The organism is Bradyrhizobium sp. AZCC 2262 (genome assembly GCF_036924535.1).
GTDB lineage: Bacteria > Pseudomonadota > Alphaproteobacteria > Rhizobiales > Xanthobacteraceae > Bradyrhizobium.
In genome coordinates this window covers 398301-453883 of the sequence record NZ_JAZHRT010000001.1, presented here as the reverse complement: position 1 = coordinate 453883, position 55583 = coordinate 398301, and the positions used below count along the sequence as shown (strand labels likewise).

The window sequence follows — 55583 nt, the reverse complement described above, 5'->3', positions numbered from 1 at the left end:
TAGTCCATCGGGATAAAGACGTCGCGGCCCCAGTTCGGGCCGTTCTGGAACACCTGCATCGCCGGCAGATGGCGGCGGCCGATCTCGACGCCGGGCAGATGGGTCGGGATCAGGGCGACCGTAATGCCGAGATCTTCCTGCTGGCCAACGAGATGATCGGGATCATGGGCCTTGAAGGCGAGGCCGAGCAGCGTCGCCACGGGACCCAGCGTGATGTAACGCTTGTGCCAGTTCAACCTCAAGCCCAGCACCTCGCGGCCTTCGAAATTACCCTTGCAGATGATTCCGGTGTCGACCATCGAGGCCGCATCGGAGCCGGCTTCCGGGCTGGTCAGGCCGAAGCAGGGAATGTCGGTGCCTTCGGCGAGCCGCGGCAGCCACCGGTCCTGTTGCTCCTTTGTGCCGAAGCGCATCAGGAGTTCACCGGGCCCGAGCGAGTTCGGCACCATCACGGTGACGGCGGCCGTGAGCGAGCGCGAGGAAAGCTTTCGCACCACTTCGGAATGCGCATAGGGCGAGAAGCCGAGCCCGCCAAATTCCTTCGGAATGATCATGCCGAAGAATTTGTGCCGCTTGATGAAGGCCCACGCCTCGGGCGGCAGATCGCGCCATTCCCAATTGATCTTCCAGTCGTCGAGCATGGCGCAGAGCTCGTCGACGGGGCCATTGAGAAAGGCTTTTTCTTCTTCAGTCAGCACCGCAGGCGCAACAGCCAGCAACTTCGACCAGTCGGGATTGCCGGTGAAGAGGTCGGCATCCCACCAGACATCGCCCGCCTCAAGCGCCTCGCGTTCGGTATCGGACATCGCGGGCATGGCGCCACGCGCGAAAGAAAAGACCAGCTTGCTGATGAAATCGCGACGGAAGCTCATGGGGATCTCCTCATGATCGGGGCGCGACGTCACGCCTCACCTGTGCCAAACGTCGGTTCATCCTAGCTGAAAAACACAGGTTTCGGGGGCGGTTCGCATCGGGAATGAAGCGAAATTGATAAACCGGAAGATAACGGCGGAGGCCCGGACCCGTTCCAAAATACCTGCATTGTCCGACGTTTAGAGACCGGTGACGTTACCAACTGGTTGCCGTCCGGACTGCCCGCCGGTCTCAACCCGCGGGCACACCGGTGTTATGAATCGCGCTTGTTGCGCCGTCGCTCATTGGGGACAAACACGGCAAACACTTCCTTGACGCGAACAGCAGGCGTGACGTCGCGGGTAAAGCGAAGCTCCGCGGTCGTCTGGATTTCCTCCACGCGAGGCGCGTAAAGCGCGCTGGCGTATAGCGATCCGTCAAACCTCGAATTGCTCTCATCATCGGTGAGAAAAGCATTCAAAATGAACAGCAAAACGAACAGCGTTGATCCTACGACGGTAAAATATTTGAATACGGGCATTGGTACGCAAGCCTCTCCCTTTCTGGAAAAAGGAGGGTGCACCGCGCGCCATATCAGCGGGGTTTAGACGTGCCCAGCTTTTGCCCGAAGGGTTGGCTGCCAGTTGCCAATTTGTGACGAATTTTAATGAATCGCCTCCCGTCATTCCGGGCTCGCAAAGCGAGAGCCCCGATGCGCAATTGCGCATCGGGGAATGACGTGGCGAGGCAGAACGAGCTAGCCCGGTCCTGCGCCCTGCGTTGCGGTATACACGGCGTAGAGCGACTGGCTCGCGGCCATGAACAGGCGGTTGCGCTTGGGGCCGCCGAAGGTGACGTTGCCGCACACCTCTGGCACGCGGATGCGGCCGAGCAACTTGCCTTCCGGCGACCACACCGTCACGCCGCTGTAGCCGACCGCGCGGCCGGCATTGCTCGCGGCCCAGACATTGCCGTTGACATCGCAACGCATGCCATCCGGTCCGCATTTCACGCCGTCGACCATGAAATCGCTGAACCGCTTCTGATTGCTGAGCTTGTTGTCGGCGCCGACGTCGAACACGAACATGTCGCCCTTGCCGCCGGCACCGGTATCGCCCGGTCCCTTGCCGATAGAGGCGACGTACAGTTTCTTGTAGTCGGGCGAGAAGCAGAGGCCGTTGGGATCGGGCACCTGCTCTTCGGTCACCACGAGGTCGATGCGGCCGGACGGATCGATCCGATAGCAATTGGTCGGTAGTTCGCGCTTGCCCGGCACGAAGCCTGCCGGCTATCCGATCCGCGGATTGAGCTTGCCACCAGGATTGGTCGCGCCTCCCGCGACGTCGGGTTCGCCTTCATAGAGCTGACCGCCATAGGGCGGGTCGGTGAACCAGTAGCTGCCATCCGGATGGGCGACGACATCGTTAGGCGAGTTGAGCTTCTTGCCGCCGAAATTATCGGCCAGCACGGTTGCGGTGCCGTCGTGCTCATAGCGCACCACGCGGCGGGTGAGATGTTCGCAGGAAAGCTGGCGGCCCTGGAAATCGAACGAGTTGCCGTTACTGTTGTTGGACGGCGAGCGAAACACGCTGACGCGACCGTCGTCCTCCGACCATCGCATCTGCCTGTTATTGGGAATGTCGCTCCACACGAGATAGCGGCCCTGCGCGCTCCAGGCCGGGCCTTCGGCCCACAATACTCCGGTATAGAGGCGCGTAATCGCCGTGTTGGGTTGGGCGATGTCGTTGAACGACGGATCGACCGCGATAATGTCGGGGTCCCAGAAATAGGTGGTCGGGGCGCCGCGCGGACTGAAATCGCGCGGCGGATTGGTGATCGTGGACGGCGGCGCCGCCGGGCCAGCTTGGGAGCCGGCCTGGGGTCCGCCTTGGGCCAGCGCGGCGCTTGCCCCCGCCACGGTGGCGCCGGCGCATACCGCCAGACCGTGGACAAGCGTTCGTCGTGATATCGTGGTTTCTGGATCGCGCTGTTGTGGGTGTTGCATCGCATCCTCCCAATTTCTGTACCGGCCGTTGATCCGGCCTGGCAACTTGAGGTTAGTCCGGTCCGTGTCCGGTTGCGAGAGGTGGTTTCGATTCCGCTCGCAGCTCAAGCTTGCAATGCAAGATGTCATTGCCTTGTCGAATTCATCTCTATCGTTGGTTTGGGCAAGTGCCCAAGTAGATGCCGACTGGACGATATGGTAACTATCATCGGCCCGTCGAAGTCGCCGCCAAGTTTATCCGTCGACCGGACGACAAAATATCAATGGGGACGCATACTCATAAGACATTACGTTGCGTCGCCGCATCGCGCGCCGGACGAATTGCGATTGCAGCCTTCTCGGTCGCGATCTGGGCCAAGACGATCGAGGCCAGCCACGCGGCCGACACCCCTGCTCCTTCAGCCGCCAAGCTCGAGCGCATCACCGAATTTTTCGACAATGAAGTTGCGACGGGGAAGTTGCCGGGCGCGGTCGTGCTGATCCAGCAGCATGGCAAGCCGGTCTATCTGAAATGTTTCGGCGTCCAGGATGTCGCCACCAAAATTCCGATGACATCAGACACCATCTTTGCGCTTCATTCGATGACGAAGCCGATCACCAGCGTCGCAGCGATGATGCTGATCGACGCGGGCAAGCTCTCGCTCGCCGATCCCGCGTCCAAATTCATTCCGGGGTTTGCCGACGCGAAGGTAGGCGTCAGTTCTGACACTCCCGACGGCCAGCACGTTCTAAAGCTTGTCCCGGCGGATCGGCCGGTGACCATTATGGACCTGCTGCGCCATACGTCAGGTATCACGTACGATTATATCGGTGGCAAGCTGATCATGAAGGCCTATTCGGAATCGGGCCTTTTCGATGGGCATTACAACAACCAGGTGTTTGCCGATCGCATCGCCAGATTGCCTTTGGCGCGGCAACCCGGAACGCTTTGGCGTTACGGACATTCAACCGACGTCCTCGGGCGCATCATTGAGATCGTGTCCGGACAGACACTCTATCAATTTGAAAAGCAGCGCATCTTCGATCCGCTCGGCATGACCAGCACGAAATTCGTGCTGGAAAGTGCCGACGAACGCGCGCGGATGGCGGAGCCCCTGCCAGGCGATACCATCCTGAAACTCGCGGAGGCTGAACGTCGCGCCCATCCGGAATGGGAGTCGGGCGGCGGCGGATTGGTCTCGTCCCTGACCGGCTATGCCCGTTTTGCCCAGATGATCCTCCGCGGCGGGCAACTCGACGGCAAACGATACCTTAGCCCGGCCGCATTCAAGGCGATGACGTCAGACCATATCGGGCCTGGTTCCGGCGTTGCGCGGGATTATTACTACTTTCCCGGCGATGGCTTTGGCTACGGCTATGGCTTTGCGGTACGCACCGATCCGGGAAATGCCAGGCCGCCGCCGCCAGGTTCGATCGGCGAACTCAAATGGGACAGCGGCAGCGGCACCTATTTCGGTGTCGATCCAAAGCTGGACATGATCTACATCCTGCTCGTGCAGACCCAGAACGAACGTGGACGCATCACACCCGCGTTCAAGAAACTGGTTTACGACGCGTTTGCCACGACCGAATAATCTGACGGCATCGCGTCTGCGATCACTTCTGGTTCGCCGCCGCGCGCTCGATGAATGACACCTCCGTGCCCTTCTTCAGAAGCTTTGCCAATTTGTCGGCGTCCCAGTTGGTGAGGCGCACGCAGCCGTTCGACTCCGACTTGCTGACTTTCGACGGGTTGGGAGTGCCGTGAATGCCATAGCCTTCCGCTGAAAGTCCGATCCATTGGGAGCCTACGGGATTGTTGGGGCCGGGCTTGATCTTGAAGGCCCGTTTGGATTTGACTCCCTTGAACTTGTAATCCGGGTTGTAGCGATAATACGGATTTGCATCGATCGAGATCACCTTGAGGACCCCGGTGGGGCTCGGCTTCTCCTCGCTTCCCACGGTCGCGGGAAAGAACGCGATCAGTTCGGAATTCGCGAAGGCCTTGACGGTTTGGGACATCTTGTCGACTTCGACACGCGTCACGGCTGACTTGCTCTCCTTGATCGCGACGTTCATCACCGCGATCGTTTGACCGGCCTCGTCGAATTTCTTGCCGGGATTGAGAGCGGCGAGCAAAGCCTCGCTCATGTGAAACCTTTCGGCGATGGCCTCGCGCGGGCTGGTGTAGTCGAGCGAGTTCAGGCCCTTGAGGTCTTCCATCTTCGCAGGCAGCTTCTTCAGAAACGGCCCTTTGACGTCCTTCTCCGTGATCTTGTAGTCGACGACGATCGGATCCGATCCGGTGGCCAGCAAGGCGCCCCACACTTCGGACGTCAGCGGCTGCTTGCTCAGGGCCAAGCCTTTGGCTTCGGCAAATGCCTTCAGGGCTTTTTGGGCGTTCTCGCCCAGCTTGCCGTCGATCTCGCCGGGCGAGAAGCTGGCGCGGTCAAGCAACACCTGCGCCCTGACGATTGCCGGATTGATCTTGTCGTCGCCCGGCAGCTTGCCCTTGAATTCGGCGTTATTGATTGCCGCCGCATCGAGGCCCGCGAAGGCTGGAGCGGCGAGACAGACGAGCAGCATCAGCCCGGCAAACAAGCGGATCATCGGGAAATCTCCAAAATACTGTCTGATAAAGATTTGGACGGTGCGGAGTTCCGTGACGCCGTAGCCCGGATGGAGCGAAGCGCAATCCGGGGACAGCCCGTCCGCAGGAAGATCCCGGGTTTCGCTTCGCTTCACCCGGGCTACATGGACTCAATCCGGCCGGATCATTTCGAACATGTTCTCCGGCTTGATCTCAAAATAGTCGCCGCGGCGGCCGGCGCGGACGATCGGGTGGGCCAGTCCGGTCTGGTAGACGCCGTCCTTGATGAAGGCCCTGTCGATGTGCACGGCGACGACTTCGCCCAGTGTCAGCCAGGCCTGCGCCTTGTGGCCATCCTTGCCCTGCAACTGGATGATCTGCGTCAGCTTGCATTCGAAGGCAACCGGGCTTTCCGCCACGCGCGGCACGTTGACGAGTTTGCAGGGCGCCGCGGTAAGCCCCGCGATCTTGAACTCATCGACATCGCGGGCCACGTGGGCGGCCGTCGCGTTCATCTGCTTCGCCAGATCCATGGTGGCGAGATTCCAGACGAATTCGCCGGTGTCCTGGATATTGCCGGCGCTGTCCTTCCAGTTCGTCGAGGAAAAGCCGATGATCGGCGGCACGTAGCAGAAGGCGTTGAAGAAGCTGTAGGGCGCCAGATTGACGTTGCCCTTGCCATCGCGCGAGGAAATCCAGCCGATCGGGCGCGGCGCGACGATGGCATTGAACGGATCGTGCTTGAGGCCGTGGCCGTTTTTCGGCTCGTAGTAGTGCAGGTCTTTTTGGCTCTTGGCGTCCATTTCAGTCGGTCCTTATCGTCATTGCCTGCGACAAACGCGAAGCGTTTGCGCAAGGGAGCACTTGCGATGAAGCAATCCATACCACGTCATCGGCGCGATGGATTGCTTCGCTTCGCTCGCAATGACGGACAGGTTCGGCTTCTGCGTTAGCACCGTCCCGGAACGACGGTCAATTCGCCTTGCGCGGCTCAAGGGCCCTGAAAAGGAAATCGACCATCTGGTCGATCGTTGCGCTGGGCTTGTTGACGGCCTGCGCGATCATCTGCGGGTGGAAGAAGCGGATCATGCCGGTGCAGGTGCAGAGCGCCGCCAACGGCAGGTCGGGGGCCTCGAACTCGCCGGACGCCACGCCCTGCGCGATCACCTCGCCGATGATGCCGGTGCAGCACTCGATATGGGCGACGCAGACGTCCCAATCCTCCTCCATCGCGATCTCGACCATCTCGTGCAGCTTGGAATCGCCGACATACCGCTCCGTGTTCATCCGATTGATGGTCTTGAGCAACTCGCGCAGGCGAGGTTTCGCCGGACCGGGCTGGGCGGCGATCAGTCGCGCCTCGACTTCCACCTCACCCATCAGGGTTCGCGCCACGCCCTCGTGGATCGCCTTCTTCGAGTCGAAGAAGCGATAGACGTTGGCGGGGCTCATTTTGAGCTCCTTGGCGATGTCGGCGACCGTGGTCTTCTGGTAGCCGATCTGCCTGAACAGACGCTCCGCCACCACGAGAATCCTTTCCCGGGTGTCAGTCTCGATGTGTTCCGAAATCAGCGTCATGTCGGCTCTCAATGTTCAATTATTCTGCCGCGTCGGCAAGCGGAATTGCGTGCGGTCCCTTGATCTGATGTTGCGGCGCAAGATCAGGCTGCTCGGCCTCGCCGCTTTCTTCCAGGCTCTTCCTGAACCACAGGGCGTAAAGACCCGGCAGGTACAGCAAGGTCAGGAAGGTTGCAACAAACAAACCGCCCATGATGGTGATCGCCATCGGGCCCCAGAAGGCCGAGCGCGACAGCGGAATCATGGCCAGGATCGCCGCCAGCGCCGTCAGCACCACCGGGCGGGCACGCCGGACAGTGGCCTCGACGATGGCTTCCTTGCGCGTCAGGCCCTGGGAGACATCCGCCTCGATCTGATCGACCAGGATCACGGCGTTACGCATGATCATACCGGCGAGCGCGATCAGGCCGAGCAGCGCCACGAAGCCGAACGGCTGGTTGGCGACATTGAGGCCGAGCGAGGCGCCGACGATGCCGAGCGGCGCGGTCAGGAAGACCAGGAACAGCCGCGAGAAGCTGTGCAGCTGGATCATCAACAGCGTCAGCATCACCATGACCATCAGCGGAAACAGCACGAAGATCGAGGCATTGCCCTTGGCGGATTCCTCGAACGCGCCACCCGGCTCGATCCGGTAGGCCGGCTCGAGATGGTCGCGGATTTCCTGCAGCTTGGGCCAGATCTGGCTGGTGACATCGGGCGCCTGGACGCCGTCGACGACGTCGGTGCGCACCGTGATCGCCATGTCGCGGTTACGCCGCCACATGATCGGCTCCTCATGGGAATATTCGATCTTGGCGATCTGCTGCAGCGGCACGGCGACGCCGTTGCGTGACGTCACAGTGAGGTCACCGACGCTCTTGAGATCGAGCCGTTCAGACGGGACGGCGCGCGCGACCACGCCGACCTTCTCGATGCCGTCACGAATGGTGGTGACCTGCGCACCCGAGATCAGCATGGCGAGCGCCTGCGAGACGTCCTGCGGGGTCAGGCCGAGCGCGCGGGCGCGGTCCTGATCCACCACGAGCTTCAGGTAAGGCGACTGCTCGTTCCAGTCGAGCTGCGGCTCTACGACGTTGGGATTCTGCCTCATGACGTCGCGCACCTTGTAGGCGATGTCGCGCACGGTGTTGGCGTCCGGGCCGATCACGCGGAATTGCACCGGGAAGCCGACCGGCGGACCGAAATTGAAGCGGTCGATGCGCACGCGCGCTTCGGACAGGTCCCCCTCGGCAACCGCCTTCTCCAGCCGCGCCTTGATCCGCTCGCGGGCTTCGACGTCCTTTGAGACGATCACGATCTCGGCAAACGCCTCGTTCGGCAGTTGCGGGTTGAGGCCGAGCCAGAAGCGCGGCGAACCCTGACCGACATAAGAGGTATAGGTCGCGATGTCCTTGTCGTCCTTGAGCAGCGACTCGGCCTTCTTCACGGACTTTTCCGTGACGTTGAAGGCGGTGCCTTCCGGCAGACGCAGCTGCAGGAACAGTTCCGGCCGCTCCGACAGCGGGAAGAACTGCTGTTGCACGTGGCCAAAACCGACGATGGAGAGCGCGAACACGCCGACGGTTGCCAGCACCACCTTGACCCTGTGGTCGACGCACCACTGCACCACGGCGCGCAAGCCCCGATACATCCGGGTCTCATAGATCGCGTGCGGATCGTGGTTGTGATGAACGACAATGTTGGGCAGCAGCTTGACGCCGATATAGGGCGTGAAGATCACCGCCACGAACCAGGAAGCGACCAGCGCGATCGCCACGATCCAGAAGATGCCGCCGGCATATTCGCCGACCGCCGAATTGGCAAAGCCGATGGGGAGGAAGCCAGCGGCCGTGACCAGCGTCCCCGTGAGCATCGGAAACGCAGTTGATTCCCAGGCAAAGGACGCCGCGCGGACGCGGTCCCAGCCCTGTTCCATTTTCACCACCATCATTTCAACGGCGATGATGGCGTCGTCGACCAGAAGGCCGAGCGCGATGATCAGCGCGCCGAGCGTGATGCGGTGCAGGTCGATCGACATCGCGTTCATGACGATGAAGACGATGGCGAGCACCAGCGGCACCGACATCGCGACCACGATGCCCGTACGCCAGCCGAGCGCCATGAACGAGACGAACAGCACGATCGCGAGCGCTTCGATGAAGGAATGCACGAACTCGCCGACCGCACGCTCGACCACCTTCGGCTGGTCGGCGATCTGCTCGACCTCGATGCCCTGCGGCACGGCCTTCATGAAATCATTGGTCGCCTTCTCGACGTCCTTGCCGAGTTCGAGAATGTTGGCGCCCTTGGTGGTGACCACGCCGATGCCAATCGCCGGCTTGCCTTCCTGGCGGGCGACGAAGGTCGGGGGATCGACGAAACCATGCGTGACGGTCGCGATATCGCCAAGCCGGAACACGCGGCCGTTGCTCTCGACCGGCGTCTCCGCAACCGCCTTGGCGCCGTCGAGCGCGCCGGTGACGCGCAGCGGCACGCGCTGCGAGGAGGTTTCCACCGTGCCGGCGGGCGTGACGTTGTTCTGCTTGGCCAGCGAATCGAACAGCGCTTGCGGCGTGATGCCGAGCGTCGCCAGCTTGGCGTGCGAGAACTCGACGAAGATGCGCTCGTCCTGGCTGCCGTAAAGATTGACCTTGGTGACACCGGCAACCTTCAGCAGCCGCTGGCGCATGCCCTCGGCGGTCTTCTTCAGCTGCGCGTAGTCGGCGCCGTCGCCGGTCATCATGTACAGAATGGAATCGACGTCGGAGAATTCGTCGTTGACGGTCGGCCCGAGCAGGCCTGCGGGCAACTGGCCCTGCACGTCGGCGAGCTTCTTGCGCAGCAGATAAAACAGATAAGGCACGTCCTTTGGCGGGGTCGAATCCTTGAACGTGACCTGCATCGCCGTGAACGAGGGTTTTGAATAGGTCTGCACCTTCTCGAAGAACGGCAGTTCCTGCAGCTTCTTCTCGATGGGATCGGCGACCTGGGTCTGCATTTCCTGGGCGGTTGCACCCGGCCAGATCGCCGAGACGTTGACCACCTTCACCGTGAAGAACGGATCCTCGGCGCGGCCAAGCCGCTGGTAGGAGAAGAAGCCGGCAGCACCCAGCATGATCATCAGGAATAGGATCAGCGTCGGATGGCCCACCGCCCAGCCCGAGAGATTGAAGCGCTTCATGTCACTCTCCAACGATATCCGTTGTTATCGACCACGCATCAGAACGACAGCGCCGAGACCACCCGGACCTTCTGGGCCGGATCGATCTTCTGCACGCCGAGCGCGACCACCTTGGCGCCTTCATTGACGCCGCCCGCGATCACGACCGCATTGCTCTCGTAGGATTTCACGATCACCGGCTGCAGCTTCACCGCGCCGGCATCATCGACCGTGTAGAGCGACGGATTGCTGCCCTGGCTGAACAGCGCCGACAGCGGCAATTTTGCCACGCGCTCGGTGGCGGCATCGGCCAGCGTCAGCGTCGCGGTCATGCCGAGCGAGACCTTGTCGTCGGCTTCCGGCAGCGAGAATTTTGCAAGATAGGTCCGGGTCGCCGGATCGGCCGAGGGCGCGATCTCGCGCAGCTTCGCGGTATACTTCTTGTCGGCGTCCGACCACAGCGTCACGCTGGCTGTGCCTGATTTGGCGCGGCCGACCAGCGTCTCGGGGATCGCGACCACGGCTTCCTTCTCGGCAAAGCGCGCGACGCGGATCGCGGTCTGGCCGGAGGCCACGACCTGGCCGGGCTCGATCAGGGTCGCGGTGACGACGCCGCGGGTATCAGCCAGCAGCGTCGCATAAGAGAGGGAGTTCTTGGTGAGTTCGACCGAGCGCTCGGCGCGGTTGAGGCGCGCCCGCGCCTCGTCGGCGGCGGCGCGGCTCTGATCCATCTGTGCATCGGTGGTCCAGCCCTTGGCGCGCAGATCCTTGGCGCGCTGCTCGGACGCGCCCGCCTGCGCCAGCACGCCGGTGGCGGCGCTGAATTCGGCCTCCGCCTGCTCGGCCTGCAGTTTCAGGTCGACCTCGTCGAGGGTGGCCAGCGGCTGGCCGACATCGACGGTCTGGCCAACCTCGACCAGGCGCTTTGCGACCTTGCCGGGAACCCGGAAGCCCATGTCGGTCTCGATCCGGGGCCGGATGGTGCCGACAAAGCTCCGCTCGGGTGTCTCGGCCGCGTATTTCACGGTGGCGACCAGAACCGGGCGGCCCGGGGCAGCCGTTTCGGCCGCCTTTTCGTTGCAGCCGGCCAGCGCAAATACCATGAACGCCAGCGATGCGCCGGTCAAGAGCTTGTAATAATTGGAAAAAATCGATCGAGCGAACATGGGACTCTCCATCGCAGGGTCGATGAAGAGTGTGTAATGTTCTCTGACGAATGTCAATAATCGTCACTAGACACCATTTCGTGAGGTTATGAACGCTTAACAGCGAACGAGTTCCACGAGGGTGTCGGGCGGTTTGGGGAGCCTCACTTCGTCGCAGCGCGCGAGGAGTCCGGCTGTGCGAAGACGTTTCGATGCCGCACGATACACCTCTGATCGCAACCATCGTTGCGGGCCTCGGGCTCGCGTTTGTTTTCGGCACCATCGCTCAACGCCTGAAGATACCTCCGCTGGTCGGCTATCTGCTCGCCGGCGTCGCCGTCGGTCCCTTTACGCCGGGTTACGTCGCCGACCAGGCGCTGGCGACGGAACTGGCTGAGCTCGGCATCATCCTTCTGATGTTCGGCGTAGGCCTGCACTTCTCGCTGAAAGACCTGCTTTCCGTCAAAGCAATCGCGATACCGGGCGCCATCGTCCAGATCGCGGTGGCAACGCTGATGGGTCTTGGCCTCGCCATGCTGATGAAATGGAAGGTCAGCGAAGGCCTCGTCTTCGGGTTGGCGCTATCGGTGGCGAGCACCGTCGTCTTGCTCCGCGCCCTGCAGGAGCGCCGCCTGATGGAGACAGGACGCGGCCGCATCGCTGTCGGCTGGCTGATCGTCGAAGACCTGGCCATGGTGCTCGCGCTCGTCCTCATTCCGACGTTTGCGAATCTGCAAACCGGGAACGTCACCACAGCGGCCTCCCTGCTCGGCGCCCATTTCGAACTCGGGCTCGGAGGCGTATTGCTGCTGACGGCTGTCAAGGTCGCACTGTTCATCGCGCTCATGCTGGTCGTGGGACGAAGGCTGATCCCGTGGATCCTTCATTATATCGCGCACACGGGATCGCGCGAACTGTTCCGGCTCGCCGTGCTGGCGATCGCGCTGGGCGTCGCGTTCGGATCGACCAAACTGTTCGACGTGTCGCTGGCGCTGGGCGCGTTTTTTGCCGGGATGATGCTGCGGGAATCGCCGCTCAGTGCGCGCGCCGCGCAGGAATCACTGCCGCTGCGCGATGCCTTTGCCGTGCTGTTCTTCGTGTCGGTCGGAATGCTGTTCGACCCGTTCAGCGTGGTCCGCGATCCGTGGCCGCTGATAGCGACCCTTCTTGTCATCATCATCGGAAAGTCGCTCGCCGCGTTCCTCATCGTGATTGCGTTCCGGCACCCGGTCGCAACCGCGCTGACGATTTCGGCGAGCCTGGCCCAGATCGGCGAGTTCTCCTTCATCCTGGCGGAACTCGGCTACGCCTCCAAACTGCTCTCCAAGCAAGCCCGCGACCTGATCCTCGCCGGCGCGATCCTTTCCATCATGCTCAACCCGTTGGTGTTCGCGGGCGTCGATTGGCTGATCGCACGGCTGGAGCGCCGCAATGCACCCTCCCCGAGCCGTGCCGCGGCCAAGGCGATCCCGGTCACGCACCTGACGGATCACACGATCCTGGTCGGTTACGGCAGGGTCGGAAATCTCATCGGAAACGACCTGAAGCAGAAGAAGCTGCCGTTCCTCGTGATCGAGGCTTCGGACGGCACCGTCAGCAAACTCAGGGAGAGCGGCATCGAAGCGCTGACGGGCAATGCCGCGCAGCCCGAAATTCTCAGGGCCGCAGCACTGCCCAAAAGCCGAAACGTCGTTGTTGCCATTCCGGAGGCCTTCGAGGCGGGACAAATCGTCCAGCAGGCCCGCGCCGCCAACGCCAGTATCCGGATCATTGCGCGCGCGCATTCGGACGCCGAGGTCGAACATTTGCAGGGGTTAGGGGCGGATACGGTCATCATGGGCGAGCGGGAAATCGCGCGCGGGATGATCGAAGAACTGGAGAGGAGGTTTCCAGATGCTGCCGACAAGGATTCCCCGCGCCTGGCCGAGGCCGGTTCGCGAGCTTGAAGTGATCACACCTGATGGCCGCGTGTTTAACTTTCCGCGGCCGTCTTTGCCAGGGCGCCTCTTCATGTTTTTCCGGCGGCACGCCGACACGGTCGCGATCTCCGCTGCGGTTCTCGTGCTGATCTATGCCGCGGGACTGGCGGCACAGGCGCTCGATGGGTCGGCTTTCGATGCCTGCGAGCTATCGCGGCCGGCCGGCTCCTCCTGAAGACCGGCCACGGCCGCCGCGAACAAGCCGGCGCGCCGGTGTCAGCTCTGCGCTGGCCCGGCTCCGGCAAACTCGGTCTTCGTCTCGTGCCCGCCGAGGAACGTCAAAAGCCCGGCGGCGAGCGGCAGCAGCGACAGCACCAGCAATCCCGTTGACGTGTTGCCGGTCGCTTCCTTTACCCAGCCGATCAGGTACGGCCCGCCGAAGCCCGCGAGGTTGCCGATCGAATTGATCAGCGCGATCCCGCCGGCCGCGGCCGTGCCGGACAGCCAAGCCGTCGGCAGCGTCCAGAACACCGCAAAGGTACAGAACACGCCGATGGCGGCGACCGTCAGCACGACCATGGTGATGGCGGGGTCGGTGATGTAGCTGGAGACGCCAAGCGCCAGCGCGGTGAGCAGCAGCGGTCCGCCGACATGGGCGACGCGCTCGCGCGTGGCATCGGAGTGCCGCGACCACAGGATCATGGCGATGGTGCCGAACAGATAGGGGATTGCCGTGACGAAACCGGTCTGGGCGTTGGTGAGGCCGAACGCCTTCACGATCTGCGGCAGCCAGAACTGCATGCCATAGAGCGCGCCGACGAAACCGAAATAGATCAGGCTCAGCGTGATCACTTTTGGCGACGACAGCGCCTCGCCGAGCGTCAGGTGTTTTGCCGCCTGCTTGGTTGCGATCTCCGCCTGCAGCCTGGCCGAGAGCCAGGCCTTCTGCTCCGCGGTAAACCAATCGGCCTTTTCGGGCCGGTCAGTCAGATAGAACCAGGTGACGATGCCAAGCAGCACCGAGGGGATGCCCTCGATGATGAACAGCCATTGCCATCCCCTCAGGCCCATCATGCCGTCGAGGCCGAGCAATAGCCCGGAGATCGGCGCACCGATCACGGTGGAAATAGGAACGGCAATGGCAAAAGCCGCGAGAAACCGCCCGCGATATTCGGCCGGGTACCAATAGGTGAGATAAAGGATAATGCCGGGGAAGAAGCCGGCTTCCGCGACACCAAGCAGGAAGCGCAGGACATAGAAGCTGAGTTCGCCGCTCACCATGGCCATCGCAGCCGAGATGATGCCCCACGTCACCATGATGCGGGCGATCCAGCGGCTGGCGCCGAATTTCTCCAGCGCGAGATTGCTCGGCACCTCGAAGATGAAATAGCCGATGAAGAAGATGCCGGCGCCCCAGGCGAAGATCAGCGGCGTGAACTTCAGATCCGCATTCATCTGCAGCGCGGCGAAGCCGAGATTGACGCGGTCGAGATAGGAAAAGAAATAGGCCAGCACCAGAAACGGAATCAGCCGCCACGAGATCGTACGGATGGTGGAAGTTTCGATGTCGCTTTTGGCTGGCGTGGCGGACTGGTTCATGGTTTCCCCCTTCAGGCTTCTTGTTGCCGACGACGATTAGCGGGGGTCGTCACCGCTTGCAATGCAGGATGCCCGCGCTGGAGCAGCATGGGCATTCCGCCGGCGAAGGGCTCGCGGTGGGGGCCGGCGGCAAGCGCCCTACTCCGCGAGCTGAAACCGCTCAAAGCGATCCAGCTCTTCCTCGATGCGGCGCTTGTAGTCCCTGCGCGCAGGCCGCGCAGCGCCCTTGCCGACCCAGCTCCATTTCTGCATCAGGAGTTTCTTGTTCTGGCGGTCGGTCTTCAGGTCGATGGCGGCAACGATGTCGCTGCCTGCCAGGACCGGCAGCGCGAAATAGCCGAACAGGCGCTTCTCCTTCGGCACATAGGCCTCGAAGCGGTGGCCGTAATCGAAGAACAATTCCGTGCGCTTGCGCTGGATGATCAGGGGATCGAACGGCGAGAGGATGTGCACGGGGCCGCCGCCCTCCTCGCCGGCTGGCAAGGATCCATTCGCCTCCAGCACTTCCGGCCGAGCCCAATGCTCCTGCTTGCCGGCGCCTTCGGGCGCAACCGGCAACAGTTCCTTGCGCCGCACCCGCGCCTCGATCAATCGCCGCACCGCCGCCTTGCTCGGCGCGTCGAGATGGCAGATGGAATCGAGGCTGACGACGCCTTGCGAGCGTAACGCGCGGTCGAGCAAATAGGCGGTGATTTCGGCCGACGTCGCCGGCTTCGGCGGCTTGTCCCAGCCGAAATGCCGCGTCATCAGCTCATAGGTCTTGAGCATGCCGGCGCGTTCGGAGATCGTCACCTCACCGGTATAGAACGCAAGCTGCAGCGCCCGCTTCGAGGGTTTGCGGCTTTGCCAGAGATGTTCCTTCTCGGTCAGAACGTCGTCCTCGATGTCGCGGATGGTCAGCGCGCCGTCGCGCCGCAACAACCGCATCACCTTGCGGGTGTCCTCGGGCTTGACGGAAGCAAACCACCGGTGCCCCTCGCGCCGGTGTTCCCGCATCGCCGGGACGAAGAAGCGAAAATCCTTCGCCGGCACATAGGACAGCGCGTGCGTCCAGTATTCGAACACGCTTTTGTCGGTGCTCTGGGCTTGGCGCAGGTCGCCGCGGGCATAGGCCGGGATGCGGCTATAGAGAATGTGATGGTGGCAGCGCTCGATGACGTGGATGGTGTCGATCTGCACATAGCCGAGATGATCCACCGCCGCCGCAACCGCCTGCGGTCCGGCGCCGAACGGCTCGTTTGTATCGAGCCGCTGGGCATGCAGCCAGATTCGCCGGGCCTCGGTCTTGGTCAGGGGTCGGGGTTCAGTCGCGCGGGGCATCGCGCGGCAATGTAGCGGGATTCGCGCGCGGGGGGAGTCCTCAGGTTCCGTGATCGCCGGCTCGCGGCGCGAACTCACCTCACCGCTTCGGCCGGTCCCCGACGCTGCCGGTGGCGATTTCGGCCTCGCAAGAGGCGCGGCCGGGTTGAGGGGCAGTGCATTTGTAGACGTTGCCGGTGAGACGATCGACCAGCCACGCGCTCTCCTCCGTCGGGCTTTCGAACCCGACATAGCGGCTGCCGAGCGCGTTGATCAGCGTCGACAGCAAAATTGCAGCGGCGATCAACGCCGCGCCGATCAGTGTTGGCATAGAATTTCCGGAACCGGCAGGCTCCGATGCGCTGGTACGATAACCCAGGTAGTCACGCTGACGTTTGACTGACTGTAACACCCGCCCGCCCGTTTGGTTGCCCGAACCAATTCTTCTTCAGATTTTTTGTGAGAGAATCCGCTAGGCTCGTATCTAGCCGATTTGTTGTCCACAGATCGGCGATGGCGCGACGATCCACCTTTTTTTCTTTTCTGAAGTCGACAGCGCGTGGCTCACCGACCAGATGACGCGCCGATCGCACCGTAAAATTACGTGCTGCATTGGGACTGCCATGCTTCGAGTAGCCGTCGAGCGCGCGCGGTCTCGACCGGCTTGCCTGAAACCTTGATGCCGGAGTCGGCGAAGGCGACGTTCCGCGTTGCGGCACCGGGCGGCGGCCGAGGTCGATACGTCCGCGGAGGTCACTTGAAAAGTTCGGCGGCCGTTCCGCGCGATCGAACTCGTGATTCAAATCACGCAAGCAAGGTCGGATGAATCAATCCACCGACGACACGATGACAAGCAAGCCGACCTTGCGCAGCCGTCAACACCTTGCAGCGCCTATTGAAAAGTCTGGACCCTACAGAAAGTCGGCGTTGACCAATGTGACTTGAGTCACATTTCTCGCTTTGAACCCGTCCTATGATCGCAGCATCCAAACGTCATGCACGCCAGCTTTTGCAGGGCGTTAACAGTGAGGATTAAGACAATGACCCGCTTTCTTTCCATCATGACTATCGGCGCCGCGCTGTCGATGACGGCGGGCCTCGCCGTCGCCGGCGACACCGTCTCGGCCGACACGATCCTGAACGCCCTGAAACCAAAGCCGGGCGTGTCCCGCGGCCTTTCGACCGGCCCGCAGCAGCCGGCGGATGTCGCCGTGCAGGCCAAGGAATCGACCTTCGTCAACACGCTGCGTAACCGCAAGACGCGGTCGCTGTCGCTCGGCGAGCGCCAGGAGATTGCGGAACTTGCCGCGACCAAGCCGAAGATCGATCTCGAAATCCAGTTCGACTACAACTCGGCCGACATCAGCAAGGGCTCGGTGACCGCCGTGCAGGAACTCGGCAAGGCGCTCTCCGATGCGAGCCTGAAGGGTTCGACCTTCGTGGTTGCCGGTCACACCGACGCGATCGGCGGCGAGGCGTATAACCAGGACCTTTCCGAGCGCCGTGCCGACACGATCAAGAAGTACCTGACCGAGAAGTACGGCATCGCCGGTTCCAATCTCGTGACCGTCGGTTACGGCAAGACCAAGCCGAAAGATGCGAATGCGCCGATGGACCCGGTCAACCGCCGCGTTCAGGTCGTCAACATGGATACCAAGACCGCGTCGAAGTAAGGTCTTGGGATCGGCCAGTCCGCCTGCCGCTTGCGGCAGGCGGATTTTCATTTGTAGCGGCCACGACGCGACATGACGGCTCGCCGATCCGTAGCAATCTACGACTTGTCGAGAATTTCCCTGATCTTCGCCGCCAGCAAAGCCTGGGTTACGGGCTTCTGCAGCAGTAACACGCCGGCATCCAGGCGGCCCTGATGCACGATCGCATCCCGCGAATACCCGGTCATGAACAGGACCCTCAGGCCGGATTGGCGATGATGCAGCTGATCAGCCAGCTCGCGGCCGTTCAGGCCGGGCATCACGATGTCGGTCAGCAGCAGATCGATCCGGAACGGATTTGCGTCGAACAGCGCCAGCGCGGCCGCCCCGTTCGCCGCCTCGCGAACCCGGTAGTTCAGATCCTTTAGCGTCTCGACCAGATACGACCTCACATCGCATTCGTCCTCGACCACCAGGACGGTCTCGCTCCCCGAACTGCCGACCAGGGGCGCCTCGCTCTGTCCAACGGTCTCGGGAGCGGCAGCGGCGCGCGGCAGGTAGATCCTGATTGTCGTTCCCTGCCCGACCTCGCTGTATATCTTGATCTCGCCGCCGGATTGCTTGACGAAGCCATAGACTTGGCTCAATCCGAGGCCGGTGCCCTGCCCCGGTTGCTTGGTCGTGAAAAACGGATCGAACGCTTTATCCTGGACTTCCCGCGGCATTCCGGAACCGGTATCGCTCACCGCGATCAACACATACTGCCCGGACGGCACGCCTGCGTTCCGCTGCCGATGGCCCTCGTCGACGGAAACGTTGCTGGTCTCGATCGTCAGCTTGCCGCTGTTGGCCATCGCGCCTGAGATTTTGGCGTTCATGGTGTTCATGGCGTCCTTGGCGTTCACGACAAGGTTGAGAATCGCCGCTTCCAACTGGCTGGGGTCGACCTCGATCTGCCACAGGCCGGCGCCCTCCACGACCTTGAGCTCGACGTTCTCGCCGAGCGTACGCCTGAAGAAATCCGACATGCCGGCGATCAACTGACCGACATTGGTCAGTTTGGGATCGAGCGGCTGCCGCCGTGCAAATGCCAGCAAGCGCTGCGTCAGCATCGCCGCGCGCTGCGCGCCGTTCGCGGCGTTGGCGATCACTCGCGTCAACCGCTCGCGCGCGGCCTCGCTCCACGTCTGCAGGCTGCGATCGGCGATCTCGAGATTGCCGCTGATGATCGTGAGCAGATTGTTGAAATCGTGCGCCACGCCGCCGGTCAACTGTCCGATCGCTTCCATCTTCTGCGACTGCCGAAGCATGTCTTCGGCCTCGCGCCGGTGCATGCCTTCCTGCGCTAGGGCCACTTCAGCCGCACGAAGCTGCGACGGCGAGGGCAGCGCCAGCACCTTCGGCAACAGCGGCCACAGCATCGCCGCCGTCACGATCGAGGCCGCGGCCGTCATCGCCTTGACGATGCCTTCGATGCCGTAGACCGGATACCAAAGCGTGACGATCGACATCACGTGGCCGACGCCGCACGCCATGATGAACAGCGCGAACGCCCAGAACACCCACCCGAAATCGACGTCCCGGCGCTTCGAGACGAAGATCGACAGCGCAACCGGAATCGAGAAATAGGCGGAGGCAATGACGACATCCGACGCGACGTGGAGCCAGATCAGTTCCGGTTCCCACAGCAGGCATATTCCGTGCGGTGCGAACATCGATGAATCGAGCAAACGTTCGAAGAAGGCCCACATGCCGTTCGTCCTTAAGACGCGGGATTCGAGCGACTCATACAGCGATGAATCTACGGCCAGCCCATAACCCGTACAAGTGGACCCGTTATTTGACTGCTCGTTGCGCGATCGGCGCACTGGCCGCTCAAATCCAGTTCTGGAAGATCATCAGGCGGCTGAACGTCGCCATCGAAGTACCTATGAACGCGGCCGATATCGGCAACATTGCGGCGAATCCGATAAAACCGACCGCAACATAGGCCCACAGCAACCAGCGGGGCATGCTGCCGCGTTTCAAGGCATAGACCAACGCAAAACTCGCCGTGGTCGCCGCCGGCAGGTAGTAGTAAATGAACCCGAGCGTTCGCGGCAGCAGCGCCCATGCGAGGTACGGGCCGAAATAGAACGCCAGCACCAGGAAAGCATCGACCCGCCGCGTCACGATCCAGTCGCGCAGGCAAATCGCGACCGCAATCAGCGCCGGCCACAGGATCAGCGGATTGCCGAGGAAGACCACGGCGGCGATGCGGTCGTCGCCGATCTTGTCGAAGAGATACCAGACCGGGCGCACCAGGAACGGCCAGGACGGCCATGAACTCATATAAGTGTGGCCGGCGATCGCGGACGTGGTGTTGTCGCTGAAGATCAGCCGTTGCGCTTCCAGGATATCTGGAACCGAAAATCCGTAGAGCGGAATGAAGGTCGCGAGATAGACCGCGGCGGGAACCAGTACGAAGCAGACCGCGAAATGCCAGGCCTTGAAGCCGGGCCAGAGATCGGGCCGGTACCAGTCATCGGGCCTCGCATCGGCGAATTGGGTGCGCCAGCCCTGCATCAGGCGGATGACGGCGACGATGACGATGCAAACCGCAAGCACGAACAGCCCGCTCCATTTGCAAGCAGTCGACAGGCCGAAGCCGATCCCGGCAAGCGCGAACCACACATGCGGTCGCTCTCTTCGAAAGCCGTGCATGAACGCCGCGATCGCGAACAGGCCAAAGGCGAGCGCGAAAATATCCAGCATCGCGATCCGCGATTGCACGAACAGCATCTGGTTGAAGAGGGCGAGCAGGCTCGCTGCAATCGCCGACCCCTGGGCCGCGAACAGCGCCAGGCCGCACAGATACACGGCCACGATCGCAAGCGATCCGAACAGTACGCCCGGATAGCGCCAACCCAGCGGCCCGTCGCCGAACGAATGGATCGACAGCCCGATGAATTGCTTGGCGAGCGGCGGATGCATCGGGTTGAGCATCGGCTGTGGCATCACCGGCTCGAGCATCTGCCGCGCCGCCGGCACGTAGTGCACCTCGTCGAAGTAGAATTTCTCCGGCGTGGTGACACCGATCAGCATCGCGAAATGCGCGAGAACAAACAGCGCTGCCGCGATGATGCCCGTGCGCATCGTCGAAGTGGGCAGAACTGAATGTGATGAGGTTGCTGGCTTCACGGACAATCTGACACGGAATCAGGGACTAAATGACATTGCGGCAAAATTGAGTGTGACGGCTCCAGATTTTTAAGTCCATCGCATTGAACGCATTTCGATTTCGCAATCACTAACCGACGGGCGAGTAAGTCGTGCGAGTGATAATTCTGTCACATCGCAAGCGCGCGCGATCCGGTACGATGTCGGGATAAATCGATCGTTTTGAAAATGAATTTCAGTAGTTGCTTTAGTTTGCTATCTGCAATTGGTCTGGTAACTGCGCTAATGGCTGCTCCCGCCCATGCGCAAACGCGCGTCGGCGAAGCGGCCGTCGTCAAGGATGAAGTGCTCCGCGTTGCCGGACCTTCGACCACCCAGATCAATGTCGGCGATGGACTGGTCCGTGACGAAACCGTGCGCACCGGGCTCGACAGCGCAGCGCGGCTGGTGATGGCCGACAGCACCAACCTCTCGCTTGGACCCAGCGCGACGCTCAAGCTCGACCGCACCGTTTTCGACGACGAGCATCACTATCGCGACGTCGCGGTGCGCATGACCTCGGGCGCGTTTCGTTTCGTCACCGGCCATTCGGACAAGGACGCCTACAAGATCACGACGCCGCTCGCGACCATCGGCGTCCGCGGCACCACGCTCGATATCCTGTCGCAGCGCGGCCAGACCATCGTCAATCTGCAGGACGGTGCCGCCTCGGTCTGCACGGTCACGTTTGAATGCATCCAGCTCACCCAGCCCGGCGATACCGCCATCATCACCTCGGGCGGCGGTGGCAGATCGACGATCAAGAAGACCAACAATCCACCCTGGACGTTCGCCGCAACCTGCGGCGCCGCGGCAGGGCTTTGCAACAAGACGCAATATGCGGATGCGACGCCTGTCATCGTCGATGACGGCAGCGATCCCACCGGGATGCTGTGCGGGCGCTGACCATGGCAAATTTCACCCGAAGTGCCCTGGTGCCGGCAGCGCTCCTTGTCGCGGTGCTCGCGATGCAATCGTCGCCTGCGCGAGCACAGTCGCCTTCGCCGACACCATTGGAAGAATGCGTCGAATGCTACTCGCCGACGCCCGACCCCGAGCCCATCCCCGACGCCCTCGGCTTCGCCGTCTCCGACGCCAAGCCAGACATCGACGCCGCGCGCCAGCACGGCACCCACCAACACGCCACCGGTGACCGCATCCGATTCGAGCGCCGGCTCGATTAACGACCTGGCCGGACAGCGCTTCAACCAGATGATCGCCAACCGCGTGCTCGGCAACGTGCTGCTGGGGGTCAACGAGCAGGTCAATTGCAACGATTGCATCAGCGCGTTCGGTTCGGCAGGTTCGTTTTCGGCCGGCATTCACGGCCGCAAGAACCTGACGCCTAATCTGTCGCTGCTCGCCGGCATCGCCTATGCCCAGTACAGCGAAGGCGGATACCACGTCACCAGTTCGCCGATCGGCGCGTTCGCGCTGCGCTACGATTTCGTCGACTGGGGATCGTCGCGGCCGTTCTTCGATATCGGCACCATCCTGTCGCCGTTCCAGAAGGTGCGCTACTCGCGCAGCTACACGACAAGCCTCGGCGCGGTATCGCTCGAAAGCTCGACCACAAGCGAGAACTACGCCGTCTATGGCCGCGCCGGCTGGATGAGCCGACTATCGCCGCGCGATGAGGTGGCGGCTTCCGTCGAGGTCTGGCAGCTTTGGCAGCGGGTGAAGGGCTATATGGACCCGACCGTCGCCTTCAATCCGTTCGATTCCTCGATCGCCGATGGTACCGACCGCACCAGCCTCGTCAAGGTCGGCGGACAGTGGACGCATCTGTTCGGCTCGAGCGTCGAAGCCAACATCAACGGCGGATGGGTGCAATCCTTCGGGACGCGCTCCAGCATCGTCGCCAGCGTGACCGGCGATGGCACGATCGTGCCCACGATCGGCAACCAGGGCTGGTTCGAATATGGCGGCCGGCTCGGCTTCCGCATCACCAAGGGCTGGGTCGCCGGCCTCTTCCTCAACGGCACCGCCGGCCCGCAGCCGGTCGGCAATACGCTTCACGGCGGCATGGGGTTGAGGATCAGCTACTAGATGGAGCGTAGGGTGGGCAGAGGCGCGCGAGCGCCGCGCCCACCATCTCTCGGCAGAGTGTCATCGTGAATGGTGGGCACGCTGTCGCTTTGCCCACCCCCCGAATTCCGCGCCTGCTCTACGCCGCGCTCTTGCCTTCATACGCGCGCCTCAAGTCTTCGATATCGAGCTTGACCATGCCAAGCAACGCCTGCATGGCCCGCTGCGCGCCGGCGGAATCGGAACCGCCGATATACGTCATCAACGCCGTTGGCACGATCTGCCAGAACACGCCGTAGCGATCCTTCAGCCAGCCGCATTGTTCGGCCTCGCCGCCATTAGCCAGCAGCGCATCCCAGAGCCGGTCGACTTCGGCCTGATCGGCGCAGTCGATCTTGAACGAAACCGCGTGCGTGTATTCCTTCTTCATTCCGCCGTTCAGCGCCATGAAACCCTGGCCGGCCAGCGTGAACTCGACCACCAGCACAGTGCCGACCTTGCCGCTGATACTGTCCGTGATGTTGCGCTGGACCCTCTCGATCCGGGAATCGGGCAGCAACGAAACATAGAATGCGGCGGCCTCCTCGGCGTCGCCGTTGAACCACAGGCAGGGAGAAATCTTGGACATCAGAGAACTCCGGTTGCTGATGGGTGCGAACTATCAGGCCGCGGCGGTGGAGGACTGTGCAGCAGTTGCTGCTGCGACATCCATCCACATCACTCCCCAAAGGTGACCGTCGGGATCTTCGAAGCTGCGGCCGTACATGAAGCCGTAATCATCGATTGGGCTCGGATCGGGGGCGCCGCCCGCGACCTGCGCCTTGCCGACGGTCTCGTCCACCGCGTCGCGGCTGTCGGCGGAAAGGGAAAGCAGGACCTGGCTGGTGTTTTTGGCGTCGGCGATCTTCTTCGAGGTGAACTGGCGATACTTGTCGTGCGTCATTAGCATGACGTGGATGGCGTCAGAAAATACCATGCAGGACGCCGTGTCGTCGGAGAATTGCGGGTTCTTTTCGCCGCCGACCGCCTGATAGAAGGCGGTCGAGCGGGCGAGATCGCTGACCGGCAGATTGACGAAGATCATTTTGGCCATAACGGGCTCCTTGCTCATGCGTTCGGATGGTCAGGCGGTGGCGGACTGTGCAGCGGTTGCGGCTGCGACATCCATCCACATCACTTCCCAGTGGTGACCATCGGGATCCTCGAAACTGCGGCCGTACATGAAGCCGTGATCCTGCTTCGGGCCTGGATCGGCGCCGCCGCCCGCGCCTTGCGCCTTGGCGACCATGTCGTCCACGGCGTCGCGGTTGTCGGCGGAAAGGCAGATCAGGACCTGGCTGGTGGCCTTGGCGTCGGCGATCTTCTTCGCGGTGAACTGCCGATATTTGTCGTGCGTCAGCAGCATGACGTAGATGGTCTCGGAAAACACCATGCAGGACGCCGTATCGTCGGAGAATTGCGGGTTCTTTTCGCCGCCGATCGCCTGATAGAAGGCGGTCGAACGGACGAGGTCGCTGACCGGCAGGTTGACGAAGATCATTTTGGCCATACTGGGCTCCTTTTCGTTGGCTTCGTCCCCAAGGACGGGCGGGCAAGCCACGATCCGACATGGGTTTGGAATTTTTTTATGTTCCAGGACGATTCAAGGCGCCCATCCCGGATGCAGTTGCACATCCGGGATCTGCAATTGCAGATCCGGGATCTGCAATTGCAGATCGGGAACCTCAGGATTTCCGGGGTCGCACCTTCGATGCGCCCCGGAACGACGCTGCGGTGTTACGTCGCAATCGGGGTCGGCATGGTCAGAAACGCCCGCGTCACATGCCAGAACAATTGCCGGTTGATCGCCAGCGCCACCGAATGGGCTGTGCCGGGCAGGATGATGAACTGGCGGTCGCCGTTCGGCAGCTTGTTATAGAATTCCTCGAGGTCGGCCACGGTCGCGATGCCGTCATACTCGCCGCGCACCAGCAGCACCGGCGCCAGCACCTTCTCCGGATGCACCACTGGCAGATTGGCGGTCATGTCGAGATAGGTGCCGGTCGGGATCTGGTCACCGAACTGCATCTCGACATCCGCCAGCACCTCGATCGCAGCGGGATCTGATGTACCCGGCTTGTCGCGGGTCGCGATCGAGCGGATCATGTCGCGGTCGCGCTTGCGCATGTTGTGGGTCCGGAAATAGTCGAGCTGCTCGGCCCGCTTGGTCAGGGTCGGTGATCCCTCGCCCTTGTAGGTGAAGGCGGCGAACACCAGGCGGTCGACGCGCTCGGGCGCCACCATGGCATAGGCGCCGGCACGCAACGCGCCCGAGGATTCGCCGACGAAGTGCAGTTTCTGTTGCCCGGTCTCGCGGGCAATCAGTTCGACCGCGACCTTCAGGTCCTCGACGCCGCTGGCGATATCGGCATTGCCCGAAGTGCGGCCGGACTTGCCGTAATTCTCATGGTCCATGGTCCAGCAGTCGAAGCCGTAGCGGGCGAACTCGTTCATCGCGGAATATTCGCCTTTGCCGGGCACGTTGAGATCGAATACCCGAGACGTCACCGAAGAGCCGTGGACAAAGAACACGACCGGCCGCGCCGGCTCGCCGGGCTTGGGCGCGCCGATCCGTTTGCGAAACATCCACAAGGGGATGTCGCGCTTTTTGGTCCAGTATTCGTTGCTCCAGATCTCGCCACCTTCGGAAGGAACGGCCGTCGCAGCCTGCGCCGGCATCGCGGCGGCGACGCCGAGACCGAGCCCTCCAACACCTAATCCCCTCAGAACTGTGCGTCGCGCCAGCGGATATCCGGAGTGCGTCATGCTTCATCCCCGCGTCATGTTTTTGCGTCGACGAAGTCTAGCAGCGGGTCCGCTGGTTTGAAAACAGGTGTGCGCTGCACCGCAAGAACACCATCGCGCGATCACGGCGAGTATCGGCTGACAGCCGGCGGTTGCAGGGTCTATCCTGCGCCGGAACCGTCCACAAAGGGGGGAGATCATGAGCAACCAACTGACGGAAACCGAACTTGCCGCATTGATGCCGTCCGAACTGTGCGCATACCAGACGCCGATCCCGACGCAGATCGTCTCGAGCGACGAATTTTACCCTGACCCGCAAAACGAACGGCAGCGCGAGGTCGAAGCGCGGCTGCTGGCGATGGCCGACGATCTCGGCGGCAAGCAGGGCCTCGACCGCCGCCGGTTTTTCCAGACTGCCGCCGGCATGGCCGCGTCGTTCGTGGCGATGAACGAAGTCTATGGGCCGCTGTTTGACGTGACGAAGGCGGAAGCCGCCACGCCTGCGATGGCGCAGGAGCGCGCCGACGCGCTGAAAGACCAGTTCATCATGGACATGCATACGCATTTCCTGCGCGACGACACCCGCATCATGGGTTTTGTCGAAATGCGCAAAGCGGTCGGCAAGGCCGGCTGGAACAAGCAACTCGGCGATCACGAACAGACCATCGAGGATTTGAAGTTCAACAACTACAAAAAAGAGATGTTCCTCGACTCCGACACCAAGATTTCGCTGATCTCCTCCGCGCCTTCCGACATCGAGCAGGACTGGTTCCTGACCAACGAGCAGATGGCCGACGCCCGAAGGAAGATCAACGACGAGGCAGGCTCGCGCCGGGTGTTCGCGCACATGATCTTCACGCCGGGACAGCCCGGCTGGCTCGACAAGCTCGATGCCGGCCTCGCGCTCAAGCCCGAGTCCTGCAAGGGCTACACCGTCGGCGACAATACCCACAAGGAAATCAGCCGTTATCCCTGGCGAATGGACGACGAGAAGGTCGCCTACAAGGGCTATGAGAAGATGGTGAAGGCCGGCATCAAGAATGTCTGCATTCACAAGGGGCTGTTCGCGCCGGGAATCGAAAAGCAGTTTCCCAATCTGCGCGGCTTTGCCGACGTCGCCGACGTCGGCCAGGCGGCGAAGGACTGGCCGCAGCTCAACTTCGTGATCTATCACTCCGCCTACCGCCATGTCGGCGGCGATCCCAAACAGGCGCTGGCTGAGTTCGAACGCACCGGGCGCATTTCCTGGACCAGCGACCTTGCCGATATCCCGGCGCAGTACGGCGTCAACAATGTCTATGGCGACGTCGGGCAATTGTTCGCGACAACGCTGGTGGCGGAACCTAATGTCTGCGCCGCGCTGATGGGCACGTTGATAACAGGGCTCGGCGTCGATCACGTCTGCTGGGGCACCGATGCGCTGTGGACCGGCGCACCGCAATGGCAGATCGAAGGTCTGCGACGCCTCGAAATCCCCGAAGCCATGCAGAAGAAATTCGGCTACGCGCCGTTAGGCGCAGCCGACGGGCCTGTAAAGTCGGCGATCTTCGGCGGCAACAATGCACGGCTTTACGACATCCAGCCCAAGCGCGCGATGCTCGACATCAGCGGCGACCGGTTTGCCATGATGAAGGCGGAATATGAGAAGGCGGGGTCGGAACCGTCCCACACGCGCTATGGCTACGTGGTGCCGAATGGGGCGGTGGATCACAGCCTGTTTGCTTAAGTCCTCTTCCGTCATTCCGGGGCGACGCGTAAGCGTCGAACTAAGATGTGCAATTGCACATCTGAGAATCTCGAGATTCCGGGTTCGTGCTTCGCACGCCCCGGAATGACAAGGAAATCGCCGCCCTACTTCCCCTTGAACTGAGGCGTGCGCTTTTCGGCGAACGCCTTGACGCCCTCCTTGAGGTCTTCACTGTCCCTGATGACATCAAGCAACCGGCGCACCTCGGCAACCCCTTCCAGTGGCCCCTTGGGCATGGCGTCGCGGGCCAGTTTCTTCAGCGCCCGAACCACCAGCGGCGCATTGGCGGCGATCTTGGCCGCCATCTCCTGGGCGAGCGCGACATGCTGTCCCTTCGGCGCGACCTTGTTTACAAAGGCGATCTGGTAGGCACGCTCCGCCGACATTTCCTCGCCAACCAGCAAAAATTCCATGGCGATCTTGTGCGGCATGCGCGCCATCACCGAGGAGATGCCGCCGGCCGTGGTGCCGATCTTGCCCTCGGGGTAGATGAAGCGCGTCGTTTCCGACGCCACGCACATGTCGGCCATCTGCACCAGCACGAAGGCGCCGCCGACGACCCATCCGGATGTCGCGGCTATGACCGGCTTGTCGAGTTCGACGCCCAATCCTGGCACCGCGTGCCACATGTTGACGGGGAGATCCCTGACGTCGGCGCCGACCGAAAAATACTTTTCTTCGGCGGAAGCAAGCACCGCAACGCGGTCGTCGCTTTCGTGAAAGCGGAGCCACGCTTCGCGCAGTTCGTCACACAATGCGTTATTGAGCGCGTTGTGTGCCGAGGCGCGATCCATCGTGATCGTGGCGACGTGGCCCGTGCTCTCGTAGCGAACAAGCTTCATGGGATTCTCCCCGCGACATCCGCACGACGGCGGCGTTTGTTGTTTTTACTTCTTCTCGGCGGGATCGCGGTGCACCGGATCGACCCATAGCACGGTCTCCGGCTTTTCCACCGGCTCTATATCGAGGTTGATGGCCACCGCCTCGCCGTCGCTGCGCACCAGCACGCATTCCAGCGCTTCGTCGCGGCTGGCATTGATCTCCTGATGCGGCACGTACGGCGGCACGAAGATGAAATCGCCGGGACCGGCTTCCGCAGTGAACTGCAAATGCTCGCCCCAGCGCATCCGCGCCTTGCCTTTCACGACATAGATGATGCTTTCGAGATGGCCGTGATGATGCGCGCCGGTCTTGGCGTCGGGCCGGATCGTCACCGTGCCCGCCCACAATTTCTGGGCGCCGACGCGAGCGAAATTGATGGCGGCCTTGCGGTCCATGCCCGCGGTCGACGGCACGTTGGGATCGAGCTGATTGCCGGGAATGACGCGGACGCCGTCATGCTTCCAGCGTTCGGCATCGCCGTGCGAATGATCGTGATCGTGGGAATGGCTGTGGTCGTGCGTCCCGGTCATTGTGCGCCTTCTCGAAATATCGTTGGCCCGAACGGTATCGAAAAGTAGGGCCGCAAACCAGAAGATTAAGGGAGCCTGCGGCGCATGGGCGCCCCGGTTTTAGTCATGGCCGGGCGCGTCTCTGCCATCCACGCTCGGCGGTTGCCGCGCATCAGCGCCGTCTGGACATCACATCCGGATTGACCACGTTCGTCGACGTGCCCGCCGCATAGGCCACGATCTGGTCGAATATATCCGTGAACTGGATTTCATATTCGTCGCGCGAGACGTAGCCGAGATGCGGCGTGCAGACCACATTATCCATGGTCAGCAGGGGATCGTTGACGTCGCGCAGCGGTTCCTTTTCATAGACATCGATCGCCGCCATGCCGGGCCTGCCGGCGCGCAACGCATTGACCAGCGCGTTGGGCTCGATCAGCGGCGCGCGGCTGGTATTGACCAGCAATGCCGTTGGTTTCATGCGCGCGAGGTCTTCCGCCTTGACGATGCCGCGCGTGGCATCGACGAGGCGCATATGCAGCGAAAGCACATCGCAGCGTTCGAAGAAATCAGCCTTGGAGCTTGCGGTCGCGTAGCCGTCGGCGCGCGCCTTCGCGAGCGCCGGCTCGCGCGCCCATACCAGCACGTTCATGCCGAACGCCTTGCCGTAGCCGGCAACGACGGCCCCGATCCGTCCGTAGCCATAGATGCCGAGCGTCTTGCCGCGCAGCGTATGGCCGACGCCGATCTGCCATTTGCCGGCCTTCAGCGCCGCCATCTGCTGCGGGATCGCGCGCATCGCCGCCAGGATCAGCCCCCAGGTGAATTCGGCGGTCGCGTAAGACGGTGTATCGGCGTGCTGGCCCGACGACACGACGATGCCGAGCCGGGTGCAGGTATCGATGTCGATATGCGGATAGACGCTGCGCTGGCTGATCAGCTTCAGCTTCGGCAACCTTTCCAACAGCGAAGCGCGAATCTGGGTCCGCTCACGGATCAGGACCAGCGCTTCGGTGTCGCGCAGGCGCTCTGCCAGCGCATCGACGTCCTGGACGTGATCGTTCCAGATCGTGACGTCGTGCTCGGCGAGCTTGCGGAAACAGTCCAAGGTACGCAGCGTGTCGAAATAATCGTCGAGGATCGAGACCTTCACGATGCGCCCCCCTGGCCGGACCTGTTCGGCGGTTACTTCACCGCCAGCAATTCGACGTCGAACATCAGCGTCGCATTCGGCGGAATAAGCCCGCCGGCGCCACGCGCGCCGTAACCGAGCGCGGGCGGAATGATCAGCGTGCGCTTGCCGCCGACCTTCATGGAGGCGACGCCCTCGTCCCAGCCGGCGATCACCTGGCGCTGGCCGATCTTGAATTCGAACGGCTCGTTGCGGTCGACCGAAGAGTCGAACTTCTTGCCCTTCTGGCCGTTCTCGTAGAGCCATCCCGTATAATGCATAACGCAGGTCTGCCCAGTCTTCGGCGTGGCGCCGATGCCTTCCTTGCTATCGATGATCTGCAAACCTGAAGCTGTGGTCATGGGTTTTTTTCCTGCGGTCTGGGCCGATGCCAGCTGGGTGACGATCGGCGTGGAAACCGCGGCCGCCATGGCGGCGAGAGCGGTCCGGATAATCGTGCGTCGGGAAGATCGCATCAGTGCACCTCGTTCGGGAGACCGACGTCTCTAGCCCAGAGCGGGCCATTTCCATAGCCATTTTTCGGCCGTCGGCCATGTTTTAGCCGGTGTTGCCGCCGTCACGATCGATCGCAAAATCTGCGAGCAGCGGCGACGTTTTGCCGGCGATCAGGTCGCCGATCAGGCGCGCGGCGAGAAAACTGAATGTGATGCCGTTGCCACCATAGCCGTAGGCCGCATAGATGCCCTTGGCGCCCGGGACCGGGCCGATCAGCGGCAATCCATCCTGCGTCGTATCGAACGTCCCCGACCAGCGGAATTCGACATCGGGTCTCGCAGCCGGCCAGAGTGCCGCGAGCCGCTGCACCAGCGCCCGCGATTTCTCGGGAATCAGACGGTCGCGCGCCTCCGGTTCGACAATCCCCGTACTGTCCTCGCCGCCGATGATGATGCGCCCCGCCCGCGTCGTTCGCGCATAGAGATAGTCCTCCGCATCCTCCCAGATCAGCGTGCCTTCGTTCCAGAGGTTCTGCGGTTGCGGGACGGTTGCAATCGCCCAGCTCGACGACACCGCGTGTACGGTGGAGCGAACGATGTCGGGCATCACATAACCTGTGGCGAGCACGACGGACCGCGCTTCGATCTCGCGATCGTTGGCGATGCGGACATTGACCGCGCGCCCGGCCGAATCGAACGCGACGGCGTCTGCCTCAAACAACCGCGCACCGCGCGCGAGCGCCGTCCTGAGCAACCCATGCGCCAGTTTCATGGGATCGGCATCGGCTGCGCCCGGCGAGACGATCGCACCGGCACGCGTGATGCCAAAGCGATCCAGCAGCACGGCATGGTCGATAAAATCGCCGGGCAAGCCCGCGCGTGCCCGCCAGCGATGCTCTTCGATCAGGTCTGCGCTGCCTTCGCCAGCCGCAAGATATAGCGAATTCTGGTCGCGCACGTCGCAGGCAATGCCGAGCCGCCAAATCAGCGATTTGAGGCCGACGACGGCATCGCGACTGGCGCGATAGGTTCGTGAGGCGCGCTCGAAACCGTGGAGCTCGCTCAGCTCGTGGAGGGGCCGGTCGATTTCCCATAACAACATGGATGTGGAAGCAGCGGTGCTGCCCCGCCCCGGCAACTCGCGATCGACGATAATGACGTCGAGGCCCTGGCGCGTCAGACGTTCGGCAACCAGCGATCCCGTAATGCCGGCGCCGATAATCAACGCATCGCATGTCAGGTTTTCGCTGAGGTCGCGGCGGGGCGGGTGTGACGATGTCGCAAACCACGGCGAACGGCCCCCGCGCAGGTCGGCCTGTTCGGTATCGTCTGAATCATGAATGCTGATGGCTGACCTCTGAGAACAAGCGACCGCCCGCGGCAAAGCGGACGGCCGGCCTGTCCCTCTAACGAAAGCGGCGGGCCGTTGTTCCAGAAGCAGAGAGAACCAGAGGGCTCAGTAACCCAGCGCGCAACCGTCCTTGCGGGGATCGGAGCCGCCGGTCAGCGTGCCCTTGTCCCAATCGATCCAGATCGCCTGGCCGCCGCCGAGCGGGCCAACCACGCTGCTGGTCTTGTGCCCGATCTTCTTCAGGCCCTCGACGATGGCGGCCGGGACGCTGTCCTCAAGCTGATAAAAGCCCTCGTAATGCAGGCCGCGCGGCATATCGATGGCTTCCTGCACGTCGCAGCCATAGTCGAGGATGTTGGTCAGCACGTGGCTCTGCCCAACCGGCTGATACTGACCTCCCATCACACCGAACGGCATCAATGCGCGACCGTTTTTGGTGACGAGTGAGGGAATAATGGTGTGCAGCGGCCGCTTGCCCGGCGCGATGCAGTTGGGATGGCCGGGCTGGATCCGGAAACCGCCGGCGCGGTTCTGCAGCAGGATACCGGTCTTGTTGGAGACGATCGCCGAGCCGAAGGAGTGCGCGATCGAGTTGATGAATGAGCAGACGTTGCGATCCTTGTCGACCACCGTGATGTAGACGGTGGATGGATTCATCGGCGGCGCCACGTTCGGCAAATCGAGCAGCCGGTCCATCCTGATATTCTTGATGTGCTCCTCGGCGAATTCCTTCGCAAGGATGCCGGCGACATCGACATGAACCTGCTGGGGGTCGCCGATGTATTGCTCGCGCATCATGTAGGCGATGCGCGCGGCTTCGGCTTCGAGGTGGAAACGCTCGACGCTGAGCGGCTTGAATTTGGTCAGGTCGAAGCGGGAGAGGATGTTCAGCATCACCAGCATAGTGATGCCAGGACCGTTCGGCGGGCACTGCCAGACGTCGTGCCCCTTGTACATGGTGCCGATCGGCGACGTCGTTTCGGTCGAGTGCGCCGCAAAATCTTCCAGCGTGTGCAGGCCGCCGATGCCGCGGAGCGTCTCCACCATGTCGGCCGCGATCTCGCCGGCATAGAACGCATCGCGGCCGTTCTTGGCGATCGCGCGCAGCGTCTTGCCCAATTCCGGCTGATGAATGACGTCGCCGGCCACCGCCGGCTTGCCGTGCGGCAACAGATAGCGCTCGGTGTTGGTGCCGTTCTTCAGCTTCTCGAACTGGTTCTTCCAGTCGAAGGCGATACGGGGGGCGACGATATAGCCTTCTTCGGCGGCCTTGATCGCGGGCTGCAGCAGGGTGTCGAGCCCCATCTTGCCGTGGTCGCGCAGGATCGTGTCCCACGCATCGATCGCGCCGGGAATGCTCACCGCATGGGCCGAAGTCAGCGGCACCGAGTGGATCTTGCGTTCGAGGTACCATTCGGCCGTTGCCGCCATCGGGGCGCGACCGGAGCCGTTATAGGCTGTTATCTTGCCCTCGCCCTTCGGCTGGATCAGCGCAAAGCAATCGCCGCCGATGCCGGTCGATTGCGGTTCGATCACCCCTAACAGCGCGCAGGCCGCCACCGCGGCGTCCGCAGCCGTGCCGCCCGCCCGCATCACGTCGATGGCGACAAGCGCGGCCTCCGGGTGCGACGTCGCCACCATCGCGTTCTGGGCATGGACCGTGGAGCGGCCGGCGAAATGGAAATTCCTCATCGCGAGTGCTTTCTTTTCAGCGTTTTTTGGGCATCCCGCGGCGAGCGTCGGGCGGGTTTCACAGACGGTTCTTTGACATATTCATCCCCGGCTGGGCAATGGCTGGCATGCCAGGGGAGCGTCAAAGGCAATGGGCGGAATATGCAGGGCTTTACGGGGTATCCCCTGCCCGGCCTGCCTGATAAACGGTCGCCATGCCGCTCAAAGTCGCCGCCTTCTATCAATTCGCCGCGCTGCCGGACTTCCGGGAGCTACGCGAGCCGCTGCGCGGGCTTGCCGCTGGCCTCGGGATCAAAGGCAGCGTCCTGCTGGCACATGAGGGCATCAACGGCACCGTTGCGGGCGGCGATGAGGCCATCGACGCGTTCGTCCGGGAGTTGCAGCTCGGCGCGCTCTTTGGCGGCCGGCTCGACAATCTCGAACTCAAGTTTTCAGCCGCTTCCGAGATGCCGTTTCAGCGGCTGAAGATCCGCTTGAAGAACGAAATCGTCACGCTTGGCGATACTGCCGTCGATCCAACGCGACAGGTCGGCACCTATGTCGAGCCGTCGGACTGGAACGAACTGATATCAGCGCCCGACACGCTTGTCATCGATACCCGCAACGCCTTCGAGGTGGCGATGGGCACGTTCGAAGGGGCGGTCGATCCCGGCATCAGAAGCTTTGGGCAGTTCAAGGAATTCGCCGCACAGAAACTGGACCCGACGAAGCACCGCAAGATCGCGATGTTCTGCACCGGCGGTATCCGGTGCGAGAAGGCCAGCGCCTATCTGCTGGCGCAGGGATTTGACGAGGTCTATCACCTCAAGGGCGGCATCCTGCGGTATCTCGAAGGCGTGCCGGAGCAAAAGAGCCGCTGGCGCGGCGAGTGTTTTGTATTCGACGAACGTGTGGCGCTGGGCCACGGGCTGCGGCAGCGACAACCGAACGATGGCTCCGATGAGTGATGTCGACGCACTGAGCGAGCGCATCGACGCGCTGGAAATGCGGCTGACCTATCAGGACGTAACCATCGAGACGCTGAACCAGACGATCACCGCGCAGTGGATTGAAATCGACAGGCTGACGCGCCAGGTCGCTGAACTGAAGGAGCGCCTTCAGGATGCCGAAAGCAACGCGCCGGGTCCTGCGAACGAGCCGCCGCCGCATTACTGATCAGCCGACAAGAAAACGGCCTCCCCGACGGAGGCCGTTTTCACGCGTTCGAACATCGGCTGACCGGCGCTTGCATCAGCCGTGCATCGTGAACCAGACCACCGCGGCCACCACCACGGCAACGATCACGGCCCAGACGACCGGCGAGACCTTCTTAGTGCTGCCGCTCCGCGGCGAGTTGTTTGCGGCGTGGTTGAATTCAGTCTTCATCGCCTGGCCCGTCGAGCGATGTCAGCGAAAGACGCCGCGAATCTTGTCCCACAACGATTCATTTTCGCGATTGCCATCCGCCTTCGACGGCGCCGGTTGCGCCGCGCTCACGGGATCGGAGGCCGGAAAGGTACCGACCAGACCCTTCTCAAGCTTCTCTTGAATTTCGCGGTCGGCCAGCAGCGCCTCGTGGGGATCGGCGGCATGCTTGTCATGCGGTGCAGGGTTGAATTTCTCAGCCATAGGGTACCTCCGTGGCTAAGATAACGCCGGGAATTTATGCGGGTTCCACTTCTTTCCTTGGCCAAGCCGAAGCCTCCGTGTATCAGGAGCGCGAAGATCGGCAGCCGTCCGCAGGAACTTTTCGATTGTCCCAGAAATCCGCCGTGAAACCTTTTATCGAAGTGCTGTCCGGCCGCAGGCAGAAGGTGCCGCCTGCGTGGATGATGCGCCAGGCCGGCCGCTATCTGCCTGAATATCGCGAACTGCGCGCCAAAGCCGGCGGCTTTCTCGACATGTGCTTCACGCCGGAATATGCCGCCGAGGTGACGCTGCAGCCGATCCGCCGTTTCAACTTCGACGCTGCGATCATCTTTTCCGACATTCTCGTCATCCCCTATGCGCTCGGCCGCTCGGTGCGCTTCGAGGCCGGCGAAGGCCCGCGGCTCGATCCGCTGGATACGCCGGAGCAAGTCGGGACGCTGGCGCGCCACGCCGATTTCGACAAGCTCGAACCAGTCTATGAAGCCCTGCGCCGCGTAAAGCGCGAACTCGCGCCCGAGACCGCGCTGATCGGCTTCTGCGGCGCGCCGTGGACGGTCGCGACCTACATGGTCGCCGGACAAGGCACGCCGGACCAGGCGCCGGCGCGGATGATGGCCTATCGCCATCCCGAGGCGTTCGCTGAAATCATCGACGTTCTGGTCGAGAACTCGATACAGTATCTGCTCGGCCAGCTGAAGGCCGGCGCGGACGCGTTGCAGATATTCGATACCTGGGCCGGCGTACTGCCGCCGCGGGAATTTCAACGCTGGTCGATTGAACCCGCGAAACGCATCGTCGCCGGTGTACGTGCAAAAGCGCCTGACGCGAAAATCATCGGCTTTCCCCGCGGCGCCGGCGCCATGCTGCCGGCCTATGTGGAAGCAACCGGCGTCAATGCCGTCAGCATCGACTGGGCGGCCGAGCCTTCCATGATCCGCGAGCGCGTACAAAGCCGCGTCGCGCTGCAGGGTAACCTCGATCCGCTGGCGCTGATCGCAGGTGGTGCTGCGCTGGATCGCGCCGTCGACGACGTGCTGGCGAGCTACGCGCAAGGGCGGCTGATCTTCAACCTCGGCCACGGCATCCAGCCGGAAACCCCGATCGCCCATGTCGAGCAAATGCTGAAGCGGGTGCGGGGGTATAAGGGGTAGCTTCGTAGCCCGGATGGAGCGCAGCGCAATCCGGGAACGGTCGTTCCGAGGGTGAGCGAGTCCCGGATTACGCTGCGCTCCATCCGGGCTACGGTCGGGTGGCTACCGCGCGTCCTCCAGAATCATGTCGGACGCCTTCTCCGCGATCATGATGGTCGGCGCGTTGGTATTGCCCGACATCAGATCCGGCATGATCGACGCATCGACCACGCGCAGGCCCTCGATGCCGCGCACGCGCAAGCGCTGGTCGACGACGGCGAGCGCATCGCTGCCCATGCGACAGGTCGAGGTCGGGTGATAGACCGTGCTGCCGGTGCGGCGGCAGAAGTCCAGCAACTCATCGTCGCTCTGCACTTTCGGACCGGGATCGACTTCCCCGACCGCATAAGCCTTCAGCGCCGGCGCAGCGAGGATGCGGCGCAGGATGCGGATGCCATCGATGAAAGCGCGGCGATCGGTTTCGGTCGCGAGGTAGTTGATGCGGATTTCAGGCGGCACGGAAGCATCGGCGCTTTTGATGCGCAGCGAGCCGCGGCTCTCGGGACGCAGCTGGCAGACCGACGCGGTAAATCCGGAAAGCGCGTGAAGCTTCTCACCCATCTTGTCCGTCGAAAACGGCAGGAAGTGAATCTGGATATCGGGCGACGCCAGTCGCGGGCTGGTCTTGAAGAACGCGCCCGAAGTGCCGGCCGCGATCGTCAGCGGTCCCTTGCGCAAGGCAGCGTACTGGATGCCCGCCATCACCCGGCGTACCGGATTGTTGACCACGTCATTGAGCGTGACCTTTTGCGCGCAACGCGTGATCAGGCGGACCTGTAGGTGGTCCTGCAGATCGTTGCCGACGCCGGGCGCGTCGAGCACGATCTCGATGCCGTGCTGCTTCAACAAGTCGGCCGGTCCCACGCCCGAAAGCTGCAGCAGTTGCGGCGAGTTATACGCGCCGCTGGAGACCAGGATTTCCTTGCGCGCCCGCGCCGTGCGCACGCGGCCTTCCTGCTTGTATTCGACCGCCTTGGCACGATGGCCTTCGAACAGAATGCGCTGCGCCAGTGCCGAGGTTTCGACGTGCAAATTACTGCGGCTCTTCGCCGGGCGCAGATAGGAGAACGCGGTACTGGCGCGCCGTCCGCGACTTGTCGTGGTCTGGAAGAACCCGGCACCTTCCTGCGTGGCGCCGTTGAAGTCCGGATTGGTCGGAATGCCGGTCTCGGCGGCCGCAACGACAAAGGCTTCCGACAAGGGATCGTGATGCCGCCAGTCCGACACCGGCAACGGCCCGCCCGTGCCGTGATACTTGTCGTCTCCGCGCTGCTGGTTCTCGGCCTTCTTGAAATAGGGCAGCACGTCGTCATAGCCCCAGCCGGCATTGCCGCGCTGGCGCCAGCGATCGTAATCCTCGTGCTGGCCACGCACATACAAGAGGCCGTTGATCGAGCTGGAACCGCCCAGCACTTTCCCGCGCGGCTGGAATACCTGACGACCGTTCAAGCCAGGCTCCGGCTCGGTCTGGTACATCCAGTTGACGGATTTTTCCTTGAACAGTTTTCCGTAGCCGAGCGGCACGTGGATCCAGAGATTGGTGTCCTTCGGCCCGGCCTCCAGCAGCAACACGGAATGTTTGCCGTCGGCGCTCAGGCGATTGGCGAGCACACACCCGGCCGAGCCAGCGCCGACGATCACGTAGTCGAATTCGGAAGCGTCATTGTTCTTGTTCATTTGTTTCCCCGCACGCAACCCGAAACAGGTAGCGGGGCCGTCACGGGCGGTCAATTGCCGCGGTCGCGGGCGGGAAGAGAAGGCGGTTACGCCGGCTGTCTTGCGAGTTTCAAGAAGTCCGGCGGCCGACGTTCGGCGAACGCGGCGAAGGCCTCGCGCGCCTCGGCGGTTTTCAGGCGTGCTGCGAACTGCTCGCTCTCCGCCTTGATCTGCGCCATGAGAAGCTCCGGATTGCGCATCAGCCGCTTCGTCGTGCTGACGGCACCCGTCGGCTGCTTGGCCAGCCGGGACGCGAGCGCTCTTGCTTCGGCGTCGAGTTTGTCCAGCGGAACGACCCGGTTGGCGAGCCCCCACGCAAATGCGGACTTGGCATCGACGGTTTCACCGAGCGCGAACATTTCGAAAGCGCGCGCGTAGCCGATACGGAGCGGCATCAACAGGCTGGAAGAGGCTTCCGGTACCAACGCCAGACTAACGAACGGCGTCGACAGCAGCGCATTCTCGGCCAGCACGACCAGATCGCAATGCAGCAGCATCGTGGTGCCGATGCCGACGGCGCGTCCCTGAACGGCTGCGACCAGCGGGCGGCTCGATTGTGCGAGTGCCTGCAGGAAACGGCCAACATGCCGCTCGCCCTGAACGGCGCCTGTTGCAATCGCAGCGAATTCACCGACGTCATTGCCGGCGGTGAACATGTCCCCCTCGCCACGGATCAAGAGGACGCGGACGGACGGATCAGTCTCCGCGCCCTGGATCGCATCCGCCAGCGCGCCGTACATCTCATTGGTCAACGCGTTCTTCTTGTCGGGACGCGCCATCGTCAGCGTCAGTATCCCGTCGTTCTTCTCGATCTTGATATGCTCGGTCATTCGTCTTCTCCTCTGGGAAATCTGGTTTGCATGGTTGTGAGCCAGCGCGCGACGACGTCGATCTCGGCTTCGGTAAATCCTTCCGTGAGGCGTGCGTTGACCTCGACGAGCCCCGCCTTCGACTGCGCCATCGCCGCGCGGCCGGCCGGCGTCAGCCAGAGCCGCCACGCCCGGCCATCATCCCGATCGGCGCGGCGCTCGATCAGGTTCGCCGCCGTCATCCGGTCAACGAGCCCACTGATACCTGGCGGACCGAGATCCAGCGCCGCCCCCGCCTCACCGATCAGCACGCCGTCCCGTTGGCCCAGAATGAACAGCAAGCCGGACTGCGCGGCGGTAACGCCGCTGGCTTGCGTCCGCGCCGCCATCCAGCGCTGCAGCCGGCGCTGCGCAACGTTGAGGAGGAACACGAACCGGTGCTCGCGACGCGGGGTCATTTCGACGAGGGCGATTTATTTCGCATGCGAACTATCTACGTCACTCCCGGCAGATTGTCACGGCGATTTTTTGTGGCATGCGCCGCCGATCATCCAAAGAACAGTCACCGCAATTGAGCTGATCCGTCCTAAATCGTAGCGAAGCCAGCGGGTTAGATAAAAAATCGATTTTCGATTGACGGCATCGCCGTCCCTCGCCAGTCTGCGGCGCCATGAGCAGTATCGGGTTGAGTTTTGGTGAGAGCCTGGCCAACGAGCGGCCGCGAAGCCTGACGTCCGCCGTTCAGGAACGGCTGCGCGCGGATATTCTCTCGACCCGGCTGCTGCCCGGGCAGAAGCTGCATATCGCCGGTCTCGCCAAGCAGTTTTCCGTCAGCCTCGCGGCGGTGCGCGAGGCGCTGTCGCGGCTGGTCGCCGACGGGCTGGTGCAGGCATCCGACCAGCGCGGCTTTCGCGTCAGCCCGGTATCATCAGCCGACCTCAGGGACGTGACGCAAACCCGCGTCGATATCGAAGGTCTGGCGCTGCAGCGCTCGATCGAGCGTGGCGACGCGGCATGGCTTGCCTCGGTGGAAAAATCGTTCACCGCGCTCTGCGCCGTTCCCCACACCTATCCCGACGATCCGACGCACCACTATGAAGAATGGGTGGTGCGGCACCGCGTCTTTCACCGCACGCTGGTGAATGCCTGCGGCTCGCAATGGCTGCTCGGCTTTCGCGACGTGCTGCATGAGCAGAGCGAACGGTATCGGCGGCTCGCGATCCGGCGCAACACCGAAAAATCCCGTGATGTGGAGGCCGAACACGCCGCCATCGTACGCGCCACGCTCACGCGCGACGCGGATGCCGCGGTCGCGGCGCTCTCGAAGCATTTCATGACGACCATGCATCTCGTCGAGCTCGCTACACCGAAAACGTTCGGGGGTGGCGACACCGCCTGACTGCTCGAAGACCAAACCAATCAAGAAAAATCAAAGGGAACGTCACAATGAACATTACGCGACGCCATGTATTGGCAACGATCACGGCAATGACCTTGCTTGGAGCATCAGCCACTGTGCAGGCAGCCGACACTGTCCGCATCGGCCTTCCCACCAAAACCTATTGGCCGACCACGATCGCAGAAACCGCCGTGCGCCAAAAGCTGTTCGAGAAGGAAGGCATCGCGGCGGAACTGACGATCTATCGCGGCGGCGCCGAGACGTTCGAGGCGATGGCGGCGGGTGCCGCCGACGTCATTCTCGACGCCACCTCGCTGGTGTCGGCCGGACGCAAGAAAGGCGTGAACTCCAAAGTGCTCGCCAGTGCCGCCACGGGCTATTACGGCTGGCAGTTGATGACGCTGTCGAAATCGACGCTCGGCGTCAACGATCTGAAGGGCAAGAAGGTCGCGATCACCTCCGCGGGCTCCGGCTCCGACCTGCTGGCGCTGTGGACCCAGCAGGACAAGAAGATCGAGTTCACCCGCGTGCCCGTCGGCGGCGGCGGACTGGTGCCGAACCTGCTCGCCGGCAATGTCGACGCGGCCGTAGTCTATTCGCCGCTGAGCTTCCAGATCTCCAAATCGGGCGAAGCACGCACCATCCTCGACTTCTCCAAGGAGGTGCCGCCGAACCTCGCGGCCGGCTGGATCGCGCTCGACAAATACGCGCAGGACAAGCCGCAGATGGTGCAGAAGACGCTGAACGCGCTCTACGGCGCGCTGATGTTCATGCGCGCCAACAAGGACGCCTCCGTCAAGCTGATCACCGAGCTCTATGAAATCCCCGCCGAGATCGCGGCGTTGGAATACGAGAACACGATCATGAAGCTGGAGACCGACGGCAGCATGGAGGGGGCGAAGATTCCGGAACAACTCCAGCTCGCGCTCGACATGGCCAAGGCCGGCGGCATGAAAGACCTTGGGCCGGCGGCAGAGATCATCTCGACACAGTTCAAACCGGTACCGACCAAATTCTGAGCTGAACGCGATGCGAAGCGGGCTAGGTGTAAAGGCGGCGCGGGTCGCCATCGTGGTGGCGCTGTTTGCGATATGGGAAATCCTGTCGCGCAGCGGCATCGTCAACCCGCGCCTGCTTCCCTCCGCGTCCGAGACACTGGCCACGCTCGGCGAGCTGCTGCAGCGGGCGAGCGTGCGCAAGGACCTCGCCGTCACCGCGACCGAGGTAGTGACCGCGTTTGCGCTCGCCGTCCCCGTCGGCGCGCTGATCGGCTTCCTGATCGCGGAGAACCGCTATTTTGCCGACGTGGCAAAGCCGCTGCTGTTCTTCGCCTTCAGCATCCCGAAATCGATCTTCCTGCCGATGTTCATCCTGGTGTTCGGGGTCGGCTTTGCGCAGAAGGTCGGCTTCGGATTCTTTTCGACGATCTTCATCGTGATCATGTCGACCACAACCGCGGTCGAGTCGGTCAAGGTCGAACATCTGACCGTCGCCCGCTCCTATGGCGCGACGCCGATGCAAACCGCGTTTCGCGTCTATTTGCCGAGCATGCTCCCTGTTCTGCTGGAAGCCCTGCGGATCTCGATGATCTTCAATCTCACCGGCGTCATCCTCGCCGAAATGTACGCCTCGCGCGACGGCATCGGCCATCAGATCGCGACCTGGGGCGAGAATTTTCAAATGAAGCAGTTGCTGGCCGGCGTAGTGATGATCGCGGTGATCGCGATTGCCTTCAATGAACTGGTCAGATGGGTGGAAACACAATGCAGCCATTGGCGAACATAACCCCGCTGAAGCCGGCCGGCGCGATCGAGGTCCGCAATGTCGGACAGGTCTTCAAGACCACGACGCAGGACGTCGTGGCGCTCGAGGACGTCTCGCTCGACGTCAAACCCGGCCGCTTCGTCGTGTTGGTCGGCCCGAGCGGTTGCGGCAAGTCCACGCTTCTGATGATGATGGCCGGCCTCCGTCAGCAGACCTCAGGCACCATCACCATCAGCGGCGCACCGATCCCTGAACCCGACCCGAACCGCGTCGGCGTCGTGTTTCAGGAAGCCAGCCTGTTTCCTTGGCTGACGGCGGAGGAGAACGTCGAGTTTCCGCTGGCGCTGCGCGGCGTCACCAAGAACGAACGCCGCGCCAAGGCGCAGGATGCGCTAAAACTGGTCGGCCTTGACGGCTTCGGCAAGCGCCATCCGCATGAATTGTCCGGCGGCATGAAGCAGCGCGTCTCGATCGCACGCGGGCTGGTGCAGGACCCGCCGGTGCTGCTGATGGACGAACCGTTTGCGGCGCTGGACGAACAGACCCGCATGACCATGGGCGACGAACTGCTGCGGATCTGGGCGGCGACCGGAAAGACCGTGGTGTTCGTCACCCACAGCCTGACGGAGGCCGTCTATCTCGCCGACGAAGTGATCGTGATGTCGCCGCGCCCCGGCCGCATCGTCGATCACCTGCAGGTCTCGCTACCCCGCCCGCGCACCTATGAGATGCTGAGCGGCGACGCATTCGGCAGCCTGCGTGACCGCATCTGGCGGCACATCCGCAAATCGGCATGAGGCAGCGATGACCGCGGGAACGCTTCGCAGATTGATCGTCATCGGCCTGATCGCGCTATGGGAAATCCTGCCGCGCACCGGGCTAATTCCCGAGCTGTTCCTGCCGTCACTGTCCTCGACGCTGGCAGCCGGATGGAACGAGGCCGGCGAATACGGCCATGCACTTGCGGTGACGCTCTACGAGGTTGCGATCTCGATGGCGTTCGCATGTGGCGGCGGCATCCTGCTCGGCGCCATCGTCGGCAGCCTGCCGCGGCCGCGCATCCTGATCATGCCGATGGTCTCGAGCCTCTATGCGGTGCCGCTGGTCATCCTCTATCCCGTCTTCACGGTCTGGCTCGGCATCGGCTCGGAATCCAAGATCGCCTTCGCCTCGATCTATGGCTTCCTGCCGACGATGCTGGCCACCGCCGCGGGGATCCAGACCATCGATCCGCAGCTGTTGCTCGCCGCGCGCAGCATGGGCGCGACGCTGAGCCAGCGGCTGGTTCGCGTGATCATCCCCGCGGCAATTCCGACCGTGCTGTCGGGGCTGCGCGTCGGCGGCGCGCTGGTGATTGTCGGCGTCGTGGTATCGGAGATGCTGATCTCGTCCGCCGGTATCGGCTATTTGATTTCCCGCTATCGCACCATTCTCGACAGCCCGCATGTATTCGCGGGCGTGTTGCTGGTGCTGGCGATGGCGATTGCCTTCAACGCCGCGATCAAATGGATCGAGCGCAAGGCCGCGATCTGGCAGACCGGCACGCGCGCCGGGCAAAATGCGGCGGAAGAAATCTCGCCCGTTACCCTGCAGCCTGCGACCTGACGGAGTGCGTGTGTTCGATCTGACGCTGACATTCGACAATGGTCCCGAGCCCGGCGTGACGCCGCGGGTGCTCGATACTTTACGCGAACGCGGCATCAAGACGACCTTCTTCGTGATCGGCGAAAAGCTCGGCGACCCCGAGCGCCGCCGACTGGCGGCGCGGGCCCATGACGAGGGCCACTGGATCGGCAATCACACTTTTACGCACTCGGTGCCACTCGGGCAGCAACGCGATCCCGATGCGGCACAGCATGAGATCGGCCGGACGCAGGCTGCGATCGGCGACCTCGCGCACCCACAGCGATGGTTTCGCCCGTTCGGTGGCGGCGGCAATCTCGACGAGCGCCTGCTAAAACCTTCCGTGGTCGATTACCTCACGCGCCACAAGCATAGCTGCGTGCTCTGGAACGCGATCCCGCGCGACTGGGACGATCCGGATGGTTGGGCCGACCGAGCCCTGGAGCAGTGCCGGTCGCAGCCGTGGAGCCTGATGGTCCTGCACGACCTGCCCAGCGGCGCGATGAACCATCTCGAACGCTTTATCGACCGCGCCGGGAAAGCAGGCGCGCGTTTCAATCAGGACTTTCCGCCCGATTGCGTCCCGATCCGCTCGGGCGAGATCGTACGATCCATCGAACCCTATGTTTCCTCCATCGAAGAAAGTGCCAAACAATGAAGATCGCGAGTTTCAAGGCAGGTCCGACGGCAACCTACGGCCTGGTGACAAACGCCGGCATCATCGACGCCGGCAAGCGGCTGAAGGCGCATCCGACGTTGAAGTCGCTGCTCGCAAAGGGATCGCTCGACGAACTGAAGGCACTGCAGGGCGAACGCGCCGACTATGCGTTCGCCGAAATCGAGCTGCTGCCGACCGTTCCCGATCCGGACAAGATCTTCTGCATCGGCGTCAACTACGCCACGCATCTTGCTGAAAGCGGCCATCCCACGCCGCCGCACCCGATGATCTTCACCCGCTTTGCCAACAGCCAGGTCGGCGGGGGCCAGCCGATGATCCGGCCGCTGGAGTCCGAGCGGTTCGATTACGAGGGCGAGATGGCCGTCATCATCGGCAAGGCCGGGCGACGGATTGCGCGCGAGACAGCGCTGGCGCATGTCGCGGGCTATGCCTGCTACAATGACGGCAGCATCCGCGACTGGCAGCGCCACACCTCGCAATTCGCACCCGGCAAGAATTTTGTGGGTACCGGCGCGTTCGGACCATGGATGGTGACGACGGACGAGATCCCCGACATCAGCAAACAGACCATCGCGACCCGGCTCAACGGCGTCGAGGTGCAGGCAGCACCGATCTCGGACCTCGTGTTCGACGTCCCTGCCCTGATCGCCTATTGCTCGACCTTCACCGAGTTGGTCCCCGGCGACGTCATCGTCACCGGCACCACCGGCGGCGTCGGCGCTTACCGTACACCGCCGCTCTGGATGAAGGATGGCGACGTCGTCGAGGTCGAGGTCTCCGGCATCGGCGTCCTGCGCAATCCGGTCAAGGATGAAGCCGCGGCGGCGGCGACGCGTGCGGCCTGAGAACTGAGAAAGCAATAACAAGAGCAAGGAGATACTCCATGAACCTGCCAAAGCACGTGCTACCGACCACCGTCGTCGGCAGCTACCCGCAGCCGGAATGGCTGGTCGATCGCGCGATGCTGTCGAAAGTGGTGCCGCGCACCCGCATGCATGCGATGTGGCGGCTGCCGGCCGAGCATCTGGAGGAGGCGCAGGACGACGCCACCATCGTCGCGATCAGGGACATGGAGCGTGCCGGGATCGACATCGTGACCGACGGCGAAATCCGCCGCGAGAGCTATTCGAACCGTTTTGCAACGGCGCTTGACGGCATCGACGACGAGAATCCGGCCATGATCACCTCGCGAAGCGGACACCAGACGCCGGTGCCGCGCGTCACAGGTCCGGTGAAGCGCCGCGGCCCGGTCGAGCTGCACGACATGAAATTCCTGCGCCAGAATACTGATCGCGCAGCAAAAATCACCCTGCCCGGCCCGTTCACGATGAGCCAGCAGGCGAGAGACGAATTCTATAAAGACGACGAGGAGCTGGCGATGGCGTTCGCCGCCGCGGTCAACGCCGAAGCGCTCGACCTGCAGAAGGCCGGCGCCGACGTGATCCAGCTCGACGAACCCTGGGTACGCAACAATCCGGATTTGGCCCGCCGCTACGCGGTGAAGGCGATCAACCGCGCGCTCGAGGGCGTCACCGTGCCGACCGTGGTGCATCTGTGCTTCGGCTATGCCGCCGTCGTGCCCGGCTCGACCAAGCCGGCCGGCTATTCCTTCCTCGCCGAACTCGCCGATACCAAGGCCGATCAGATCTCGATCGAGGCGGCGCAGCCGAAGCTTGATCTCGGCGTGCTCAAGGATCTGTCGTCGAAGAAGATCATGCTTGGCGTGCTTGACCTCGGTAATCCGGAGATCGAGACCGCCGATGTGGTGGCCGACCGGATCCGCAACGGGCTGAGGCACGTCGCCGCCCATCGCCTTGTCGTCGCCCCCGATTGCGGCATGAAATACATGCCGCGCCAAGTCGCGTTCGGAAAACTGAAGGCGATGTGCGATGCGGCGGCGACCGTCCGCAAGGAGCTTGGCTAGGATCGGGACCGCATCCGAGCCAGAAACTGTCCGAGCGGATCCTCGTCGCCGGTCCGTTCCAGATGGATCGGCTTATGGCAAAGACGCAACCATTTTTCAGCCTCGGCCAGCCAATAGACCTTGCTGCTCGGTTCGCGCTGCGCGAGCTGCCTGCAAAGTGCCGCCCGCAAGCTCAACTCAGTTTGGGTGATCATGCCATTCCCCTGCCTAGGGAGGACATTCATCCTGACACCCTGGCAGGCTGGATTCTTGATCCAAATCAATGGCGCAAGGTGATACCGCCGCGCGCAAAGATCTCCTAGATCGGCTTGCCCTGCAGCCACGCGGCGCCCCGCGCATACAAAGCCTCGACCTCCGGTCCCTTCAGACCGGGCATGTCGCGCTTCACCGTGTAGCCGATGCGGGTCTGCAAATACGCGAGGTGACGGTAGCCCGGTGGGAATTGCTCGAGGAGAGCTCTATCCAGCACGGGCGCTGCGCCTGGTGTGACCGGGTCCATGCGGTCCTTCTCATAGATCGGCTGGCGCAGCACGATGCCCCAGCGCTCTTCCCGCTTTTCGAGGAAATCGTAGAACCGCCCGGTGCAGAGCACGTCGCACAGTACGCCTTCGACCTCGGCGCGCTGCGAGATCGTCATCTTGGTCTGCGAGATCGCGCGGCTTCCGGCGAGGTCGACCGAGATGCCGCCGAGAAAATGCAGGATACTGATGCCCTTGGCCCAGGCTTGCTTGCTTATTTCGATGAACTCGTCGCCGGTGCCCTGCGTCCAGGTCGCCATCATGCGGCCGCCCGGATGCCAGACGGTGCGGAAACGCTCCCAGTCGCCGGCATCGCGCCAGATCGCCCAGTTCTGCAACAATTCCCTGATCAGGCGATCGTCTTCAATCTCGATGTCATTTCCAGGCATGCGGACGTTTCCCTTATCTCTCAAGTGCCTATAAGACATACCCGCACCGGGTTGTCCGCTGCCAAATCGGGCAACTGAGGAGTTGGTTGAATCGCCTTCACAACAGCTTGGCGCGGACGAACAGCGCACGCAACGCGTTGGTCGCCTGCACGGTCAGCATCGCGTTACCAGCAGCGTCCTGCAGCGCATACACGGCATCGGCGTGCAGCGCGCGGAATTCGATCCACTCGATCGAGCTGAGATTACTGATGAAGCGATAGGCCTGACCGACCGTGCCGATCGACACCGTCTTGCCGTTCAGGTTGATCTTGAAAACCGCACGCAGCGGCGTGTCGGAAGCGGCGGCGTCGCCTGCAACGGCGCTCATGACGGGGATGGTGAACGCCGCGATGCGGTAAGACCTTCACGCAGGCTCGGCACCACGACCAGCCGCTTCACGTCGCCGTTCGTGTACGCCGCCAGGAACCTGTCGTACTCCTTGATCGAGACGCAGCCGTTGGAATCGCCGTTTGGCCCAAGCATGTAGCTGTGCACGAGAAGTCCCGTGCGCCCATGCATTTCGTTTTCACCCACAGGAGTCATGCGCAGCGCCGCGACCCCATGAAACAGTTTTTCGCGCGGTTTCAAATCGTAGACGTTCGGCGGCGTCGCGCCGACCATGCGCTGGTTGATGTGCGCTGGATTGTCCATCAGGCTGCCCAGCCCCGAGTGGGCCTCGAGCTTGGTGCCGTTCGGCAGGTAAACGACCTGGGCCGAAATGTCGTAGACCGCCGTCTGACCGTCGTAGCCGAGCGCCGACAGATCCTTTCGCTCGCTGAACAGTCCATCCCCCGGGGTCAGCGACGCCAGCGTGAAGCGCATCGGCACCAGATCGGCGAGCTTCTCGAACATGGTGCGGTTATCCGATGAAACCGTCGCCGGGTCGCTCCCCGTTGGCTGAAGATTGGCCAGGACCGGCCGGGCGCGTGGCAGCGGGATTGCCGCCTCGACCGTCGGGGCGGGCTCCGCCGGCTGAGCATTCTGTTCCTCAGGCGATTGCCTCCCCAACATGCTTTCGATGTGCCCGAATTCCGTATCAAAATTCGAACGCTCCGAACGGGCGGCGGGACGCCATGGGTAGTTGATGGTCAGCGAACGGCGCACCGAGCCCGGGCCGAAGCGCTCGTCGAATGAGGTCGTGCTGCCGACATTGGCTGATGCGGGATTGATCCAGGCGGCCAGATCGAAATCGGTCACCCAAACGGCCAGCCCCAGTGCCCCGAAAAGCGCCGCCCCTCCGAAGGCCGCGTCGCGGAGCAATCGGATACCGCGGCTCGTAGCAAGCCCGGCTGCGCTGGTCGTCTTCCTACCCATCTATCCCCGGCTCGGCGCTTCGGAATCACGTCTGATTCCTAATGGATTCACCGAATAAGTCCCACCATAATGCAATCCAAAGTAAGGCATAATCGAGACAAGCGCTCGGCGCTATCATGACCGGCTGAATCCACGGATTCAAGCCACGTAATGGTAAACCGGGCCGGGATTCCCCCGGCAAGGCCGCCCTCAGGGCCGCAACACCGGATTGGTATTCGGTGCGGGCGCCCCTTCCATCTCGGCGTGCTCCGGCAGCTTGTCGGCGTGCACGGCGAGCGCCGGCCCGATCCAGATCGGGTCGGCCGCATGATCCCGGCGCGGATTGGTCGTATTCGGATGGACCAAAACGCTCAATTTGCCGTGGTTCAGCATCAGCCAGGGCACCAGTTCGGGGAATATCTCGCGGGCAAAGGCCACCTGATACATGGCCTGATCGTGCGGACCGACCTTGACGTCATGCCAGCGTCCGAGCGTGACCGAGAACCGCTCGCCGATCCAGGCGCGCAACTGCTCGGCCTCGGCCCGCGTCGTCGCCGGATCGTAATAGATATGGGCGTGGTAGCTCGCGATTTCGCCTAGTGGTCGCGGTCCGCCCGCCCCCGGCTCACCCGTCATTGCATGCTCCGCGCCATCGCTGCCCTCGAAGGCTCGATGATCGCTGCAACCGGCGGCGTGGTCAATGTGGCGCGGTCAGCCCGATCGCTTCCGGCTGCTCTCGAAGACGGTCATGCCGGCGGCGGGATCGAGGTCGACCTCGGTTGCCTCCGTCAGGCGCGCCATGGTCATGTAGAAGCCGATTGCCAGGATCGACTCGACGATCTCCTGTTCGCTGAAATGCGTGCGCATGGCGGCGAAGACCGGCTCGGCGACACGCACATTCTCGATGACTTCCCGGCCGAACGCCAGCAGCGCGTTTTCGGCGGCACTGAACGCGGCATCGACGTATTTGCCCTGCTCGATGCAGTCGATCTGCCGTTGCGTGACGCCGACGCCGAGCGCGATCGGAACATGCTGCCGCCACTCATAAACGCCGTGCTCCCACTGCGCGACCTGAAGAATCAGCAATTCGCGATTGACGTGGCTGAGTTTTTGGCGATGCAGGATCGAATTGGCGAACCGCATCGCCGGAATGAAATTGGCCTCGGCATGCGCCATCATCCGAAAAATGTTCAGGACGACCGGCATCCTGTCAAAGGACGTGCGCACGTCGCCGCTGGTTGCCGCCGGGTCGATCAGGGGAAGTCTTGCCATCCGCTTGTTCCTTTTTGTTTCTTTCTACCGCCGCGCGCTTTCGCGCCCTGGCCCGAACTTACTGCTGCTGCGCGATACGCGCATCGCTCAGCGTCCGCCGACTTCGCGGATCGGATCGGAGCCGTCCCAACCGGCGGCGACCTTGCGGATATGCTCGAAGAAACTCCCCTTGCTGCCGCTGATGTCGGAAATTTCGACAACGGTGCCGGGATGCGCTTGCGTATCGAAATAGGCGAAGCAGCCCTTTTCGCCGCCGATCTGGCCTTCGTGCCCGACCTTGTAACCAAGCGACAGCGCGCGGTCGTAGAGCGCCTGATAGTCGCGGGTCCAGTACGACATGTGCTGCAAGCCTTCGCGGCCGGAGTCGAGGAACTCCTTGTACATCGAGGGCGCGTCGTTGCGCTGCTGGATCAGCTCGATCTGGAGATCGCCGGAATTGGCGAGCGCCACGCTCATCTCCATGGCGGAGTCCTTGCCCCGGTGGCGGAAGTAATCGGTCTTGACCCGGTCGATATAGTACCGGGGCCCGACGCCCATCACATTGACCCAGTGATCCATGGCGGCGCGAATATCCCGCACGATATATCCGTTCTGGCAGACTGCACCAAAGATACGGCTCATGACGACCTCCCGTCTGCTTGCCGGCGGAACACCCGCCTCTCATTCTTCTTGATCCCCGGCGTTCAGCCGATCGACCTGCCGCCGTCGATGACGAGTTCGGTGCCGGTGACGTAGCGGCTCTCGTCGCTGGCGAGCCACAGGATGCCGTTCGCGATATCTTCAGGCGCAGCCTTGTAGCCGAGCGGGACGGCGCGTTCGGTGAGCTTGTCCAGCGTCGGTCCACGCTCCCGCCCGCCGTTCGAGCCGTCCTCGACGGTGCCGATCAGCGTGTCCCAGATGGCGGTTTCGGTGATGCCGGGGTGCAGCGAGTTGACGCGCACGCCATCCTTGGCGGCTGCGCATTCCAGCGCGACCGATTTCGTGAACAGCCGCACGCCGCCCTTGGTCGCGCAATAGCCCGAGACGTTCGGCGACGCCTTGATGCCTGCAATCGAGGAAACGTTGATGATGCTGCCGCCCCCGCCTGCCCGCATCAGCGGAAGCGAATGCTTCACGCCGAGGAAGACGCCATCGAGATTGACGGCGACCTGCCGCTTCCAGTCGGCGAACGCCATGTCGACCACGGGACCCGAGAGGCAGATCCCGGCATTGTTGACGAGAACGTCTAACCTGCCGAACCGCGCCCGGGCCTGGGCCACGATCGACTGCCAGTCCTCCTCGCGCGTCACGTCGTGGTGGTAGTACTCGGCCTCACACCCCATGGCACGCAGTTCGCGCAACAGGCCCTCGCCGTTCTCGTCCTGCAGATCGGTTGCGACGATCTTCGCGCCCTCGCGCGCCAGCAGCAGGGCGGCGCTTCGACCGATGCCGTTGGCGGCGCCGGTCACCAAAGCGACTTTTCCTTCGACACGCCGCGTCATGCCTCGGTCCCGTTTCCTGCCTGCGGCCATTCGGCCGTTTGTTATCGCGGGAACGAAGGCGTGCCTGCCTGCTCCCGGCATTTCTTGGAAACGTTTCCATACTTTGTCTCACACTATTTTTCAATATAGATATTTGCAGGCATTTATCTTGTATATCGTTTCCAGGATGCGTTAGGATTTCACCGACTTACGCCCGAGCGGCGATGCTCAAGGGAGCTTTGCAATGTCGTTGCGCCAGCCTGCACGCGCCACAATTCGCGACGTCGCGGCCCAGGCCGGCGTATCGGTCAGCAGTGTCAGCCGCGTCATGAACGGCGAGCCGCATATCAGCCCGGAATTGCACGCCCGCATCATGCGGGCGGTGAACCGCCTGCGGTTCGAGCCGCATTCGGCGGCGCAGGCCTTGCGTTCGCGCGAGAGCAAGACGATCGGCTGCATGGTCTCCGACCTCTCCAACCCGCTCTACAGCGAGATGATCAACGGCGCGGAGGAGGAATTCCAGCGCGCCGGCTACGTGCTGATGCTTGCGGCTACCCGGCACGAGCAAGACCGCGAAACGGCGTTCGTGTCCGCGGTGCGCCGGCGGCGGATGGACGGGTTGCTGCTGTTTGCCGGCGACAACGCCCATACCGACTTCACCGGCGCGCTCGCAAACCTGGACCTGCCCTGCGTGGCGATCGACCGCGAGGTACCGGGCGCGCCCTCGGTGCGCGCGGATCATCGCGGTGGCGGCCTCGAAATCACGCGCTATCTCATCGGGCTCGGCCATCGCCGCATCGCGCTTCTCACCGGGCGCGCTGCGTTGCTGCCGAGTTCGGAACGCCTTGCTGGCTATCGGCAGGCCCATACCGAGGCGAAGCTCGAGGTCGATCCCGACCTGATCCGGCCGCAGACGCAAGGCTCGAGCATTGCGTTCAGCGATGTCTGCCAATTGCTGCAAGGCCCCGACCGTCCGACCGCGATCATTACGTTGGGCACGCACATGCTGGCCGGCGTGATGGACGCGCTCGCCAGCAACGGCCTCCGTTATCCCGATGACATGTCGCTGGTGTGCATCGGCGACACCGATCTCGCCCGGCATGCAACACCGGGCGTCTCGGCGTTGACGTGGGATCTGGACCAGATGGGCCGGGTCGCCGCCAACATCCTGCTCGACCGGATTCGCGGCGGCGGCGAAGCCCGCAAGGTCCGGCCGGTCTACCTGCCGACACGTTTCATCCTTCGGCACTCCGGCGCCAAGCCTCGCGCACCCTGATCGCGCGACGGCGTCACCGATCTCCACGACCGGCGAAGAACGCCGGCGACGAAACGACCAAAACAAAAAAACAAACGGGAAACCCAGGGAGTGAGTAAATGAAGTTGGGTGCGACATTACTTTCGCTGCTGGCGCTCGCGTCGGTGGCATGCCCGGCCCGCGCCGAGGACGCGACCGACTACCCCACCAAGAAGATCAAGATGCTGCTGCCGTTCGGGGCCGGTGGCGGCGGCGACGTGCTCGGCCGGTTGCTTGCCGACCGGATGGGCAACCGCCTGGGGCAGACCATCTACGTCGAAAACCGCACCGGGGCCGCGGGCACCATCGGCGCGCAGCAGGCGGCGACCTCCCCGCCCGATGGCTACACCATCACGATCGGCGGCATGACCACCCATGTGCTGGCGCCGGCCGTCTATCCAAACCTGCCCTATGATCCGATTAAGGACTTTACCACCATCGGACGGATCGGAACGTCATCGATCCTGCTCATCGCAACGAAGGATTTTGCCGCCAACGATCTGCGCGGGCTGATCGAGCTGTCGAAGAAGGGCGAGCCGATCCAGTATGGAAGCTGGGGCGTCGGCTCGACCGGACATTTCTGCGGCGAAATCCTCTCGCAGAAGGCCGGCGTCCGCCTGCAGCATGTCCCGTTCAGCAGCGCGGCGAAACTCGCCAACGACCTGATGGGCGGGCACATCACGGTGGGGCTGGTCGACATGGCGACCGGGACGCCGCTGGTGAAGGATGGAAAGCTGAAGGCGCTTGCGGTCTGCGGCGGACGATCGCCGAGCCTGCCCGACGTGGCAAGCTACAAGGAGCAAGGTGTCGATTTCGAACGGAGCCTGTCCTGGGTGATGTATGCGCCCGCGGGCGTTCCCGCTTCCGTTATGCAAAAAATCTCCGACGCGTTGAAAGAGTCGCTGGCCGAGCCCGACATCGTCGAAAAGCTGCTGGCACTCGGCATCTCCGCGGATTTCATCGCCGGAGATCAGCAGCGCGACATCAACGCGCGCGACATCGAAGCCTGGAAGAAGGTCGCCAGCGACGCGAAAATCGAGGTCAAGTAGCGACCGAACGCAAGGAGGGCCGAGACGTCGGCCCTCCCCGCCACATCAGCGGAGCACTCAGCTCGCCTTGCCGAACAGCACGGGCAACTGGCGCGGGCCGCGCACGGTGCCTTCCGACCAGGTGACCTCGCCGGCCGGATCGAGCCTGAAATCCGGAATCCGCTTCAGCCACTCCTCGATCGCAACCGTCATTTCCATGCGCGCCAGGTTGGAGCCGACGCAGCGGTGAATGCCGAGGCCGAATGCGGCATGGCGATTCTCCTTGCGGTCTATCACCACCTTGTCGGCATCGGGGAACATGGCGGGATCGCGGTTGGCGGCCGGAAACGACAACAGCACCATGTTGCCGGGCTTGACCGGACAGCCGCTGATGGTCGTCTCCTTCATCACTTCGCGTGCCATCGTCACCGGCGAATAGGCGCGCAGCAATTCCTCGACTGCGAGCGGCATCAGTTCGGGCTCTTTGACGAGGCGCTCACGGTCCGCCGGAGTCTTCGCCAGATGCCACAGCGAGGAGCCGATCGCGCTCCAAGTGGTGTCGATGCCGGCGATCAAAAGCAGCCGCAGCGAACCCAGCACGTGCTCATCCGCCAGCGGGTTTCCGTCCTTGTCCCTCGCGTTCATCAGCGTCGAGATCAGGTCGTCGGTCGGATTGTTTTTGCGATGCTCGATATGGCCAGCGAAATAGCCGGTCATCTCCCTCACCGCCTCCATCAGCGCGTTGTCATCCTTGATGCCGAGTTCGAGGATGCCGTGAATCCACTTGATGAAGAGATCGCCGTCCTTCTCCGGAATCCCGAGCATATGGGCGATGGCGCGAACCGGAACATGCTTGGTGTAGCGCGCGGCGGCGTCGCATTTGCCGTCGGCAATGAACTCGTCGATCAGTTCATTGCAGATGGCGCGCACCCGCGGCTCCAGCTTCTTCATCGCGTCGGGCGTGAACGGCGGCAGCAGCAATTGCTTGGCAGGCTTGTGCTCGGGCGGATCGGAAGTGATCGGCGGCGCGCGCGCGGTGATTTCCGGGCGAACGTCGCGCACGATGACGCGCCGGGAAGAAAAGTGGTCGGTATCGTAGGAGATTTCCTTTACCGCCTGGTAAGTGGTCGGCATGTAGCAGCCGAGGAAGCGCTCGGTGTGAACGACGGCCGAGGCCGCGCGCAATTTTTCCCAGATCGGGAACGGGTTTTCCGTCCAGGTCGGATCGGTGTGGTCGAAATCGTTGATCCAGTCGGTGACCGGGGGATGTTCGGGCATGATGCTGGCGGAATCGGACATTGGAGCAATTCCTCTGCTTGGTTCGTTCAGATCCGGATGGATTAAATCGATCTCGCGAACGGCTATTCCTCGGTCACTTCGATCGCGATCTCGGGACAGTTGGTCTGGGCGAGCCAGGCCTTGTCTTCCAGGCCCGCGGGCACGGAACCGTCGCCGACTTCGTGCGCGTTGCCGAATTCGTCAAGGTCGAACAGTTCGGGCGCCAGTGATTTGCAGCGCGCGTGGCCCTGACATTTGTCCTGGTCGACGCGGATTTTCAGCTTTCCGGCCATCGCAGCGTTCCCCTTTGTGTGGCGCGCTTTGCCGCGCGGTGTTCTTCTGTCGGCATTCTTCGGCGCGACGGCGCAGACCCGCCGGCACACCGCGAAGTTATATCGTATTACATTCGCGACACCGTTGTGCTGTCAAGTCAAAAGTTATAGATCATGACACTGAATGTCGCCTCGACCTGCACGCAAAGCACAGAACGCCTACCACCATGGGGATCTCCGCGATGCCCTGGTTCAGGCTGCATTGCATGAAGTCGAACTGGGCGGTCCGGAAGCGATCAGCATCAGCGCGCTTGCCAAAAAGCTCGGCGTCTCGCAGCCGGCGCCCTACAAGCATTTTTCCGATCGTGAGACGCTGCTGACGGCCGTCACCGCCGAAGCGTTTCGCCAGTTCAGCGCCATGATGCGGGCGGCG

Annotated in this window: 57 protein-coding genes and 2 pseudogenes (2 of these 59 cut by a window edge); 22 read left to right on the top strand and 37 right to left on the bottom strand. The window is 62.8% G+C overall.

All coding sequences use genetic code 11. The annotated features are described in order from the left end of the window. From V1283_RS02150 to V1283_RS02140, 3 genes and pseudogenes are all read right to left on the bottom strand, one after another. Positions 1-872, bottom strand: the 5' portion of a protein-coding gene (locus tag V1283_RS02150) for an acyl-CoA dehydrogenase (RefSeq protein ID WP_334384798.1). Its footprint begins 1396 nt before the window's first position; the window shows 872 of its 2268 coding nt (coding positions 1-872); its start codon is at positions 870-872; its stop codon lies off the left edge, out of view. Positions 873-1126: 254 nt separating this feature from the next. Next, positions 1127-1393, bottom strand: coding sequence for a hypothetical protein (locus V1283_RS02145; RefSeq protein ID WP_334384797.1), 267 nt, complete (start codon positions 1391-1393; stop codon positions 1127-1129). A gap of 216 nt (positions 1394-1609) precedes the next feature. Next, positions 1610-2857, bottom strand: a pseudogene (locus V1283_RS02140) (SMP-30/gluconolactonase/LRE family protein). Between the two features lie 263 nt (positions 2858-3120). Between V1283_RS02140 and V1283_RS02135 the strand changes: the two are divergent. After that, positions 3121-4431 carry a serine hydrolase domain-containing protein gene (locus V1283_RS02135; RefSeq protein WP_334384796.1) on the top strand — a complete coding sequence of 437 codons (1311 nt, stop codon included), beginning with the start codon at positions 3121-3123 and terminating at the stop codon, positions 4429-4431. A gap of 22 nt (positions 4432-4453) precedes the next feature. Here V1283_RS02135 and V1283_RS02130 read toward each other — a convergent pair whose 3' ends face one another. The 5 genes from V1283_RS02130 to V1283_RS02110 all read right to left on the bottom strand — a co-directional run bounded on the left by V1283_RS02130 (position 4454) and on the right by V1283_RS02110 (position 11309). Continuing rightward, positions 4454-5446, bottom strand: a complete 993-nt coding sequence (locus V1283_RS02130; protein WP_334384795.1) for a L,D-transpeptidase family protein — start codon at positions 5444-5446, stop codon at positions 4454-4456. 150 nt (positions 5447-5596) lie between these two features. Then, positions 5597-6229 (bottom strand): flavin reductase family protein, encoded by a 633-nt coding sequence (locus V1283_RS02125; RefSeq protein WP_334384794.1) that lies wholly within the window; start codon positions 6227-6229, stop codon positions 5597-5599. 169 nt (positions 6230-6398) lie between these two features. Continuing rightward, positions 6399-7004 carry a TetR/AcrR family transcriptional regulator gene (locus tag V1283_RS02120; protein WP_334384793.1) on the bottom strand — a complete coding sequence of 202 codons (606 nt, stop codon included), beginning with the start codon at positions 7002-7004 and terminating at the stop codon, positions 6399-6401. 19 nt (positions 7005-7023) lie between these two features. Next, positions 7024-10164 (bottom strand): efflux RND transporter permease subunit, encoded by a 3141-nt coding sequence (locus V1283_RS02115; RefSeq protein ID WP_334384792.1) that lies wholly within the window; start codon positions 10162-10164, stop codon positions 7024-7026. Positions 10165-10202: 38 nt separating this feature from the next. Then, positions 10203-11309 (bottom strand): efflux RND transporter periplasmic adaptor subunit, encoded by a 1107-nt coding sequence (locus V1283_RS02110; protein WP_334384791.1) that lies wholly within the window; start codon positions 11307-11309, stop codon positions 10203-10205. Between the two features lie 191 nt (positions 11310-11500). Between V1283_RS02110 and ybaL the strand changes: the two genes are divergently transcribed. Together ybaL and V1283_RS02100 are read left to right on the top strand one after the other, a co-directional pair. Further along, positions 11501-13234 (top strand): YbaL family putative K(+) efflux transporter, encoded by a 1734-nt coding sequence (ybaL, locus tag V1283_RS02105; protein ID WP_334384790.1) that lies wholly within the window; start codon positions 11501-11503, stop codon positions 13232-13234. Between the two features lie 64 nt (positions 13235-13298). Beyond that, positions 13299-13442, top strand: coding sequence for a hypothetical protein (locus V1283_RS02100; RefSeq protein WP_334384789.1), 144 nt, complete (start codon positions 13299-13301; stop codon positions 13440-13442). Between the two features lie 41 nt (positions 13443-13483). On the opposite strand, the gene V1283_RS02095 is transcribed toward V1283_RS02100, so the two are convergent. The 3 genes from V1283_RS02095 to V1283_RS02085 all read right to left on the bottom strand — a co-directional run bounded on the left by V1283_RS02095 (position 13484) and on the right by V1283_RS02085 (position 16436). Continuing rightward, positions 13484-14806, bottom strand: a complete 1323-nt coding sequence (locus V1283_RS02095; RefSeq protein WP_334384788.1) for an MFS transporter — start codon at positions 14804-14806, stop codon at positions 13484-13486. Between the two features lie 138 nt (positions 14807-14944). Then, positions 14945-16126, bottom strand: coding sequence for a winged helix-turn-helix domain-containing protein (locus V1283_RS02090; protein ID WP_334384787.1), 1182 nt, complete (start codon positions 16124-16126; stop codon positions 14945-14947). Between the two features lie 79 nt (positions 16127-16205). Beyond that, a complete protein-coding gene (locus V1283_RS02085) occupies positions 16206-16436 on the bottom strand; it encodes a hypothetical protein (protein WP_334384786.1) in 231 nt (76 codons plus the stop codon). A gap of 709 nt (positions 16437-17145) precedes the next feature. Between V1283_RS02085 and V1283_RS02080 the strand changes: the two genes are divergently transcribed. Beyond that, positions 17146-17778, top strand: a complete 633-nt coding sequence (locus V1283_RS02080; protein WP_334384785.1) for an OmpA family protein — start codon at positions 17146-17148, stop codon at positions 17776-17778. 98 nt (positions 17779-17876) lie between these two features. On the opposite strand, the gene V1283_RS02075 is transcribed toward V1283_RS02080, so the two are convergent. Continuing rightward, positions 17877-19508 carry an ATP-binding protein gene (locus V1283_RS02075; protein ID WP_334384784.1) on the bottom strand — a complete coding sequence of 544 codons (1632 nt, stop codon included), beginning with the start codon at positions 19506-19508 and terminating at the stop codon, positions 17877-17879. A gap of 124 nt (positions 19509-19632) precedes the next feature. Beyond that, a complete protein-coding gene (locus V1283_RS02070) occupies positions 19633-20892 on the bottom strand; it encodes a phospholipid carrier-dependent glycosyltransferase (RefSeq protein WP_334384783.1) in 1260 nt (419 codons plus the stop codon). A 309-nt stretch (positions 20893-21201) separates the two neighbouring features. On the opposite strand from V1283_RS02070, the gene V1283_RS02065 reads away from it, so the two are divergent. Both V1283_RS02065 and V1283_RS02060 read left to right on the top strand, forming a co-directional pair. Then, positions 21202-21861, top strand: coding sequence for a FecR family protein (locus tag V1283_RS02065; protein WP_442895691.1), 660 nt, complete (start codon positions 21202-21204; stop codon positions 21859-21861). Next, positions 21849-23004, top strand: a pseudogene (locus V1283_RS02060) (hypothetical protein). The gene V1283_RS02065 and the pseudogene V1283_RS02060 overlap by 13 nt, the downstream one beginning before the upstream one ends. Before the next feature lie 118 nt (positions 23005-23122). On the opposite strand, the gene V1283_RS02055 reads toward V1283_RS02060, so the two are convergent. The 4 genes from V1283_RS02055 to V1283_RS02040 all read right to left on the bottom strand — a co-directional run bounded on the left by V1283_RS02055 (position 23123) and on the right by V1283_RS02040 (position 25788). Then, positions 23123-23611 carry a VOC family protein gene (locus tag V1283_RS02055; RefSeq protein ID WP_334384781.1) on the bottom strand — a complete coding sequence of 163 codons (489 nt, stop codon included), beginning with the start codon at positions 23609-23611 and terminating at the stop codon, positions 23123-23125. 33 nt (positions 23612-23644) lie between these two features. Then, positions 23645-24076: a VOC family protein gene (locus V1283_RS02050; RefSeq protein WP_334384780.1), complete on the bottom strand. Its 432-nt coding sequence runs from the start codon at positions 24074-24076 to the stop codon at positions 23645-23647. A 30-nt stretch (positions 24077-24106) separates the two neighbouring features. Then, positions 24107-24532, bottom strand: a complete 426-nt coding sequence (locus V1283_RS02045) for a VOC family protein (RefSeq protein ID WP_334384779.1) — start codon at positions 24530-24532, stop codon at positions 24107-24109. 227 nt (positions 24533-24759) lie between these two features. After that, complete coding sequence (locus V1283_RS02040) at positions 24760-25788, bottom strand: alpha/beta hydrolase (RefSeq protein ID WP_334384778.1); 1029 nt, start codon at positions 25786-25788, stop codon at positions 24760-24762. Between the two features lie 178 nt (positions 25789-25966). On the opposite strand from V1283_RS02040, the gene V1283_RS02035 reads away from it, so the two are divergent. Next, positions 25967-27493 carry an amidohydrolase family protein gene (locus V1283_RS02035; RefSeq protein ID WP_334384777.1) on the top strand — a complete coding sequence of 509 codons (1527 nt, stop codon included), beginning with the start codon at positions 25967-25969 and terminating at the stop codon, positions 27491-27493. Between the two features lie 125 nt (positions 27494-27618). On the opposite strand, the gene V1283_RS02030 is transcribed toward V1283_RS02035, so the two are convergent. The 6 genes from V1283_RS02030 to ggt form a co-directional block, all read right to left on the bottom strand. Continuing rightward, complete coding sequence (locus V1283_RS02030) at positions 27619-28356, bottom strand: enoyl-CoA hydratase/isomerase family protein (RefSeq protein WP_334384776.1); 738 nt, start codon at positions 28354-28356, stop codon at positions 27619-27621. Between the two features lie 45 nt (positions 28357-28401). Continuing rightward, positions 28402-28926: a cupin domain-containing protein gene (locus tag V1283_RS02025; RefSeq protein WP_334384775.1), complete on the bottom strand. Its 525-nt coding sequence runs from the start codon at positions 28924-28926 to the stop codon at positions 28402-28404. Positions 28927-29077: 151 nt separating this feature from the next. Further along, the gene (locus V1283_RS02020; RefSeq protein WP_334384774.1) at positions 29078-30058 is read right to left on the bottom strand and encodes a D-2-hydroxyacid dehydrogenase family protein; all 981 of its coding nucleotides are present in this window, start codon (positions 30056-30058) and stop codon (positions 29078-29080) included. 32 nt (positions 30059-30090) lie between these two features. Then, positions 30091-30552, bottom strand: a complete 462-nt coding sequence (locus tag V1283_RS02015; RefSeq protein ID WP_334384773.1) for an FKBP-type peptidyl-prolyl cis-trans isomerase — start codon at positions 30550-30552, stop codon at positions 30091-30093. Between the two features lie 82 nt (positions 30553-30634). Then, complete coding sequence (locus V1283_RS02010; protein WP_334384772.1) at positions 30635-31756, bottom strand: NAD(P)/FAD-dependent oxidoreductase; 1122 nt, start codon at positions 31754-31756, stop codon at positions 30635-30637. Between the two features lie 231 nt (positions 31757-31987). Then, positions 31988-33574, bottom strand: coding sequence for a gamma-glutamyltransferase (gene ggt, locus V1283_RS02005; protein ID WP_334384771.1), 1587 nt, complete (start codon positions 33572-33574; stop codon positions 31988-31990). Between the two features lie 194 nt (positions 33575-33768). Between ggt and trhO the strand changes: the two genes are divergently transcribed. Together trhO and V1283_RS01995 are read left to right on the top strand one after the other, a co-directional pair. Next, positions 33769-34521 carry an oxygen-dependent tRNA uridine(34) hydroxylase TrhO gene (trhO, locus tag V1283_RS02000; protein WP_334384770.1) on the top strand — a complete coding sequence of 251 codons (753 nt, stop codon included), beginning with the start codon at positions 33769-33771 and terminating at the stop codon, positions 34519-34521. Next, on the top strand, positions 34514-34729 hold the full coding sequence (locus V1283_RS01995; protein ID WP_334384769.1) for a SlyX family protein: 216 nt from the start codon (positions 34514-34516) through the stop codon (positions 34727-34729). The genes trhO and V1283_RS01995 overlap by 8 nt, the downstream gene beginning before the upstream one ends. Positions 34730-34804: 75 nt before the next feature. Here the strand turns inward: V1283_RS01995 and V1283_RS01990 are convergent, their stop codons facing one another. Continuing rightward, the gene (locus V1283_RS01990) at positions 34805-34939 is read right to left on the bottom strand and encodes a hypothetical protein (RefSeq protein ID WP_334384768.1); all 135 of its coding nucleotides are present in this window, start codon (positions 34937-34939) and stop codon (positions 34805-34807) included. A gap of 21 nt (positions 34940-34960) precedes the next feature. After that, on the bottom strand, positions 34961-35182 hold the full coding sequence (locus V1283_RS01985) for a hypothetical protein (RefSeq protein ID WP_334384767.1): 222 nt from the start codon (positions 35180-35182) through the stop codon (positions 34961-34963). Between the two features lie 125 nt (positions 35183-35307). Between V1283_RS01985 and hemE the strand changes: the two genes are divergently transcribed. After that, the gene (gene hemE, locus V1283_RS01980) at positions 35308-36354 is read left to right on the top strand and encodes a uroporphyrinogen decarboxylase (RefSeq protein WP_334384766.1); all 1047 of its coding nucleotides are present in this window, start codon (positions 35308-35310) and stop codon (positions 36352-36354) included. Positions 36355-36456: 102 nt separating this feature from the next. On the opposite strand, the gene V1283_RS01975 is transcribed toward hemE, so the two are convergent. The 3 genes from V1283_RS01975 to V1283_RS01965 all read right to left on the bottom strand — a co-directional run bounded on the left by V1283_RS01975 (position 36457) and on the right by V1283_RS01965 (position 39376). Beyond that, entirely contained in the window at positions 36457-38070 is a 1614-nt protein-coding gene (locus V1283_RS01975) for a GMC family oxidoreductase (protein WP_334384765.1), read from the bottom strand. Between the two features lie 86 nt (positions 38071-38156). Continuing rightward, positions 38157-38939, bottom strand: coding sequence for an enoyl-CoA hydratase-related protein (locus V1283_RS01970; protein ID WP_334384764.1), 783 nt, complete (start codon positions 38937-38939; stop codon positions 38157-38159). Further along, entirely contained in the window at positions 38936-39376 is a 441-nt protein-coding gene (locus tag V1283_RS01965; protein ID WP_334384763.1) for a MarR family winged helix-turn-helix transcriptional regulator, read from the bottom strand. The genes V1283_RS01970 and V1283_RS01965 overlap by 4 nt, the downstream gene beginning before the upstream one ends. Before the next feature lie 212 nt (positions 39377-39588). Here V1283_RS01965 and V1283_RS01960 point away from each other — a divergent pair, with 212 nt between their 5' ends. The 9 genes from V1283_RS01960 to V1283_RS01920 all read left to right on the top strand — a co-directional run bounded on the left by V1283_RS01960 (position 39589) and on the right by V1283_RS01920 (position 46609). Then, on the top strand, positions 39589-40317 hold the full coding sequence (locus V1283_RS01960; RefSeq protein WP_334384762.1) for a GntR family transcriptional regulator: 729 nt from the start codon (positions 39589-39591) through the stop codon (positions 40315-40317). Between the two features lie 47 nt (positions 40318-40364). After that, positions 40365-41336 carry an ABC transporter substrate-binding protein gene (locus V1283_RS01955; RefSeq protein ID WP_334384761.1) on the top strand — a complete coding sequence of 324 codons (972 nt, stop codon included), beginning with the start codon at positions 40365-40367 and terminating at the stop codon, positions 41334-41336. A gap of 10 nt (positions 41337-41346) precedes the next feature. Continuing rightward, positions 41347-42102, top strand: coding sequence for an ABC transporter permease (locus V1283_RS01950; RefSeq protein ID WP_334384760.1), 756 nt, complete (start codon positions 41347-41349; stop codon positions 42100-42102). Next, positions 42081-42878, top strand: a complete 798-nt coding sequence (locus tag V1283_RS01945) for an ABC transporter ATP-binding protein (RefSeq protein WP_334384759.1) — start codon at positions 42081-42083, stop codon at positions 42876-42878. Before V1283_RS01950 ends, V1283_RS01945 begins: the two co-directional genes overlap by 22 nt. Positions 42879-42885: 7 nt before the next feature. After that, positions 42886-43686 carry an ABC transporter permease gene (locus V1283_RS01940; protein ID WP_334384758.1) on the top strand — a complete coding sequence of 267 codons (801 nt, stop codon included), beginning with the start codon at positions 42886-42888 and terminating at the stop codon, positions 43684-43686. Between the two features lie 10 nt (positions 43687-43696). Then, positions 43697-44362: a polysaccharide deacetylase family protein gene (locus V1283_RS01935; RefSeq protein ID WP_334384757.1), complete on the top strand. Its 666-nt coding sequence runs from the start codon at positions 43697-43699 to the stop codon at positions 44360-44362. Continuing rightward, positions 44359-45228, top strand: coding sequence for a fumarylacetoacetate hydrolase family protein (locus V1283_RS01930; RefSeq protein WP_334384756.1), 870 nt, complete (start codon positions 44359-44361; stop codon positions 45226-45228). The genes V1283_RS01935 and V1283_RS01930 overlap by 4 nt, the downstream gene beginning before the upstream one ends. A gap of 38 nt (positions 45229-45266) precedes the next feature. After that, the gene (locus tag V1283_RS01925; RefSeq protein ID WP_334384755.1) at positions 45267-46307 is read left to right on the top strand and encodes a uroporphyrinogen decarboxylase family protein; all 1041 of its coding nucleotides are present in this window, start codon (positions 45267-45269) and stop codon (positions 46305-46307) included. A 74-nt stretch (positions 46308-46381) separates the two neighbouring features. Further along, positions 46382-46609 carry a hypothetical protein gene (locus tag V1283_RS01920; protein WP_334384754.1) on the top strand — a complete coding sequence of 76 codons (228 nt, stop codon included), beginning with the start codon at positions 46382-46384 and terminating at the stop codon, positions 46607-46609. Here the strand turns inward: V1283_RS01920 and V1283_RS01915 are convergent. From V1283_RS01915 to V1283_RS01885, 7 genes are all read right to left on the bottom strand, one after another. Next, positions 46606-47214: a nuclear transport factor 2 family protein gene (locus tag V1283_RS01915; protein ID WP_334384753.1), complete on the bottom strand. Its 609-nt coding sequence runs from the start codon at positions 47212-47214 to the stop codon at positions 46606-46608. The genes V1283_RS01920 and V1283_RS01915 overlap by 4 nt on opposite strands. Before the next feature lie 97 nt (positions 47215-47311). After that, complete coding sequence (locus V1283_RS01910) at positions 47312-47581, bottom strand: hypothetical protein (protein ID WP_334384752.1); 270 nt, start codon at positions 47579-47581, stop codon at positions 47312-47314. After that, the gene (locus V1283_RS01905; RefSeq protein ID WP_334384751.1) at positions 47578-48450 is read right to left on the bottom strand and encodes a DUF2778 domain-containing protein; all 873 of its coding nucleotides are present in this window, start codon (positions 48448-48450) and stop codon (positions 47578-47580) included. Before V1283_RS01905 ends, V1283_RS01910 begins: the two co-directional genes overlap by 4 nt. 306 nt (positions 48451-48756) lie before the next feature. Further along, positions 48757-49182, bottom strand: coding sequence for a DOPA 4,5-dioxygenase family protein (locus V1283_RS01900; protein WP_334384750.1), 426 nt, complete (start codon positions 49180-49182; stop codon positions 48757-48759). A 75-nt stretch (positions 49183-49257) separates the two neighbouring features. Then, entirely contained in the window at positions 49258-49818 is a 561-nt protein-coding gene (locus V1283_RS01895) for a carboxymuconolactone decarboxylase family protein (protein WP_334384749.1), read from the bottom strand. An 87-nt stretch (positions 49819-49905) separates the two neighbouring features. Further along, a complete protein-coding gene (locus tag V1283_RS01890) occupies positions 49906-50439 on the bottom strand; it encodes a VOC family protein (protein WP_334384748.1) in 534 nt (177 codons plus the stop codon). A 62-nt stretch (positions 50440-50501) separates the two neighbouring features. After that, positions 50502-51299 carry an SDR family NAD(P)-dependent oxidoreductase gene (locus tag V1283_RS01885; protein ID WP_334384747.1) on the bottom strand — a complete coding sequence of 266 codons (798 nt, stop codon included), beginning with the start codon at positions 51297-51299 and terminating at the stop codon, positions 50502-50504. A gap of 223 nt (positions 51300-51522) precedes the next feature. Here V1283_RS01885 and V1283_RS01880 point away from each other — a divergent pair, with 223 nt between their 5' ends. Together V1283_RS01880 and V1283_RS01875 are read left to right on the top strand one after the other, a co-directional pair. Next, positions 51523-52554 carry a LacI family DNA-binding transcriptional regulator gene (locus V1283_RS01880; RefSeq protein ID WP_334384746.1) on the top strand — a complete coding sequence of 344 codons (1032 nt, stop codon included), beginning with the start codon at positions 51523-51525 and terminating at the stop codon, positions 52552-52554. Between the two features lie 98 nt (positions 52555-52652). Next, on the top strand, positions 52653-53621 hold the full coding sequence (locus V1283_RS01875; RefSeq protein ID WP_334384745.1) for a Bug family tripartite tricarboxylate transporter substrate binding protein: 969 nt from the start codon (positions 52653-52655) through the stop codon (positions 53619-53621). A 57-nt stretch (positions 53622-53678) separates the two neighbouring features. On the opposite strand, the gene V1283_RS01870 is transcribed toward V1283_RS01875, so the two are convergent. Beyond that, the gene (locus tag V1283_RS01870; protein WP_334384744.1) at positions 53679-54899 is read right to left on the bottom strand and encodes a cytochrome P450; all 1221 of its coding nucleotides are present in this window, start codon (positions 54897-54899) and stop codon (positions 53679-53681) included. Positions 54900-54961: 62 nt separating this feature from the next. Continuing rightward, complete coding sequence (locus V1283_RS01865) at positions 54962-55171, bottom strand: ferredoxin (protein ID WP_247519196.1); 210 nt, start codon at positions 55169-55171, stop codon at positions 54962-54964. A 163-nt stretch (positions 55172-55334) separates the two neighbouring features. On the opposite strand from V1283_RS01865, the gene V1283_RS01860 reads away from it, so the two are divergent. Continuing rightward, a protein-coding gene (locus tag V1283_RS01860; RefSeq protein WP_334384743.1) for a TetR/AcrR family transcriptional regulator crosses the window boundary here: on the top strand, positions 55335-55583 show its 5' portion. 390 nt of this gene lie beyond the right edge of the window; the window shows 249 of its 639 coding nt (coding positions 1-249); the start codon lies at positions 55335-55337; the stop codon falls past the right edge of the window.

Excerpts from the sequence above, each read along its gene's own strand:
- V1283_RS02145 (WP_334384797.1), bottom strand. The coding sequence starts at position 1,393 with ATGCCCGTATTCAAATATTTTACCGTCGTAGGATCAACGCTGTTCGTT.
- V1283_RS02135 (WP_334384796.1), top strand. The coding sequence starts at position 3,121 with ATGGGGACGCATACTCATAAGACATTACGTTGCGTCGCCGCATCGCGC.
- V1283_RS02130 (WP_334384795.1), bottom strand. The coding sequence starts at position 5,446 with ATGATCCGCTTGTTTGCCGGGCTGATGCTGCTCGTCTGTCTCGCCGCT.
- V1283_RS02125 (WP_334384794.1), bottom strand. The coding sequence starts at position 6,229 with ATGGACGCCAAGAGCCAAAAAGACCTGCACTACTACGAGCCGAAAAAC.
- V1283_RS02120 (WP_334384793.1), bottom strand. The coding sequence starts at position 7,004 with ATGACGCTGATTTCGGAACACATCGAGACTGACACCCGGGAAAGGATT.
- V1283_RS02115 (WP_334384792.1), bottom strand. The coding sequence starts at position 10,164 with ATGAAGCGCTTCAATCTCTCGGGCTGGGCGGTGGGCCATCCGACGCTG.
- V1283_RS02110 (WP_334384791.1), bottom strand. The coding sequence starts at position 11,309 with ATGTTCGCTCGATCGATTTTTTCCAATTATTACAAGCTCTTGACCGGC.
- ybaL (WP_334384790.1), top strand. The coding sequence starts at position 11,501 with ATGCCGCACGATACACCTCTGATCGCAACCATCGTTGCGGGCCTCGGG.
- V1283_RS02100 (WP_334384789.1), top strand. The coding sequence starts at position 13,299 with ATGTTTTTCCGGCGGCACGCCGACACGGTCGCGATCTCCGCTGCGGTT.
- V1283_RS02095 (WP_334384788.1), bottom strand. The coding sequence starts at position 14,806 with ATGAACCAGTCCGCCACGCCAGCCAAAAGCGACATCGAAACTTCCACC.
- V1283_RS02090 (WP_334384787.1), bottom strand. The coding sequence starts at position 16,126 with ATGCCCCGCGCGACTGAACCCCGACCCCTGACCAAGACCGAGGCCCGG.
- V1283_RS02085 (WP_334384786.1), bottom strand. The coding sequence starts at position 16,436 with ATGCCAACACTGATCGGCGCGGCGTTGATCGCCGCTGCAATTTTGCTG.
- V1283_RS02080 (WP_334384785.1), top strand. The coding sequence starts at position 17,146 with ATGACCCGCTTTCTTTCCATCATGACTATCGGCGCCGCGCTGTCGATG.
- V1283_RS02075 (WP_334384784.1), bottom strand. The coding sequence starts at position 19,508 with ATGTGGGCCTTCTTCGAACGTTTGCTCGATTCATCGATGTTCGCACCG.
- V1283_RS02070 (WP_334384783.1), bottom strand. The coding sequence starts at position 20,892 with ATGCGCACGGGCATCATCGCGGCAGCGCTGTTTGTTCTCGCGCATTTC.
- V1283_RS02065 (WP_442895691.1), top strand. The coding sequence starts at position 21,202 with ATGGCTGCTCCCGCCCATGCGCAAACGCGCGTCGGCGAAGCGGCCGTC.
- V1283_RS02055 (WP_334384781.1), bottom strand. The coding sequence starts at position 23,611 with ATGTCCAAGATTTCTCCCTGCCTGTGGTTCAACGGCGACGCCGAGGAG.
- V1283_RS02050 (WP_334384780.1), bottom strand. The coding sequence starts at position 24,076 with ATGGCCAAAATGATCTTCGTCAATCTGCCGGTCAGCGATCTCGCCCGC.
- V1283_RS02045 (WP_334384779.1), bottom strand. The coding sequence starts at position 24,532 with ATGGCCAAAATGATCTTCGTCAACCTGCCGGTCAGCGACCTCGTCCGT.
- V1283_RS02040 (WP_334384778.1), bottom strand. The coding sequence starts at position 25,788 with ATGACGCACTCCGGATATCCGCTGGCGCGACGCACAGTTCTGAGGGGA.
- V1283_RS02035 (WP_334384777.1), top strand. The coding sequence starts at position 25,967 with ATGAGCAACCAACTGACGGAAACCGAACTTGCCGCATTGATGCCGTCC.
- V1283_RS02030 (WP_334384776.1), bottom strand. The coding sequence starts at position 28,356 with ATGAAGCTTGTTCGCTACGAGAGCACGGGCCACGTCGCCACGATCACG.
- V1283_RS02025 (WP_334384775.1), bottom strand. The coding sequence starts at position 28,926 with ATGACCGGGACGCACGACCACAGCCATTCCCACGATCACGATCATTCG.
- V1283_RS02015 (WP_334384773.1), bottom strand. The coding sequence starts at position 30,552 with ATGCGATCTTCCCGACGCACGATTATCCGGACCGCTCTCGCCGCCATG.
- ggt (WP_334384771.1), bottom strand. The coding sequence starts at position 33,574 with ATGAGGAATTTCCATTTCGCCGGCCGCTCCACGGTCCATGCCCAGAAC.
- trhO (WP_334384770.1), top strand. The coding sequence starts at position 33,769 with ATGCCGCTCAAAGTCGCCGCCTTCTATCAATTCGCCGCGCTGCCGGAC.
- V1283_RS01995 (WP_334384769.1), top strand. The coding sequence starts at position 34,514 with ATGAGTGATGTCGACGCACTGAGCGAGCGCATCGACGCGCTGGAAATG.
- V1283_RS01990 (WP_334384768.1), bottom strand. The coding sequence starts at position 34,939 with ATGAAGACTGAATTCAACCACGCCGCAAACAACTCGCCGCGGAGCGGC.
- V1283_RS01985 (WP_334384767.1), bottom strand. The coding sequence starts at position 35,182 with ATGGCTGAGAAATTCAACCCTGCACCGCATGACAAGCATGCCGCCGAT.
- V1283_RS01975 (WP_334384765.1), bottom strand. The coding sequence starts at position 38,070 with ATGAACAAGAACAATGACGCTTCCGAATTCGACTACGTGATCGTCGGC.
- V1283_RS01970 (WP_334384764.1), bottom strand. The coding sequence starts at position 38,939 with ATGACCGAGCATATCAAGATCGAGAAGAACGACGGGATACTGACGCTG.
- V1283_RS01965 (WP_334384763.1), bottom strand. The coding sequence starts at position 39,376 with ATGACCCCGCGTCGCGAGCACCGGTTCGTGTTCCTCCTCAACGTTGCG.
- V1283_RS01960 (WP_334384762.1), top strand. The coding sequence starts at position 39,589 with ATGAGCAGTATCGGGTTGAGTTTTGGTGAGAGCCTGGCCAACGAGCGG.
- V1283_RS01955 (WP_334384761.1), top strand. The coding sequence starts at position 40,365 with ATGAACATTACGCGACGCCATGTATTGGCAACGATCACGGCAATGACC.
- V1283_RS01950 (WP_334384760.1), top strand. The coding sequence starts at position 41,347 with ATGCGAAGCGGGCTAGGTGTAAAGGCGGCGCGGGTCGCCATCGTGGTG.
- V1283_RS01945 (WP_334384759.1), top strand. The coding sequence starts at position 42,081 with ATGCAGCCATTGGCGAACATAACCCCGCTGAAGCCGGCCGGCGCGATC.
- V1283_RS01940 (WP_334384758.1), top strand. The coding sequence starts at position 42,886 with ATGACCGCGGGAACGCTTCGCAGATTGATCGTCATCGGCCTGATCGCG.
- V1283_RS01930 (WP_334384756.1), top strand. The coding sequence starts at position 44,359 with ATGAAGATCGCGAGTTTCAAGGCAGGTCCGACGGCAACCTACGGCCTG.
- V1283_RS01925 (WP_334384755.1), top strand. The coding sequence starts at position 45,267 with ATGAACCTGCCAAAGCACGTGCTACCGACCACCGTCGTCGGCAGCTAC.
- V1283_RS01920 (WP_334384754.1), top strand. The coding sequence starts at position 46,382 with ATGGCAAAGACGCAACCATTTTTCAGCCTCGGCCAGCCAATAGACCTT.
- V1283_RS01915 (WP_334384753.1), bottom strand. The coding sequence starts at position 47,214 with ATGCCTGGAAATGACATCGAGATTGAAGACGATCGCCTGATCAGGGAA.
- V1283_RS01910 (WP_334384752.1), bottom strand. The coding sequence starts at position 47,581 with ATGAGCGCCGTTGCAGGCGACGCCGCCGCTTCCGACACGCCGCTGCGT.
- V1283_RS01900 (WP_334384750.1), bottom strand. The coding sequence starts at position 49,182 with ATGACGGGTGAGCCGGGGGCGGGCGGACCGCGACCACTAGGCGAAATC.
- V1283_RS01895 (WP_334384749.1), bottom strand. The coding sequence starts at position 49,818 with ATGGCAAGACTTCCCCTGATCGACCCGGCGGCAACCAGCGGCGACGTG.
- V1283_RS01890 (WP_334384748.1), bottom strand. The coding sequence starts at position 50,439 with ATGAGCCGTATCTTTGGTGCAGTCTGCCAGAACGGATATATCGTGCGG.
- V1283_RS01885 (WP_334384747.1), bottom strand. The coding sequence starts at position 51,299 with ATGACGCGGCGTGTCGAAGGAAAAGTCGCTTTGGTGACCGGCGCCGCC.
- V1283_RS01880 (WP_334384746.1), top strand. The coding sequence starts at position 51,523 with ATGTCGTTGCGCCAGCCTGCACGCGCCACAATTCGCGACGTCGCGGCC.
- V1283_RS01875 (WP_334384745.1), top strand. The coding sequence starts at position 52,653 with ATGAAGTTGGGTGCGACATTACTTTCGCTGCTGGCGCTCGCGTCGGTG.
- V1283_RS01870 (WP_334384744.1), bottom strand. The coding sequence starts at position 54,899 with ATGTCCGATTCCGCCAGCATCATGCCCGAACATCCCCCGGTCACCGAC.
- V1283_RS01865 (WP_247519196.1), bottom strand. The coding sequence starts at position 55,171 with ATGGCCGGAAAGCTGAAAATCCGCGTCGACCAGGACAAATGTCAGGGC.